This window comes from Stenotrophomonas sp. ATCM1_4 (assembly GCF_004348115.1).
In the GTDB taxonomy this organism is placed as follows: domain Bacteria; phylum Pseudomonadota; class Gammaproteobacteria; order Xanthomonadales; family Xanthomonadaceae; genus Stenotrophomonas; species Stenotrophomonas capsici.
Map to the genome: position 1 here is coordinate 2,536,644 of NZ_QPFB01000001.1, position 56,581 is coordinate 2,593,224.

51 protein-coding genes (2 of these 51 only partly in view) are annotated in these 56,581 nt (G+C 68.4%); 37 read left to right on the forward strand and 14 right to left on the reverse strand.

The window, feature by feature from the left end; genetic code table 11:
* The 3 genes from murD to ATCM_RS11625 all read right to left on the reverse strand — a co-directional run.
* Window positions 1–367, reverse strand: partial view of a UDP-N-acetylmuramoyl-L-alanine--D-glutamate ligase gene (gene murD, locus ATCM_RS11615; RefSeq protein WP_132864680.1) — the beginning only. 1,040 nt of this gene lie to the left of the window's left edge; the window shows 367 of its 1,407 coding nt (coding positions 1–367); the start codon lies at window positions 365–367; the stop codon falls past the left edge of the window.
* The gene (murL, locus tag ATCM_RS11620; RefSeq protein WP_132864681.1) at window positions 348–1,730 is read right to left on the reverse strand and encodes a UDP-N-acetyl-alpha-D-muramoyl-L-alanyl-L-glutamate epimerase; all 1,383 of its coding nucleotides are present in this window, start codon (window positions 1,728–1,730) and stop codon (window positions 348–350) included. The genes murD and murL overlap by 20 nt, the downstream gene beginning before the upstream one ends.
* 67 nt (window positions 1,731–1,797) lie before the next feature.
* Complete coding sequence (locus tag ATCM_RS11625; RefSeq protein WP_132864682.1) at window positions 1,798–4,401, reverse strand: bifunctional aspartate kinase/diaminopimelate decarboxylase; 2,604 nt, start codon at window positions 4,399–4,401, stop codon at window positions 1,798–1,800.
* A 368-nt stretch (window positions 4,402–4,769) separates the two neighbouring features.
* On the opposite strand from ATCM_RS11625, the gene ATCM_RS11630 reads away from it, so the two are divergent.
* The 6 genes from ATCM_RS11630 (at window position 4,770) to ATCM_RS11655 (ending at window position 9,438) form a co-directional block, all read left to right on the forward strand.
* Window positions 4,770–5,639, forward strand: a complete 870-nt coding sequence (locus ATCM_RS11630) for a PhzF family phenazine biosynthesis protein (protein WP_132864683.1) — start codon at window positions 4,770–4,772, stop codon at window positions 5,637–5,639.
* A gap of 34 nt (window positions 5,640–5,673) precedes the next feature.
* A complete protein-coding gene (locus tag ATCM_RS11635) occupies window positions 5,674–6,534 on the forward strand; it encodes a PhzF family phenazine biosynthesis protein (RefSeq protein ID WP_132864684.1) in 861 nt (286 codons plus the stop codon).
* A gap of 79 nt (window positions 6,535–6,613) precedes the next feature.
* Window positions 6,614–7,489, forward strand: coding sequence for a PhzF family phenazine biosynthesis protein (locus ATCM_RS11640; protein WP_132864685.1), 876 nt, complete (start codon window positions 6,614–6,616; stop codon window positions 7,487–7,489).
* A 41-nt stretch (window positions 7,490–7,530) separates the two neighbouring features.
* Window positions 7,531–8,364: an SGNH/GDSL hydrolase family protein gene (locus ATCM_RS11645; RefSeq protein WP_132864686.1), complete on the forward strand. Its 834-nt coding sequence runs from the start codon at window positions 7,531–7,533 to the stop codon at window positions 8,362–8,364.
* Window positions 8,365–8,424: 60 nt separating this feature from the next.
* Window positions 8,425–8,781, forward strand: a complete 357-nt coding sequence (locus tag ATCM_RS11650) for a 5-carboxymethyl-2-hydroxymuconate Delta-isomerase (protein WP_132864687.1) — start codon at window positions 8,425–8,427, stop codon at window positions 8,779–8,781.
* A 36-nt stretch (window positions 8,782–8,817) separates the two neighbouring features.
* The gene (locus ATCM_RS11655; protein WP_132864688.1) at window positions 8,818–9,438 is read left to right on the forward strand and encodes an SMI1/KNR4 family protein; all 621 of its coding nucleotides are present in this window, start codon (window positions 8,818–8,820) and stop codon (window positions 9,436–9,438) included.
* Between the two features lie 15 nt (window positions 9,439–9,453).
* Here ATCM_RS11655 and ATCM_RS11660 read toward each other — a convergent pair whose 3' ends face one another.
* The gene (locus ATCM_RS11660) at window positions 9,454–9,867 is read right to left on the reverse strand and encodes a hypothetical protein (protein ID WP_132864689.1); all 414 of its coding nucleotides are present in this window, start codon (window positions 9,865–9,867) and stop codon (window positions 9,454–9,456) included.
* Window positions 9,868–9,962: 95 nt separating this feature from the next.
* Between ATCM_RS11660 and ATCM_RS11665 the strand changes: the two genes are divergently transcribed.
* Window positions 9,963–10,325: a GFA family protein gene (locus ATCM_RS11665; protein ID WP_192286451.1), complete on the forward strand. Its 363-nt coding sequence runs from the start codon at window positions 9,963–9,965 to the stop codon at window positions 10,323–10,325.
* 250 nt (window positions 10,326–10,575) lie between these two features.
* Here ATCM_RS11665 and ATCM_RS11670 read toward each other — a convergent pair whose 3' ends face one another.
* The 3 genes from ATCM_RS11670 to ATCM_RS11680 form a co-directional block, all read right to left on the reverse strand.
* Complete coding sequence (locus ATCM_RS11670) at window positions 10,576–12,921, reverse strand: TonB-dependent receptor (protein ID WP_132864690.1); 2,346 nt, start codon at window positions 12,919–12,921, stop codon at window positions 10,576–10,578.
* Between the two features lie 220 nt (window positions 12,922–13,141).
* Window positions 13,142–14,143: a PHB depolymerase family esterase gene (locus ATCM_RS11675; RefSeq protein ID WP_132864691.1), complete on the reverse strand. Its 1,002-nt coding sequence runs from the start codon at window positions 14,141–14,143 to the stop codon at window positions 13,142–13,144.
* Window positions 14,144–14,230: 87 nt separating this feature from the next.
* Window positions 14,231–15,634, reverse strand: coding sequence for a GntP family permease (locus tag ATCM_RS11680; protein ID WP_132864692.1), 1,404 nt, complete (start codon window positions 15,632–15,634; stop codon window positions 14,231–14,233).
* A gap of 156 nt (window positions 15,635–15,790) precedes the next feature.
* On the opposite strand from ATCM_RS11680, the gene ATCM_RS11685 reads away from it, so the two are divergent.
* The 4 genes from ATCM_RS11685 (at window position 15,791) to ATCM_RS11700 (ending at window position 22,777) form a co-directional block, all read left to right on the forward strand.
* Entirely contained in the window at window positions 15,791–17,989 is a 2,199-nt protein-coding gene (locus ATCM_RS11685; protein ID WP_243694002.1) for a TonB-dependent receptor, read from the forward strand.
* Window positions 17,990–17,999: 10 nt separating this feature from the next.
* Entirely contained in the window at window positions 18,000–18,878 is an 879-nt protein-coding gene (locus ATCM_RS11690; RefSeq protein ID WP_132864693.1) for an alpha/beta hydrolase, read from the forward strand.
* Window positions 18,875–19,354, forward strand: a complete 480-nt coding sequence (locus ATCM_RS11695) for a MaoC family dehydratase (protein ID WP_132864694.1) — start codon at window positions 18,875–18,877, stop codon at window positions 19,352–19,354. The genes ATCM_RS11690 and ATCM_RS11695 overlap by 4 nt, the downstream gene beginning before the upstream one ends.
* An 81-nt stretch (window positions 19,355–19,435) precedes the next feature.
* Window positions 19,436–22,777 (forward strand): PAS-domain containing protein, encoded by a 3,342-nt coding sequence (locus ATCM_RS11700; RefSeq protein ID WP_132864695.1) that lies wholly within the window; start codon window positions 19,436–19,438, stop codon window positions 22,775–22,777.
* 11 nt (window positions 22,778–22,788) lie between these two features.
* Here ATCM_RS11700 and ATCM_RS11705 read toward each other — a convergent pair whose 3' ends face one another.
* The gene (locus ATCM_RS11705; protein ID WP_132864696.1) at window positions 22,789–23,490 is read right to left on the reverse strand and encodes a response regulator transcription factor; all 702 of its coding nucleotides are present in this window, start codon (window positions 23,488–23,490) and stop codon (window positions 22,789–22,791) included.
* A gap of 125 nt (window positions 23,491–23,615) precedes the next feature.
* Between ATCM_RS11705 and ATCM_RS11710 the strand changes: the two genes are divergently transcribed.
* Complete coding sequence (locus tag ATCM_RS11710; RefSeq protein WP_165931172.1) at window positions 23,616–25,418, forward strand: 3-hydroxybutyrate oligomer hydrolase family protein; 1,803 nt, start codon at window positions 23,616–23,618, stop codon at window positions 25,416–25,418.
* A 31-nt stretch (window positions 25,419–25,449) separates the two neighbouring features.
* Complete coding sequence (locus ATCM_RS11715) at window positions 25,450–27,108, forward strand: fatty acid--CoA ligase (protein WP_132864698.1); 1,659 nt, start codon at window positions 25,450–25,452, stop codon at window positions 27,106–27,108.
* Between the two features lie 97 nt (window positions 27,109–27,205).
* Here the strand turns inward: ATCM_RS11715 and ATCM_RS11720 are convergent, their stop codons facing one another.
* The 3 genes from ATCM_RS11720 to ATCM_RS11730 form a co-directional block, all read right to left on the reverse strand.
* Window positions 27,206–28,891, reverse strand: coding sequence for an amidohydrolase (locus ATCM_RS11720; protein WP_132864699.1), 1,686 nt, complete (start codon window positions 28,889–28,891; stop codon window positions 27,206–27,208).
* 89 nt (window positions 28,892–28,980) lie between these two features.
* Window positions 28,981–29,646: a glycine zipper 2TM domain-containing protein gene (locus ATCM_RS11725; RefSeq protein ID WP_132866151.1), complete on the reverse strand. Its 666-nt coding sequence runs from the start codon at window positions 29,644–29,646 to the stop codon at window positions 28,981–28,983.
* Window positions 29,647–29,788: 142 nt separating this feature from the next.
* Window positions 29,789–30,223, reverse strand: coding sequence for an OsmC family protein (locus ATCM_RS11730; RefSeq protein WP_132864700.1), 435 nt, complete (start codon window positions 30,221–30,223; stop codon window positions 29,789–29,791).
* Window positions 30,224–30,524: 301 nt separating this feature from the next.
* On the opposite strand from ATCM_RS11730, the gene ATCM_RS11735 reads away from it, so the two are divergent.
* The 4 genes from ATCM_RS11735 to ATCM_RS11750 all read left to right on the forward strand — a co-directional run bounded on the left by ATCM_RS11735 (window position 30,525) and on the right by ATCM_RS11750 (window position 32,695).
* Window positions 30,525–30,923, forward strand: a complete 399-nt coding sequence (locus ATCM_RS11735) for an HU family DNA-binding protein (RefSeq protein WP_132864701.1) — start codon at window positions 30,525–30,527, stop codon at window positions 30,921–30,923.
* A gap of 204 nt (window positions 30,924–31,127) precedes the next feature.
* On the forward strand, window positions 31,128–31,433 hold the full coding sequence (locus ATCM_RS11740) for a DUF3861 family protein (RefSeq protein ID WP_132864702.1): 306 nt from the start codon (window positions 31,128–31,130) through the stop codon (window positions 31,431–31,433).
* Between the two features lie 64 nt (window positions 31,434–31,497).
* Window positions 31,498–32,037 carry a hypothetical protein gene (locus ATCM_RS11745; protein ID WP_132864703.1) on the forward strand — a complete coding sequence of 180 codons (540 nt, stop codon included), beginning with the start codon at window positions 31,498–31,500 and terminating at the stop codon, window positions 32,035–32,037.
* A gap of 73 nt (window positions 32,038–32,110) precedes the next feature.
* Window positions 32,111–32,695 (forward strand): DUF1439 domain-containing protein, encoded by a 585-nt coding sequence (locus ATCM_RS11750; RefSeq protein ID WP_132864704.1) that lies wholly within the window; start codon window positions 32,111–32,113, stop codon window positions 32,693–32,695.
* Window positions 32,696–32,838: 143 nt separating this feature from the next.
* Here the strand turns inward: ATCM_RS11750 and ATCM_RS11755 are convergent, their stop codons facing one another.
* Window positions 32,839–33,306, reverse strand: coding sequence for an SET domain-containing protein-lysine N-methyltransferase (locus tag ATCM_RS11755; RefSeq protein ID WP_132864705.1), 468 nt, complete (start codon window positions 33,304–33,306; stop codon window positions 32,839–32,841).
* A 261-nt stretch (window positions 33,307–33,567) separates the two neighbouring features.
* Here ATCM_RS11755 and ATCM_RS11760 point away from each other — a divergent pair, with 261 nt between their 5' ends.
* The 20 genes from ATCM_RS11760 (at window position 33,568) to ATCM_RS11855 (ending at window position 54,025) form a co-directional block, all read left to right on the forward strand.
* Window positions 33,568–34,014, forward strand: a complete 447-nt coding sequence (locus ATCM_RS11760) for an SUF system Fe-S cluster assembly regulator (RefSeq protein ID WP_132864706.1) — start codon at window positions 33,568–33,570, stop codon at window positions 34,012–34,014.
* 18 nt (window positions 34,015–34,032) lie between these two features.
* Window positions 34,033–35,508, forward strand: coding sequence for a Fe-S cluster assembly protein SufB (gene sufB, locus ATCM_RS11765; RefSeq protein WP_132864707.1), 1,476 nt, complete (start codon window positions 34,033–34,035; stop codon window positions 35,506–35,508).
* Window positions 35,505–35,915 (forward strand): lysozyme inhibitor LprI family protein, encoded by a 411-nt coding sequence (locus ATCM_RS11770; RefSeq protein WP_132864708.1) that lies wholly within the window; start codon window positions 35,505–35,507, stop codon window positions 35,913–35,915. Before sufB ends, ATCM_RS11770 begins: the two co-directional genes overlap by 4 nt.
* 39 nt (window positions 35,916–35,954) lie before the next feature.
* On the forward strand, window positions 35,955–36,719 hold the full coding sequence (gene sufC, locus ATCM_RS11775; RefSeq protein WP_132864709.1) for a Fe-S cluster assembly ATPase SufC: 765 nt from the start codon (window positions 35,955–35,957) through the stop codon (window positions 36,717–36,719).
* Entirely contained in the window at window positions 36,719–37,981 is a 1,263-nt protein-coding gene (gene sufD, locus ATCM_RS11780) for a Fe-S cluster assembly protein SufD (RefSeq protein ID WP_132864710.1), read from the forward strand. The genes sufC and sufD overlap by 1 nt, the downstream gene beginning before the upstream one ends.
* Complete coding sequence (locus ATCM_RS11785) at window positions 37,978–39,234, forward strand: cysteine desulfurase (RefSeq protein WP_132864711.1); 1,257 nt, start codon at window positions 37,978–37,980, stop codon at window positions 39,232–39,234. The genes sufD and ATCM_RS11785 overlap by 4 nt, the downstream gene beginning before the upstream one ends.
* Before the next feature lie 177 nt (window positions 39,235–39,411).
* Complete coding sequence (locus tag ATCM_RS11790; RefSeq protein WP_132864712.1) at window positions 39,412–39,948, forward strand: GNAT family N-acetyltransferase; 537 nt, start codon at window positions 39,412–39,414, stop codon at window positions 39,946–39,948.
* Window positions 39,945–40,277 carry a non-heme iron oxygenase ferredoxin subunit gene (locus ATCM_RS11795; RefSeq protein WP_132864713.1) on the forward strand — a complete coding sequence of 111 codons (333 nt, stop codon included), beginning with the start codon at window positions 39,945–39,947 and terminating at the stop codon, window positions 40,275–40,277. The genes ATCM_RS11790 and ATCM_RS11795 overlap by 4 nt, the downstream gene beginning before the upstream one ends.
* A 316-nt stretch (window positions 40,278–40,593) precedes the next feature.
* Entirely contained in the window at window positions 40,594–41,007 is a 414-nt protein-coding gene (locus ATCM_RS11800; protein WP_132864714.1) for a hypothetical protein, read from the forward strand.
* 120 nt (window positions 41,008–41,127) lie between these two features.
* A complete protein-coding gene (locus ATCM_RS11805; protein ID WP_132864715.1) occupies window positions 41,128–43,407 on the forward strand; it encodes a TonB-dependent receptor in 2,280 nt (759 codons plus the stop codon).
* 64 nt (window positions 43,408–43,471) lie between these two features.
* Window positions 43,472–44,164 carry a Fe2+-dependent dioxygenase gene (locus ATCM_RS11810; RefSeq protein ID WP_132864716.1) on the forward strand — a complete coding sequence of 231 codons (693 nt, stop codon included), beginning with the start codon at window positions 43,472–43,474 and terminating at the stop codon, window positions 44,162–44,164.
* 56 nt (window positions 44,165–44,220) lie between these two features.
* Window positions 44,221–44,877 (forward strand): tetratricopeptide repeat protein, encoded by a 657-nt coding sequence (locus tag ATCM_RS11815; RefSeq protein ID WP_165931242.1) that lies wholly within the window; start codon window positions 44,221–44,223, stop codon window positions 44,875–44,877.
* Between the two features lie 115 nt (window positions 44,878–44,992).
* A complete protein-coding gene (locus ATCM_RS11820) occupies window positions 44,993–45,394 on the forward strand; it encodes a hypothetical protein (protein ID WP_132864718.1) in 402 nt (133 codons plus the stop codon).
* A 125-nt stretch (window positions 45,395–45,519) separates the two neighbouring features.
* The gene (locus tag ATCM_RS11825; RefSeq protein ID WP_132864719.1) at window positions 45,520–47,925 is read left to right on the forward strand and encodes a TonB-dependent receptor; all 2,406 of its coding nucleotides are present in this window, start codon (window positions 45,520–45,522) and stop codon (window positions 47,923–47,925) included.
* 166 nt (window positions 47,926–48,091) lie between these two features.
* Window positions 48,092–49,165, forward strand: coding sequence for an acyltransferase (locus tag ATCM_RS11830; protein WP_132864720.1), 1,074 nt, complete (start codon window positions 48,092–48,094; stop codon window positions 49,163–49,165).
* An 80-nt stretch (window positions 49,166–49,245) separates the two neighbouring features.
* Entirely contained in the window at window positions 49,246–49,890 is a 645-nt protein-coding gene (locus tag ATCM_RS11835; protein ID WP_243694003.1) for a PepSY-associated TM helix domain-containing protein, read from the forward strand.
* A gap of 25 nt (window positions 49,891–49,915) precedes the next feature.
* The gene (locus ATCM_RS11840) at window positions 49,916–50,437 is read left to right on the forward strand and encodes a DUF2271 domain-containing protein (RefSeq protein ID WP_132864721.1); all 522 of its coding nucleotides are present in this window, start codon (window positions 49,916–49,918) and stop codon (window positions 50,435–50,437) included.
* A gap of 28 nt (window positions 50,438–50,465) precedes the next feature.
* A complete protein-coding gene (locus ATCM_RS11845) occupies window positions 50,466–51,272 on the forward strand; it encodes a DUF4198 domain-containing protein (protein ID WP_132864722.1) in 807 nt (268 codons plus the stop codon).
* Between the two features lie 171 nt (window positions 51,273–51,443).
* Window positions 51,444–52,418, forward strand: coding sequence for an FAD:protein FMN transferase (locus ATCM_RS11850; RefSeq protein ID WP_132864723.1), 975 nt, complete (start codon window positions 51,444–51,446; stop codon window positions 52,416–52,418).
* Complete coding sequence (locus tag ATCM_RS11855; RefSeq protein ID WP_132864724.1) at window positions 52,415–54,025, forward strand: sulfite reductase flavoprotein subunit alpha; 1,611 nt, start codon at window positions 52,415–52,417, stop codon at window positions 54,023–54,025. The genes ATCM_RS11850 and ATCM_RS11855 overlap by 4 nt, the downstream gene beginning before the upstream one ends.
* A gap of 62 nt (window positions 54,026–54,087) precedes the next feature.
* Here the strand turns inward: ATCM_RS11855 and ATCM_RS11860 are convergent, their stop codons facing one another.
* Together ATCM_RS11860 and ATCM_RS11865 are read right to left on the reverse strand one after the other, a co-directional pair.
* Window positions 54,088–54,684 (reverse strand): HutD family protein, encoded by a 597-nt coding sequence (locus tag ATCM_RS11860; protein WP_132864725.1) that lies wholly within the window; start codon window positions 54,682–54,684, stop codon window positions 54,088–54,090.
* Between the two features lie 181 nt (window positions 54,685–54,865).
* Window positions 54,866–56,581: the 3' portion of a 3-hydroxybutyrate oligomer hydrolase family protein gene (locus ATCM_RS11865; protein ID WP_132864726.1), read on the reverse strand. 117 nt of this gene lie beyond the right edge of the window; the window shows 1,716 of its 1,833 coding nt (coding positions 118–1,833); its start codon lies off the right edge, out of view; its stop codon occupies window positions 54,866–54,868.

A 56,581-nucleotide genomic window follows, 5' to 3' on the forward strand; every position in this document is an offset into this window, starting at 1 on the left:
TGCCGGTCACGCACACCGTGTTGGGCAGGTTGCCGTCGGCATCGGCGTGTTCGCTGAACCACAGCGAGGTACCGCCGATGAACTGCGTGCCCTGCGCGCTGGCCTGCTGCGCCGCGGGTGTGTACGGGCTGATGCCCGGCGACTTGATCACCACCTCGAAGCGCGACAGTGCCGCGCCCGTGATGTCGGTTTCCACCTGCAGCGCGCCCGCGCTTTCGGCACGCGCCTGCTCGGCCTCGGCCGGCGGGCAGAACAGCGTCAGCGACAGCCGTGGCAGGCGCTGGCGCAGTACCGCGAACGCGGCACGGCCCTCACGCCCCCAACCCCACAGCGCGACGCGCTTGCCATCAAGCTGCGAAATTCGCACGCAGACGCTCCCACAACACTGCCGGGATGCGGTGCTCGCCGTCGATGACCAGCAACGGTTCGATCTTCAATTCTTCCGCCGACAGCGTCGGCTGGATCAGGTTGGCGAAGCGCTTCACCAACACGTCTTCCTTCCATTCCGGACGCGCGGCCAGGGTGGCCATCGCCGCGCGCGATTCCTTGCCCTCGCCCACGCATTCGAACGGCTTGTGGTCCTGGAACTCCAGCAGCGCGTCGTAGCCGCCGGCCTGCTCGCTGTCATCGAGCAGGTTGCGGCCGAAGATGCGCACCAGGCGCGTCTTGGGCATGAACGGGGCCAGCGCCAGGAACACGAAGTGGCACTTCGGGCACACGCCGCACCAGCGGTTCACCGGGCGCTCGCCGAGGATGTGGAAGTTGCGGTTGCAGCTGGAGAAATGTGCGTCGTAGAAATCGGTCCTGGCGAACTGGCGGGCCACCGCCAGTTCCGAGAGCGGTCGCAGCAACGAGTAGTACTGCAGGTCGGCGGCTACGTGCTGCTGCACGTACTCACCGAACGCCTTCTCGAAGGCCCAGCCCTTGGACCACTGGTGGTTGACCTCGCCGGTGCCGGCGATCTGGCTGCCGTAGCTGGCCGAACGCTCGTTGGAGAACACCACCTGGTCCACGCCCTGTACCAGCGCGGCCAGCACCATGATCGCCGAGTTCACCGCGGTGACCGGGATATGCCCGTTCCACGCGCCCTGGCGATTGAGCTCGAACAGCTCCGGGGCCAGCGTGCGGCCGATGTTGAGCATCGGCAGGCCGGTGCGTTCGGCACAGGCGCGGATCAGCTGCGAGCCACCGATCCAGGTGACGGTCTCGGCCACGCCGGCAGTGCGCAGGGCTTCGATGCTGACCAGCGAATCCTTGCCGCCGCCAATGGCGACCAGGGCGTGGTGGGTGAGGTTGAGATCAGGGGCTTTGCTGCCCTCTCCCCAACCCCTCTCCCGCAGGGAGAGGGGCTCATTCACTGGCAGCTTGAACCTGCCGCGCAGGTTCAGGCCATTGCGGTAGGCGAACTCCCCCAGGCCGTTGAGGTAGACGGTTTCCACCAGGGCGGCGGTGTCGGCATCGATGGCATAGCTGTTGATGCTGACCTGCGCGGGTACGCCAGCCTTGTAGTAACTCACGCCGGCGATCAGGTGCAGCAGCTGCAAGGCACGCTGCACGGCTGCGGCGCGTTCGCCCTCCAGCTGGAACGGCGCACCCGGCACGGTGACGGTCTCGGTCATCTCCGGGCCGTCGTCGAAGGCGTAGACCAGCCGCGCCACGCCGGTGTCCGCGGCGAAATCGCAGCGGACGAAGCGGAAACGGGAAACCTGGTGTTTATCAAAAGCTGTCATGGCGTATCCGAATCAAACGAACCGTTTTCGCGCGGGCGCGCGGCGGGACGACAAAAAAAGGTGGGCGTCAGGCATTGACCACGCCTTCGCGCGGCAGGGCGCGCTGGTTGTAGGTACTGGCCATGCTGAAACCGTAGGCACCGGCATCGGCGATCAGCATCACGTCCCCCGGCGCGGTGGCGCCGGGCAGCTTCACCCGTTGCGCGAACACGTCGCTGGATTCGCAGATCGGGCCGACCACGCTGAAATCAACATCACGCGCATCGTCCAGCCGCGACAGGTTGGCGATGTCGTGCCAGGCGTCGTACAGCGCCGGGCGCAGCAGGGCGTTCATGCCGGCATCCAGGCCGACGCGGCGCACGCCGTCCTTCTCCACCACCTGCGAGGCATGGGTGAGCAGTACGCCGGACTCGGCCACCATGAAGCGGCCGGGCTCGACCGCCAGCTGGAACGCCGGGTGCACCGCCTTGATCGCGGCCAGGCCGGCGGCCCAGGCGTCCAGGTCGAACGGCTCGTCATCGTCGCTGTACGGCACCGGCAGGCCACCGCCGATGTCCAGGATCTCCACGCTGCCGATGCGGCGCGCGAAACCGGCCATTTCATCGACCATCTGCTGCCAGTGGCCGGCGTTCTCGATGCCGCTGCCCAGGTGCGCGTGCACGCCGGTGATGCGGATATCCAGCGCGCGCGCGGCGGCGATGAACTCGTCCACGCGCAGCGCCGACAGGCCGAACTTGGAGTCCTTGCCGCCGGTGTTGACCTTCTTGTGGTGGCCGTCGCCATGGCCCAGGTCGATGCGCACCCACAGCTTGCGGCCGCGGAACACCTCCGGCCAGTGCTGCAGCAGCTCGACGTTGTCGATGGTGACATTGACGCCGCGCGCCAGCACCGCGGCGTACTCGCCGATCGGCGCGAAGCTCGGGGTGAACAGCACGCGCTCCGGCGCCAGGTCCGGCACCGCCGCGAACACCAGCTCCACTTCCCCCTGCGACACGCATTCCAGGCCGAACCCTTCGGCGGCCAGGGTGCGCAGGATGTCCGGGTGCGAGTTGGCCTTGATCGCGTAGAAACGGCGGTCGATGGCGCTGATGGCGTTCAACTGGCGGGCGCGTTCGCGCACCTTGTCCAGGTCGTAGATGTAGGCCGGCGTGCCCTGTGCGGCCAGCTCCAGCAGCTTCTGGCGCTGCTGCGGCGCCTGCCACCACGGCGTCTGCCGGGGGCGGATGGTGCCGATGATCTCGCGCCAGCGCGGACCGAACACCTGCTCTTCGTAGACCGGCATCGCGCCGCTGCCGATCAGCTCGTCGTGCAGGATCGGCAGCAACCCGTCGGCGTCGGCCTCATCGATGACGAAGGTCAGGTTCAGGTCGTTGGACGACTGCGAGATCATGTGCACGCGCTCCTTGCCGAACGTGGCCCACACGTCGGAGAGCTTGTACAGCAGCGAGCGCATGCCACGGCCGACCAGGGTGATGGCCGCGCACGGCACGATCACCTTGACCTTGCAGATCTCCGACAGGTCGGCCGACAACGCGGCCAGCACGTCGGTGTTGACCAGGTTCTCGGACGGGTCCAGCGACACGGTCACGTTGGTCTCGGCCGAACCGATCAGGTCCACCGACAGGCCGTGCTTCTTGAACAGGTTGAACACGTCGGACAGGAAGCCGACCTGCTGCCACATGCCGATGCCTTCCATCGACACCAGCACGATGCCGTTGCGGCGGCTGATCGCCTTCACCCCCGGCACCGGCTCGGCGTTGCCGTCGATGCTGGTGCCCGGCATGTGCGGGCGCTCGGTGTCGAGGATGGCCATCGGCACGCCGGCGTCACGGCACGGCTTGATCGAGCGCGGGTGCAGCACCTTGGCACCGGTGGTGGCGATTTCCTGCGCCTCGTAATAGTCCAGCCGGGTCAGCAGGCGAGCGTCGGGCACGTCCTTCGGGTTGGCGCTGAACATGCCCGGCACGTCGGTCCAGATTTCCACGCGGCTGGCACCGAGCAGCGCGCCGAAGTACGCGGCCGAGGTATCCGAGCCACCACGGCCCAGGATGGCGGTGCCACCGTCGCCGTGGCGCGAGATGAAGCCCTGGGTGATCAGCATGCGCGTGGGCTGCGCGGAGAAACGCGGCTTGAAGTCGGCATCACCCTGCCACTGGCAGTTCACCGACAGGCGCTGCGACCAGGCGGTCTGGTTTGGTGCCGACGGCTGCGCGTGCAGCCATTCGCGGGCATCCATCCAGCCGAAGTCCAGGCCATTGCTGCGCAGGTAGGCCGCACCGACGGTGGAGGACAGCAGTTCGCCCTGGCCCAGCACCTCGGCCTGCCAGTCCAGCGGACGGGCGGCGGCGCGCGGGTCATCCACCAGTGCCTGCAGCGCGGCCAGCCGTTCGGCCAGCACCTCGCTGCCCAGCTCCAGCTCGGCGAGGAAATCGTTGTGGCGCTGGACCAGCGCGGCCACCCGTTCACGGCTGTCTGCCGCGCCGTCGGCGATGGCGGTCAGTTCATTGGTGACGCCGGACAACGCCGACACCACCACCAGAACACGCCCACCGGTCTCGTCCGCACGTTTTTTCGCCAGTTCCCCGATCGTGTTCCAACGATGCCGACGGGACACCGAGGTGCCACCGAACTTGAGGACGATCCAGCGATCAGCGATTGGGGAAGCGGACATTGGCTTTGGAGGTTCACAGTGGGAGAAAGACCCGGCAATGCGGGCGGAACCCCCGATTCTATGCCAAGGCCCATGGGGCCGGACCGCTGATTTCGGGAGATACCATTCCAGCCCGCCCCCTCCCGGGGCGAAGAAAGTAGCACTTGCAACGATCCGGGTCATCCACCTGAACAGCCACCCCGTAGGAGCGCCCTCGGGCGCGAAGCCGATGGATTCCCCGGTTGCGCGATTCGGGACACCGATGCCTGGCCAGCTTCGCGGCCGAGGCCGCTCCCACCCGTGCTGCGACATTTGGTGGTGCGACATTTGGTGGTGCGACATTTGCGTGCGGCTTGCCTAAGCTGGCCTGCCCTGTTCCCCACACCGCAATGACCGTTCGCCGCTATCTGCAGTTGGATGTGTTCTCCGCCCGGCCCGGCGCCGGCAACCCGTTGGGCGTCGTCCTCGACAGCGATGGGTTGGACAGCCAGGACATGCAGGCCATCGCGGCCTGGCTGAACCTGTCCGAGACGGTCTTCCTGCTGCCCTCGGATGACGAGGCCAGTTACCGCGTCCGCATCTTCACCCCATGCTGCGAGCTGCCGTTCGCCGGCCACCCCAGCGTGGGGGCGGCATGGGCAGCGCTGGCCTGCGGGCGGGTGCGCCCGCACAACGGCCTGCTGGTCCAGCAATGCGCCGCCGGCCGGCTGCCGGTGCGGGTGTCCGGCCCGCCGCAGGCACCGCTGATCGAACTGGCCAGCCCGCCACCGCGGCGGCTTCCGGATCCCCCCGGGGCGGTCCCCGCGCAACTGCGTGCACTGGCCGCCGCCGGCCAGTTACCGGAGCTGTGGGACAACGGCCCGCGCTGGTGGCTGCTGCCGGCGCGCGACGCCGCCAGCCTGCGTGCGCTGGTCGCGGACATGGCCGCGCTGCGCGACTGGAGCATCGCCACCGCTGCCACCGGCGTGGCCCTGTTCGCCCCCGAGCCCTGCCCGACGCATGCGCTGGTGGTGCGCGCGTTCTGCCCTGCCGATGCGCCTGACGTCCCCGAGGATCCGGTCACCGGAAGCGCCAACGCACTGATCGCGGCGTGGTTGCGGGAGCGCGCCCAACTGCCGGGCACCGATGGCTGCTATGTCGCCAGCCAGGGCCGCGAAGTCGGCCGCGACGGCCAGGTGCAGCTCCGCGTGGAGGCGCAGGGCGATATCTGGATCGGCGGCCAGGTCCAGCGGGTGATCCAGGCAAACCTGCACTGGTAAGCTGCCCGGCCCCCTTCCTGGAGTGTCCCCCGCGATGGCCGTACGCCGTTATCTGCAGCTGGATGTGTTTTCCGCCCGTCCCGGCGCCGGCAACGCGTTGGGCGTGATCGTCGACAGCGACGGCCTGGACAGCCAAGGCATGCAGGCCATCGCCGCCTGGCTGAACCTCTCCGAGACCATCTTCTTCCTGCCGCCGGACGAGGGCGCCAGTTACCACATCCGCATCTTCACCCCGAAGGGCGAGTTGCCCTTCGCCGGCCACCCCAGCGTGGGCGCGGCGTGGGCGGCGGTCGAACTGGGCCTGGCCACGCCGGACGAGGACGGCCGGCTGGTGCAGCAATGCGCCGCCGGGATGCTGCCGGTCCACGTGCAGGGCGGGCGCTGGTTCCGCCAGATCAAGGTCCGCAGCCCGCAGGCCGAGCGCCGCGAGCAGCCCGTCCCGGTCCTGCCCGATGGCCTGGCCACCCTGGCCCATCCTGGCCAGAGCCCGGTGCTGTGGAACAACGGGCCGGACTGGTGGCTGCTGCAAGCCTCCAGCGAGGCCGCGTTGCGTCGCTACACGCCCGAGCTCGCGGCCATCGCCGCCCTGCCCGGGCGCGGCAAGCTGGCCGTGTTTGCCCCGGCCGACCGCCCGGACGTGGGCTACCAGTACGTCGTGCGCGCCTTCGCGCCCGGCGTGGGCGTCAATGAGGACCCGGTGACCGGCAGCGCCAACGCGCTGGTCGCCGCGCACCTGCTCGCGCAGGGCCGGATCAAGCCCGGCGACCAGTACCTGGCCAGCCAGGGACGCGAACTGGGCCGTAACGGCGAAGTGCGGGTGCAGGTGGATATCGATTCCCAGATCTGGATCGGCGGTGAGGTGCAGCCGGTGATCTCCGGCCAGATCGAGTGGTGATGTCGTCCCCTCTCCCCCACCCCGCTCCCGCCACGCGGGAGAGGGGCTGTCTACCGCATTGCTACTCCACGGATTGCCCATGACCACCCGTCGCTTCCTGCAACTTGATGTCTTCGCACCCCGTCCCGGCACCGGCAACCCGCTGGCGGTCGTGCTCGACGCCGACGGCCTGGACGATGCCGCCATGCAGGCCATCGCCCGCTGGACCCGCTTGCCCGAGACCACCTTCATCAGCGCGCCGACCGTTCCCGGCGCCAGTTACCGCATCCGCATGTTCGCGCCGCAGAAGGAAGTGCCGTTCGCCGGCCACCCCAGCGTCGGCAGCGCGCATGCGGTGCTGGAAGCCGGGCTGGCCACGCCGGTCGATGGCCAGCTGATCCAGGACGGCATCGCCGGCCCGTTGCCGCTGCGCATCCACACGCAGGACGGCGTGCGCACCATCGCCATCCGCACCCCGCGTGCCTCGGTGGCCGAAGTGGTCACCGCCGATGACGCGCGCCTGCAGCCGGCGATCCATGGCTGGCCGCTGGGCGAACTGCCGCCGGCGCTGATGGAGGGCGGCCGCCGCTGGTGGGTGGTCGAGGTGGCTGACGAAGCCAGCCTGCGCGGCCTTGCACCGGACTGGGAGGCGATCGCCACGCTGGCCGAAGCCACCGGCGCGATGGGCGTATTCGCCTACGCCCGCAGCAGTGGCGAGGGCTACCAGCTGGTCGTGCGCGCCTTCGTCGGCAACGGTCGACGTTTCGAGGATGCCGCCTCCGGCGCGGCCAACGCCGTGCTCGCGGCATGGCTGGACGAGCGCGGCGCCCTGCCCGGCAGCGGCAAGCGCTACACCGTCAGCCAGGGGCGCGAGGTCGGCCACGACGCATTGCTGGAGCTGAGCATCGACGACCACGGCGAGGTCTGGTCCGGTGGCCAGGTGCAGACCGTCATCCAGGGAACCATCGACTGGTAAGCCAGGTCACAGCGGCCTGGTCTCCTGAAGGGAAGCACGCAATGCGCAGATGGATCCTGTTGGCCGCGCTCTGGTTGTCCGCCGTCACCCCGGCCTGCGCCGTGCAGCCCGCGCCGCCCCAGCGCATCCTGTTCGTGGGCAACAGCCTCACCTACTACGGCAACCTGCCGGCGACCTTCGCCGCGCTGGCCCAGGCCAACGGCCATGCGGTCGAGGCCGAGATGATCCTTGAGGGCGGCGCCACGCTCAGCGAGCGGCTGGCCGATGGCAGCGTGCAGACAGCGCTGGCCGGACGACGACCGCAGGTGCTGGTGCTGCAGGAACGCGGCGGCGACCTGCTCTGCCTGGGCGGGCGGCAACGGTGCGAGCAGTCGCAGCATGCGCTGCAGGGACTGGCCGAGGCCGCCCGCGCCGTGCAGGCGCGCGTGCTGGTGCTGGGCACCTACCAGGCCAATGCGCAGGCCTCGGCCGCGCTGGTGGAAAAGGAAGCCGCGGCCGCGCGCCAGGCCGGTGCGGAATACGTCGAGATCTCGCAGACCCTGGCCGACCTCTCGCGGCACCAGCCGGACCTGCCCTGGTATGCGGAAGACGGCATGCACCCCGGCCCGGCATTGACCCTGCTCGATGCAATCAAGCTCCATCACGCCCTGTACGGCATGCCGGAGGCACGCACGCTGGAGATCGACGCCCCCCGCTATGGGGCCAACAGCGGGCTGCAGGCAGTGCTGCGCCGCGCCGATGCCGCCGCGCCCAACGCCGGCACGCCGCCGCATATCCACTACGAACATGCCCAGGTCGAGCGTCTTGTCCGTGCACTGGATCACGCGACGCGCGCCACCGCCCCTGCACCGGCAACGCCGTCATCGGCGCATTGATCCGGCCGCCGCAGGCGATACTGCGGGCCTTCCTTCCACGCCGCCCCGTCCAGGTCCTGAATGCCACATCTCACCCTTGAATACAGCGACAACCTCGGCACCGCGATCAGCCCGGTCGTGCTGCGCGGCTTGAACCACGCCCTGGTCGCCACCGGCCATTTCGACGAGGCCGACATCAAGACCCGTGCGCTGGCGTTCGACTGCGTGGCCATTGGCACCGACGACGCGCCCCGCGCCTTCCTGGCGGCAACGCTGTCCCTGCTCTCGGGGCGCTCGCTGCAGGTTCGTCAGGAGATCGCCCAGGCCTTGCTGACAGCGCTGGAAGCGGCCGTGCCGGCCAATGGCAATGCCCTGCAGACCAGCGTGCAACTGGTCGAGATCGAACGCGACAGCTACGCCAAGTCCCACCGCGCCTGAGCCACCGGCGCCCTATCCACACCGCCAAGGACAGCCATGACCACCCTCCAGGCCCTGCACCACGCCATCGACGCGCACAACGGTACGTTCCTGTGTGAAGCACTGGACGATGCCAACATCACCCGCACCATCGACTTCCGCCATCGGCTGGCCCCGGCGCAAGGCATCGAAGGCGTCCCTGACCTGGCGGGCCTGCGTGACTTCTACCGGCAGTTCGGCGGTGTGTTGTTCTACGGCGACGAGGACAGTGGTGAAGCCGCCGTGCGGCTCGCCGCGCCGTCGGAGTGGGCGCTGCTGCGTTCCGGGTTCGATGGCTGGACCGAGGACATGGCCGAGGACGAACGCGAGGAGTACCTGCCGGAATGGGCCGATGATGCGCTGGTGGTCGGCGAGGAACCCCGCACCGGCAACTACCTGCTGATACCCACCCACGGCGCCGATGCCGGGAAGGTCTTCCTGTTCGACCATGATGGGTTCGAGTTCACCGAACAGGCCCCGGACCTGCTGGGCTACGCCTGGAAGCAGCTCGACCCGGATGACAGCGCCCTGCTGGCGATGGCCACCCACCTGCGTTTCATCAGCGATGCCACGCCGCACCAGTGGTGGATACGCGAGCTGCGCGACAACCGCGGCAACCTCGCGCGCACCCACGAGTGAGCCACGCCTGACGGACTAGGCCGGTCGTCGTCCCAAGCGATAGCCCAGCCATGCGAATGGCAGGTAGGCCAGCACCACGTCCAGCGCCTCGAACCAGCGTGGCGCCGGCAGCATGAAGCAACTGGCGATGCCACCGGCCAGGAACAGCACGCCGATCACGGCCGCCGGCACCCGGCTCACGCGGCCGGCGATCCAGGTGGCCAACAGCGCGCCGGCGAACGTGCCCAGTGCGTGGGCCAGGAAAGGAAAGACGAAATGGGCCGGCCCCAGCAGCGGCATCGCCGCCGCCAGCCCTTTGCTGGTGGTGGTATCCACGCCCGCCGGCGCCGGTACCACCCGTGCGCCCAACAGGATCAGCCCCATGTTCACCGCGCTGCCGACGACCAACCCCACCACCACGGCCAGCAGCCCTTTCAGGAATGCGCGCATCGCCCCTCTCCCATGACGCCCGATGATGCGCCAGTATGGTCCGCCCCGCGCGGCCAGGCACCTAGGCGCGCAGCATGACCCAAACGGAGCCCCGCATGCCCCACCGCCCCCTGCAGACCTACCGCGGCAGCTGCCACTGCGGCGCGGTCAGCTTCCGCATCCAGACCGACTTCCCCGAGCTGACCACCTGCGACTGCTCCATCTGCCGGCGCCGCAACGCGCTGATGGTCAAGGTGCACGAATCCGCGTTCGAACTGCTGTCCGGGCAGGAGCAACTGGTCGAGTACCAGTTCCATACCCGCACCGCGCACCATTACTTCTGCGCCACCTGCGGCATCTACCCGTTCCACCGCAAGCGTGTAACGCCGGATTTCTACGGCATCAACGTGTTCTGCCTGGAGGACTTCGACCCGACCGGCATCCCGGTGCGCGCCACCGTCGGAGCCGGCATGGCGTAAACCAAACGGCGTTCGCAGGGCTTGGTTTGCTTTTGGCTTTGGCGGTTCCCTTCTCCCGTTGGCGGGAGAAGGTGCCTGCAAGGCGGATGAGGGGCTGCGCGCAGCGTGCTTCCCGCACCGTCCAGGTGCGATACCTCCGCACAGGGCCCTCACCCCAACCCCTCTCCCGCACCCGGGAGAGGGGCTTAAGCAGGCAGAATCCGGAACTGGCGCAGAGGAGCGCGAGTCGCCATCAGGCCCCGTTGAACACTTATCGCCAGTTGTAGTTGAACGAGACGCCGATGATGCGCGGTTCGTTGTACACCGCGGCCATGTAGTTCTCGATCACGCCCTTGAGGTTCTTCTCGTTGGTGATGTTGCGCGCGAACGCCGCCACTTCCCAGGCACCGTAGCCGCCGGTGTAGCCCACCCGCAGGCCGCCTTCGAAGTTGCCCTTGGAATGGAACTCGTCGCTGCTGTACAGCACGAACTGGGTCTGCCCCTGCTTGTTCCAGTCGGTGGCGAAGAACAATGCACCGTCATCCCCCATCGGGACGTCGTAGCGGGCGGCCAGATTGAGGTTGTACCTGGGGGCGTTTGGCAGCGGGTTGCCGTCGATCTGCGCGTAGACATTGCTGCCGATCTTGATGGTCGGGTCGTTGACCGTGCACACCACCACGCCGTTGAGCGCGCAGACCTGCGCATACACGCGCTTGTCCTGGATCTTGCTGTGCAGCAGGCTCAGGCCGGCGGTCAGGGACAGGTTCGGGATCGGGCGCCAGTCCAGGTCGGCCTCCAGGCCGTAGGCCCGGGCCTTGTCGGCGTTGAACAACACGCCGTTGCCGTTGGAGTCGTTGCCGTTGAGCTGGATGTCATCCACCGCATACGTGAAGCCACTGACGTTCAGGCGCAGGCGGTTGTCGAACAGGCTGCTCTTGATGCCGGCTTCCCAGGACAGGATGGTTTCCGAATCGGCGGTGGTGAAATCGGCGTTGAACACCGCCGAGCGGCCCTGGATGGTCGGGCCACGGAAGCCACGTGCCACGCGGGCGTACACGCTCAGTTCGGCGCTGACCTCATACATCGCGCTCAGGTCCCAGCTGGGCTGAGTATCGGACATCGCCACATCGCGACGCCCCTTGTAGGTCACCGCCCCGGCGGCGGTGTCGGCGGTCTTGAGCAGGCGCGTGCGCTTCTCGTCCTTGGTGGCGCGGATGCCGGCGGTCAGGGTCAGCGCGTCGGTCGCCTTCCAGCTCACCTGGCCAAAGCCGGCCCAGGAGGTGTTGGTGTTGCGCAGGCGCACCCAGTTGTTCGGGTTGTGCGCGGCCGTCTGCAGGAACCAGGCGCGCTGGTAGAAATCGGTGGTGTCGCGGCCATCGAAGTAGAACCCGCCCACCTGCCATGACCACGGGTCGGTGCGGTTGGAAGCCAGGCGCACTTCCTGGGTGAACTGGTCCAGGTCGCGCACCTGTCCCATCGACTGGCCGTACCCGTTGGGCACGCCACCGACCGGGTAGTCCGCCGCGGCGCCGCCGTCGGTATCACCGCGGCTGTAGCCGGAGGTGGTTTCGTAGGCGCTGATCGACGTCAGCGTGGTGGTACCGAAGTCATAGGTCGCCTTGATCGAGCCGCCGTGGGTCTTGTAGGCCTGCGGGTTGTCGCCGGCTTCGTCGTAGGCCACCTTGTCACGCGCCACGTCCACGCGGTTGCTGCCCTTGGTCAGCGCATTGCGCAGGAACAGGGTCGAGGTGCCTTCATAGTCGCGGGTGTGCGCCGAGGCCAGCAGCGAGAACTGCTCGTTGGGCTGCAACAGCAGCTGCAGGCGCAGGTTGCGGTCGTCGTAGCCGCCCATCGCGTCCTTCTTCGGCGTCACCGTGCCATCCGCGCTCGGGCCGTCGTAGGTGTTGTCGACCCAGTCGTCGCGGTGCTGGTACAGCGTGGAGACACGGTAGGACAGCACGTCGTTGATCGCACCGCCCATGCCGCCGTCGATGGACACGGTGTTGTAGCTGCCGTAGCTGACGTTGACCCGGCCGCTGCCCTCCTGGCTCGGCTTGACCGTGTCGAACTTGACGATGCCGGCGGTGGTGTTGCGCCCGAACAGCGAGCCCTGCGGGCCGCGCAGCACTTCCACCTGGTCCACGTCATAGACGGGGTTGGACTTGAGCACCACGTGCTCCAGCACCACGTCGTCCTGGATGATCGACACCGGCTGCGAGGCCCCAAGGTAGAAGTCGATGTTGCCCAGGCCACGGATGTAGAAGCGCGGGAAGATGCGCCCGGTGGTGGTCTCGGCATAGAAGCTCGGCACCCGACCGGACAGTGCCAGCAGCGTGTCGTCGGCACCTTCGGTAAAGCTGCGCAGTGCTTCGCCCTGGACCACGCCGACCGAGACCGGGACGTCCTGCAGGTTCTGCTCGCGGCGCTCGGCGGTGACGGTGATGGTGTCCAGCGCGGTGGCCGCGCTGCGCTCGGCGCCTGGCGCGGCGTCCTGCGCCAGCGCGGACTGTGTGGCCAGCGGCAGGACCAGCAGAGCGCAAGCCTGCGCCAGCAGCGAGCGGCGCGGCAACGTGCGGATGGAACGATTGAAAACACGCGAAACAGGGTGAAGCTGCATGGAGTTGCCCTTGGTTGGCAGGTGATGAGTCCGTTCGGCCCGGGCCGCACCGATGGCGCGGCATGAAAGCGCGCAGATCATCACTGCACAACATTGCAGTTGCGTAACACGGTTGCCCGCGTACGCGCCGGCCGACGGCCCGCCGTCCCCCATGCACCGCCGCCACCCGGACCTGCATCAGGTCCGGGATGGCAGCAGGCAGATCACCAGGTGCCAGCGCTCAGCGCTGGTAGCCCTTGAGGAACAGCCAGGTGATCAGGGTTGCGTCCGGACCCTTCGGGTCGGTGAACGGCAACCCAGAGGTACTGCCACTCCAGGCATGCCCCATCCCGTGGATGACGTAGTGCTGGGCCAACAGTTGCCCGCCATAGGTGTAGTTGTAGACGGTGTAGGCACGCCCGCCCGGCACTTGTCCGGCAATCGTGCTGGTGGGCACGTACTTGACCGAGTCGTTGTCGATGCCGTCATCGGCCAGGTCATTGGTCTGCAGGAACTGGCGCACCGCCTGCTGGCCGTTCACCGGGTTGACCGTGGCATCGGCGCTGCCATGGAACACCAGCAGCGGGATCGGCCGTGGCGACGGCGAGCCCGAACACTCCCAGGCGCTGCGCCCGTTGCCGTCCGGGGAGTAGATGCTGCCGGCCAGCAGCGCGTAGGCGCTGCCGGAAACGGTGGTCGCGCCCTTGTACATGCCACCGGAGTGCACCGCGCCGGCGGCGAACACGTCCGAGTAGCAGGCCAGCATGATCGAGGTCATCGCACCGCCGGCGGAGATACCGGTGACGTAGACGCGCCGCGCATCCACGTTGTAGTCGCCTCTCACCGCATCCACGATCCCGGCCAGGATCGACGCTTCGCCGCTGCCGCGCGCCTGGTTGACCGGCAGTTGCCAGTTCCAGCAGCGTGCCGGGTTGGCGGTGACGTTCTGGCGCGGGTACACCGTGATGTAGCCCTCCACGTCGGCCACGTCGTTGAAGCCGGAAGCCTCGCCCATCAGGTTCGGCCCGTTGACGCAGCCGTGCAGCACCAGCAGCAACGGCCGGGGTTGCGCCGGGTCGTAGCCGGCCGGCACCCACACCTGGTATTCACGGGCACCGTAAAGATTGCCGTATACGCCGAAATCCCAATGCCCCGCCGCCTGCGCGTGCGCGGGGCCCGCGGCTGCAAACCATGCACACAGGGCCAGCAGGCCCGCCTTGATCATCTCGATGCCGGATTTCATAGCCAGATCCTCATGCGTGAGTCGTGGATGAAGTCGTGCCGAAGTCACCACGGGAGAAGCACGCCCGCGGGTGTTGCCCTGCCGCCGTCACACCCAACCGGTGGCGTAATGGATGCCGATCACCACGAACACCGCGACCGTCTTGATGATCGTCACCGCGAAGATGTCCTTGTAGGCCTGCCGATGGGTCAGCCCGGTCACCATCAGCAGGGTGATCACCGCACCGTTGTGCGGCAGGCTGTCCATGCCGCCGGAGGCCATCGAGGCGACCCGGTGCAGCACTTCCATGGGGATGCCGGCCGCCTGCGCGTTGGCGACGAAGGTCTCCGACATCGCCGCCAGCGCGATGCTCATGCCGCCGGAGGCCGATCCGGTCACGCCGGCCAGCCCGGTGACGGTGACCGCTTCGTGCAGCAGCGGGTCCTTGATCGCCCCCAATACGTTGGCCACCACCATGAAACCCGGCAATGCGGCTATCACCGCGCCGAAGCCGTACTCCGAGGCGGTGTTCATCGCCGCCAGCAACGCACCACCGATGGCGGCCTTGGTGCCTTCGGCGAACTGGGTGACCACCGGCCGCCAGGCCAGCACCAGCACCGTGGCGATGCCGACCAGCAATGCGCCTTCCACCGCCCAGATCGCGGCGATCTTCGGCACCTCCTGCACCACCGGTGCGGCCTTGCCGAGTACCGCGGGCACGAAGCTGTGCTCGGCCCCGTACCAGTGCGGGATTCCCAGCGTCAGCAGCTTGTTGGACACGAACACCAGCACCAGCGGCAGCACCGCCACCCCGGCGTTGGCCAGCGTGGTGCCGGCGAACGGCGCCGGCTCGTTGACCAGCGTCGCCGGGTCGCCATATCCCTCGCCATGACGCGCGGCCACGCGGCGGCGCCATTCCAGGTAGGCCATGCCGACGCCGAGCACGAAGAGGCTGCCGAGGATGCCCAGCACCGGCGCGGCCCAGGTATCGGTGCCGAAGAACGTGGTCGGGATGATGTTCTGGATCTGCGGCGTGCCCGGCAACGCATCCATCGTGAAGCTGAAGCCGCCCACCGCCAACGTGGCCGGGATCAACCGCTTGGGGATGTCGCTCTGCCGGAACATCTCCGCGGCGAACGGGTACACCGCGAACACCACCACGAACAGGGACACGCCACCGTAGGTCAGCAGCCCGGACACCAGCACGATCGAGAGCATCGCCCGTTGCGGCCCGAACAGGCCGATCGCCGCCTGCACGATCGACTTGGAGAACCCGGACAGCTCGATCAGCTTGCCGAACACCGCCCCGAGCAGGAACACCGGGAAGTACAGCTTCAGGAAGCCCACCATCTTGTCCATGAACAAGCCGGTGAACATCGGCGCCACCAGCGACGGGTCGGTCAGCAGCACCGCCCCCAGCGCGGCGATGGGCGCGAACAGGATGACGCTGTAGCCGCGGTAGGCCACCAGCATCAGGAAGCCCAGCGCGGCAAGCACGATCAGCAACGACATACGGCGCTCCCGGAAGAGGAGGCGCCAAGTATCCGGATCTGGCCGCCGCTGCCGACTGGACCTAGGTCCACTCGCTGGGCCGGGGGGTACGCCGCTAGCCTAGGCTCCACGGGTGGCAATGGGCCATCCGCAACGCACCTGCCTGGGGAGGACCGAATGAAGCGGAACTGTTTGAGCCTGATGATCGGCGCGCTGCTGGCCTCCGGGCCGGCACTGGCACAGGAGGCGCCGCAGGCCGCGCCGGCGGCGGACAGGGGCGCTTCGGCCACCAACCTGGACACCATCATGGTGACCGCGCGCAAGCGCGAGGAAACCCTGCAGGAAGTGCCGGTGGCGGTGACTGCGTTCACCTCCGAGGCGCTGGACAAGTTGAACGTGCAGGACATCGGCGACCTCGACGCCCAGGTGCCCAACCTGACCATCTACGCCGCGCGCGGCGCCAGCAGCACGGTCACCGCCTACATCCGCGGCGTCGGCCAGTCCGACCCCACCTGGGGCGCCGACCCGGGCGTGGGCATCTATCTGGATGACGTCTACATCGCCCGCCCGCAGGGCGCGCTGCTGGACGTGTTCGACGTTTCGCGCATCGAGGTGCTGCGTGGCCCGCAGGGCACGCTGTACGGCAAGAACACCATCGGCGGTGCGATCAAGTACGTTTCGCGTGGCCTGCCGACCACCACCGAGGGCTTTGCCCAGGTCACCGTGGGCAACTACAACCAGCGTGATGCCAAGGCCGCCATCGGTGGCCCGCTGGGCGGGCCGGACAGCGGCCTGCGTGGCCGCATCGCGGTGGCCAGCATGAACCGTGACGGCTTCGGCGAGAATACCTACAACGGCCAACCGGTCAGCGACAAGCAGGTCAACGCCGCGCGCCTGAACCTGGGTGCCTACGCCGGCGACGATTTCGACGTGCAGTTCGCGCTGGACTGGATCGACGACCAGTCCGGCATGCGCGGCTCCAAGATGCTCGCGCGCAACCCGTTCACCCCGGCCTACCCGCCGATGGACGACCGCTACGACATCCGTTCGGGCATGCCCAACGTCAACAGCGTGGAAACCAAGGGCGCCTCGGCGACGGTGAACTGGCGGCCCAACGAAGACTGGGCGCTCAAGTACGTGGTCGCCAAGCGCGAGTCCGACTCGCACTCCAACATCGACTTCGACACCACCCCGGTCAAGCTGGCCGATGTCGGCGGCTTCTACGAGGACAACCAGGTCAGCAACGAACTGCAGGCCAACTACGACGGCGGCGGGCGCGTGCGCGGCGTGGTCGGCCTGTACCAGTTCAGCGGCGAGGCCGGTGGCCAGATCCGCAACAACTTCTTCAACCTGCAGTTCGGCGACACCCGCGGCAAGGTACTCACCGACAGCGTCGCGCTGTACGCGGACTGGACGTTCGACCTGACCAGCAGGCTCAAGCTCGACGTCGGCGCGCGCTACACCGACGAGGACAAGCGCGCGATCGTGCTCAACCGCTTCTACGCCGATGCGACCTTCTCCCGGCCGATCGCGGTGGCCGCCGACTTCGACAAGACCACCAACTTCAAGAACGTCTCGCCGAAGGTGTCGCTGGACTACCAGATCACCCCGGACATCATGGTCTACGGCCTGGCCACGCGTGGCTTCAAGTCCGGCGGCTACAACATCCGCGCCAATGCCGTGGCGGTGCCGCGCTCGGCCGAACCGTTCGACGACGAGACCGTGGACAGCTACGAGATCGGCAGCAAGATGGCCTTCCTCGACCAGCGCCTGTTCCTGAACCTGTCGGCCTTCCACAACAAGTACAAGGACATCCAGCTGTCGGTGTTCACCGGCATCGACACCAACGGCGATGGCGTGAACGATGCCTTCTTCGGCGACTTCACCAACGCCGGCAAGGGCACGGTCAACGGCCTGGAGGTCGAGTATCAGTACCTGCCGACCCAGAACTGGCTGATCACCGGCAACCTGGCCTGGCTGGACACCAAGTACGACGAGTACATGGACCGTGGCGTCAACGTCGCCGACCAGATGAAGTTCACCAATGCACCCGAGTTCTCCGGCGCGGTGAACGTGGAGTACCGCACCGACCTGGCCAATGGCGGCAACCTGTCCGCGCGGGTGGGCTACAGCTACCAGAGCGAGGTCTGGCCGACCACCGACCTGAGCCCGGTGATCCGGCAGGATGGCTACGGCCTGGTCAATGCCGGCGTGATCTGGAAGCTCAACGATGCCTGGACGTTCTCCCTGCAAGGCACCAATCTTGCCGACAAGGAGTACCGCACCACCGGTTACAACATCCCGGCGGTGGGCACGCTGATCGGCTTCTACGGTCCGCCGCGCCAGTACAGCCTCAGCGTCCGCTACGACTTCTAGGAACCCCTGCATGACCCGGTCTTACGATGACCTGTACTGGAACAGCAGCGACGGTCTGCGCCTGCATGCACGTGACCACCAACCGGCCGCGGGGACATCCCCCCGCGGCACGGTGGTGTGCATTCCCGGGCTGACCCGCAACGGCGCCGACTTCGACGCGCTGGCCACGACGCTGTCCGCGCGCGGCTGGCGCGTGCTGGCAGTTGATCTGCGCGGCCGCGCGGGCTCGGCGCGCGCACCCGACCCGTCCAGCTACAACCCCCGCACCTACGCCGATGATCTGGTCGCGCTGCTGCGCGCGCAGGGCATCGACAGGAGCGTGTTCATCGGCACTTCGCTGGGCGTGCTGGTCACCATCACCCTGGCCACGCGCGCCCCCGGGCTGATCGCCGCCGCCGTGCTCAACGATGCCGGGCCGAAGGTGCCACGCCAGGCGCTGGCACGGATCGGCAAGTACGCCGGCAAGCACCTGCCGCCGATGGACCTGGCGCAGGCCGCCGCCTACGCCGAGTCGATCGGCAAGGCATCGTTCCCGCGCTTCGGCGCCGACGACTGGCGGGACATGGCCACGCGCATGTTCCGCCAGCGCGACGACGGGCTGCTGGAACTCGACTACGACCCGGCCGTCATCCGCACCACCCGGCCCTGGGTGTTGTGGTTGCTGCGGCCGCTGCTGTGGCGCGCGGTCCGCACGCTCACCGGCCAGGCACCGACCCTGATCGTGCGTGGCGCGCTTTCGGACATCCTTCCGCCCGACGTGGCACGGCAGATGGCCGCCACCTCGGCGAACGCCCGCTTGGTCGAAGTGCCCGAGGTCGGTCACGCCCCGACCCTGTCCGAGCCGGAAGCGCGCCAGGCCATCCTGGCCTTGCTGGAGCGCGTGGCATGAGCACCATCGACGACCACCTGCCGCCGGCAGTGGCGGCACTGCAGCGTTGGGCCGAAGCCGAGCGGTTGGGGACGGGCGTGCAGGTGGGGCAATCCCGCATCGACGCGTTCGCCGATGCCACCGGCGACCACAACTGGATCCATGTCGATCCGGCACGGGCGCAGGCCGAGCTGCCCGGCGGGCAGACCATCGCCCATGGTTTCCTGCTGCTCTCGCTCACCGTCCAGGACGACGTGGCCGCGCTGGCCGCGCTCCCCGGCATCACCCGGGTGCTCAACTACGGCTTGAACAAAGTACGCTTCCTGGCCCCGGTGCCCAGCGGCGCGGACGTGCGCGTGCGTTCGCGGCTGCTGTCGCTGCAATGCCGCCAGCCCGGGCAATGGCTGCTCACCCAGCACAAGACGGTGGAACTGCAACCGACCGGCGACGTGGCGCTGGTGGCCGAACAGCTCGCCCTGGTCCTCATCGACCCCTAGCCCGCCACGCCCTCGCCGCGGCCGCGCCACCGTGCCGACCGGCACCTGCCGGGTGGCCGGCCGGGTCCCTACACTGGAGCGATGTTGACGCCCTCCATCGTCCTGTTGGCCTGCCTTGCCTGGACCGTGCTGCTGTTCGGCGTCGCGCTGTGGGGCGAACGCCAGGGCCATCGCCTAGCACGTGCCTGGCCGGTGATCTATGCGCTGTCGCTGGCCGTGCACTGCACCGCCTGGACCTATTACGGCGCCGCCTCGCAGGGTGCGCAATGGGGCTTCGCGATCCCGCCGACGCTGATCGGCATGGCGTTGATCTTCGCCTTCGGCATGCCGTTCCTGGCGCGGCTGGGCCGGCTGGCCAAGCAGCACAACAGCGCCACCATCGCCGACCTGGTGGTGGCGCGGCTGCGCACCGACCAGGGACTGGGCATGACCATCACCCTGGTCGCGCTGATCGGCATCATTCCCTACATCGCCTTGCAGCTGAAGGCGATCAGCCAGGGCCTGGGCGCACTGCTCGGCGACCAGTTGGCCAGCGGCGGCGCGCCGCCGGACGTGTCGTTCTGGTTCGCGCTGACGATGGCGGCGTTCACCCTGCTGTTCGGCGCGCGCAAGGCGTCGGCCACCGAGCACAACCGCGGCATCGTGGTGGCGCTGGGGCTGGAGTCGCTGCTCAAGCTGGCCGCACTGCTGGCCATCGGCTTGTATGCGGCCCTGTCAGTACAGGCCGACAGCCCCTTGCTCGCACGCATGACGCAGCTGCCGCCGCCCGCAGTGGTCCCGGACTTCCTCACCATGGTCGCGCTCGGCGCGATGGCGGCCTTCACCCTGCCCCATCAGTTCCACGTCGGCGTGGTCGAGCTGCGCCAGACCTCCGACCTTAAGACCGCGCGTTGGCTGTTCCCGCTCTACCTGCTGCTGATCGGACTGCCGTCGGTGCCGATGGCGCTGTCCGGCGCGGCCCAGCTCGGGCAATCGGTATCGCCGGACGTCTACGTGCTGATGCTGCCGCAGGCCGCAGGCCACCATCTCCTGGCCCTGCTCGCCTACCTGGGCAGCCTGAGCGCGGCCACCGGCATGATGATCCTGTCCGGCCTGACCCTGTCGATCATGCTCGGCAACCACGGCTTCGGCTCGCGCCTGCTCGGCGGCGTGCATGGCGACACCGGCGCCGACCTGCGCCCGCGCGTGATCGCGTTCCGGCGCGCCGGCATCCTGGCCGTGTTCCTGATGTCCTGGCTGTACAGCCGGGCGATGAGCGACACCGAAGCGCTCAGTGATTTCGGCCTGATGTCCTTCACCGCGCTGGCGCAGCTGGCACCGGCGGTGCTGCTGGCGGTGTACCGCCCGCGCACGCCCTCGCCGGCCATCATCGCCGGCATCGTGACCGGCTCGCTGGTATGGCTATGGCTGGTGCTGCTGCCGATGATCGTCTCGCCGCCGGCCGCCTCGGCAGGGCTGCACTGGGTCGTGTTCTTCCCGCTGCGCGTGCAGCCGGGCCACATCGCGATCAGCATGGGCGTCAGCCTGCTGGTCAACCTGATCACCGTCGCGGTGATGGCGCGCGCGGTGCGCCCGTCGTTGCCGCAGCAACGCGAAGGCGTGGCCGCCGCCTCCATGCGCAAGACCGCCGGGCGCTTCCTCGGCCAGGAACGCACGCGGCAGCTGATGGCCGGGCATGCCGGGCAGATGCTGGACGACCAGCGCGTCACCGCCATCGAGCGCGAGCTCACCGCCGTGGTCGGCGCCGGGATGGCGCGGCTGCTGGTCGAGGCCGCGCGCGATGGCGGCGCCGCGCCACTGGAGGCGGTCACCCGCGCGGTCGGCGAAGCCACCCAGGTACTGCGCTTCAACCAGCGCCTGCTCGAAGCCGCGCTGGAGAACATGAGCCAGGGCATCAGCGTGGTCGACGCGCAGCTGCAGCTGGTGGCCTGGAACAGCCGCTATGCCGCGTTGTTCAAGTTCCCGCCCGAGCTGCTGCAGGTGGGCCAGCCGGTCGCCCATCTCACCGAGTGGGCAATGGGACAGCTGAAGATCGGCCAGGGCGGCGCCGATACCCCGGCCAAGGCGCTGAACCGGCGCGTGGCGCATATGCGGCGCGGCACACCGCACCTGTCCGAGCGCATTTTCCCCGATGACACCATCGTCGAGATCCGCGGCAACCCGATGCCCGGCGGCGGCTACGTCGCCACCTTCACCGACGTCACCGCGTTCCGCCGCGCCGAGGATGCGCTCAAGCGCAGCAACGAGACCCTGGAGCGCCGCGTGCAGGACCGCACCGCGCGCCTGGAGCAGGCCGTACACGAGGCCGAGCGCGCCAACGTGGCCAAGACGCGCTTCCTGACCGCGGTCGGCCACGACCTGATCCAGCCGCTGCATGCCGCCCAACTGCTGACCGACGCCATGTCGCAGCACCTGGAGTCCGAATTCCTGGACAGCTTCCTGCGCCAGATCCGCGGCGCGCTGGACTCCACCGACGACCTGCTCTCCGGGCTGCTCGACATCTCGCGGCTGGAAGCCGGTGGGCTGGTCGCCGACCCGCGCCCGTTCGCGCTGTCCAACGTGCTCGACCCGCTCGCACAGGAATTCTCGGTGCTGGCCGCCGCACGCGGCCTGCAGTTCCGCTACGTGCCCAGCCGCGCCTGGGTGCACAGCGACCCGCTGCTGCTGCGCCGCGTGCTGCAGAACTTCCTGGCCAACGCCATCCGTTACACGCGCAGCGGCGGCGTGCTGCTCGGTGTCCGCCGGCGCGGCGAGGCGCTGGTGGTCGGCGTGCACGACAGCGGCCCGGGCATCGCCGCCGACCAGCAGGGCGTGGTGTTCGAGGAGTTCCAGCGCGGCGACCGCAGCAACGGGCAGGGATTGGGCCTGGGCCTGACCATCGCGCAACGCATCGCCGCCCTGCTGCATGCGCCGTTGTCGCTGCACAGCGCGCTCGGCCGCGGCTCGGCCTTCGCCATCACGGTGCCGCGTGCCTACCCGGCGCGTGCGCCGCGCAACGACGCGCCCGCGGCCACCAGCACCATCAAGGGCACCCGCGTGCTGGTGGTGGACAACGACCCCGATGCGCTGGCGGCGATGCGGCAGATGCTGCTGGCCTGGGGCTGCGAGGTCACCGCGCTGGCCGATAGCACCAACGCGGGCACCGCGGCGCGCGAAGCCGGGCTGTGGCTGTTCGACTACCACCTCGATGACGGCGACACCGGCATTGCCCTGTACGCGCGTCTGGCCGCTGTGCACGGCCCGCGCCCGACCGTGATCCTCAGCGCGGACACCGGCAGTGACACCCGCGAGGCCGTGCGTGAGGCTGGCTTGTCACTGTTGAACAAGCCTTTCAAGCCGCTGGCGCTGCGCTGGGCGATCAACCACCTGCTGGCCGCGCGTGCCACCGGCGAGGACGACGGCGCCACGGGGGGCCACGGCTGACCGGTGCCGGCTCAGGCCTCTTCGGCGGCCTCGCGCTGCACCCGCGCGTCCGCGCCCTCGATCTGCCGCGAGGGATCGGCCAGGCCGAGCTCATGCAGGACGCGGATCGCCTGCGCACGGTTGCGCACGCCCAGCCGGCCCATGATGCGCGTCATGTGTGCCTTCACCGTGCGCAGCTGCACCCCCAGGCGGTCGGCGATCTGCTTGTTGAGCAGGCCTTCGGCGACCAGGCTCAACACCCGGTACTGGTGCGCCGACAGGCTGGACAGCCGCGCGGCCAGGTCGGCATCCCGGCTGAACGGCGCCACCCGCGCGACGGTATCGCGCAGCATCGCCGGTATCCAGCGCTCGCCTTCGAGCACGGTCAGCAGCGCCTGCTGCAGGTCCGCCAGCCCCGAACTCTTGGGCAGGTAACCGGCCGCCCCCAGGTCGATGGCACGCCGGATCACATGCGGTTCCTCGTTGGCCGAGACGATGATGATCGCCAGCCCCGGCTGCAGCGCGCGGATCGTCGCCAGCCCGGCCAGGCCGTGGTTGCCCGGCATGTGCAGGTCGAGCAGCATCAGGTCGATAGACTGGCCCTCGATGGCCTCCAGTACCCCGTCCAGTGAATCGGCTTCACTGATCTGCAGGTCGACCACCGCTTCATCGGCCGCGCGATGCAGCGCGGCTCTGAACAGGGGGTGGTCATCGGCGATGAGCAGGGTTGGCATCTCGGGCCGAGGTTAGCAAATCCCATTGCAGGTGAGCACGGGGACCTAGGTACGCTGGTATCCCCGGACCGGATTGATAGTGTGGAGCGATGAACATTCCCAGCCGTGCTTCCCTGCTTTGCGCCGTGCTGCCGATCCTGCATGGCTGCATCCCCGTCGCGAACGCCGCCACCGCCCCCACTGCCGCCCCGGTGTTCGAGCAATGGCGCGAGACATCCCATCGCGGCAGCGATGACCTGATGACAGCCGGGCTCGGCCTTGAAGGCCTGCGCGCCAGCGCGCCGCCGGCATTCGCCAAGCCCACCGCGCCCACCGCAGAGCAAGCGCGGCGCCGTGCGATCTGGAGCAGCTGGCGGGGCATCGCCGACCTGACCCCGGGTGGCGGCTTCGGTGAAATCTACGGCACGTTCCAGCCCGCACCGGGGCGCGAGTTCTCCGCCTACGGCCGCATCCCTGGTGCCCGCCAGCCGCACCGCGTGCTGGTGCAGATACCGGACAGCTTCGACCCCGCACGCCGCTGCCTGGTCGCGACGGCGTCTTCCGGTTCGCGCGGGATCTACGGCGCGATTTCCGTGGCCGGCAGTTGGGGACTGGCCCACGGTTGCGCGGTGGCCTATACGGACAAGGGCGCCGGCAGCGATTACTACGATCTGGACGCAGGTATTGGCTTCCAGGCCGATGGCACCCCGGCTGCCGATGGCGCGTTGGCATTCGTCCCCGCGAAGGGAAGCGCTGCGCATGGCGTCGCGTTCAAGCACGCACATTCGGGCGACAACCCGGAAGCCGACTGGGGCCTGCACCTCGTGCAGGCCGTGCAGTTCGGATTGCAGGCGCTGGACCGTGCCTATCCGCAGTCGGCACCCTTCACCCCGGCCAACACACGCACGTTGGGTGTCGGGGTATCCAACGGCGGCGGCGCGGTATTGCGCGCCGCCGAAATTGAAGGCGATTGGTTTGATGCGATGGTGGCCGGTGAGCCCAACGTATCGGTCGCAGGCGCCCCTCCGCTCTACGATTTCGTGACCCAGGCCGCGCTGCTGATGCCTTGCGCATTGCTGGCCATCGATGACCTGCCGCAGCCACCCGCGCAGGCCCAGACACGACCGGCCGGAATCCAGCGCTGCGCGGTGCTGGCATCCATTGGACAGGTGCAAGGCGCGGACACAGAGGCCCAGGCGCGATCGGCATGGCAGCAGTTGGCGAACGCAGGCCTGAGTGAACCCGCCCTGCGCGCAGCCGCGTTCTCGACCGGATTTGATCTGTGGCAAGCGATCGCCGCCACCTATGCGTCAGCCTATGGTGGCTATGCCGCAGGCAATCACCCCTGCGGGTACACCTTCGCCGCCGCCGGCCCGGATGGCAGGCCCGGCATCGCGACACCCGAGGTCCGTGCAGCCTGGTGGAGCGATGCCAGCGGCATCCCGCCAGGCAATGGTGTGACGCTGCTCTACGACGATCACGCGCTGCCCGCAGCGGATCCCCTGCCTGGCCTGTCCTGCCTGCGCTCGCTCTGGACCCACGATGGTGCAGGTGCCGAGCGCGTGCGCGCCGGCATTGCCCGTGCAGCCGCCAATCCGCCCCGCCCGGGCCTGCCGATCGTCGTCATCCATGGCATCGACGACGGACTGGTGCCGATCAGCCTGACCAGCGACCGCTACGTGCCGCAGGCGCGTGCGGCGGGCGCACGGATCGCCTATTGGCGGGTAGCCAACGCGCAGCATTTCGACTCGCTGCTGGCGTTCCCGGATTACCGCAAGCGCTATGTGCCGCTGCTGCCCTACCTGTTCGCGGCCATGGACCAGGTCTGGAACCACCTCGAAGACCCGGCGCAGCCCCTGCCCCAGGATGCACTGATCACCCCCACCCCGCGCGCGGAAGCACCGCTGCAGCCCGCACAGTTGTCGCTCCCGGCGGCCTCCCGTCGCTGACACCCCGTTGCCTTGCCCCCAGGAATCGCCGATGCCCGCCACCACGCCGCCCGAATCCGGTCCCTACGCCTACCCGCTGTTGATCAAGCAACTGCTGCATACGCCGCTGGCAACCCGGCCCGGGCAGGAGATCGTCTACGGCGACGTGCGCCATGACTACCGCACGCTGCAGGCACGCATCGGCCAGCTCGCCGGCCTGCTGCAATCGCTGGGCGTGAAGCCCGGCGATACCGTCGCGGTGATGGACTGGGACAGCCACCGCTACCTGGAAAGCTACTTCGCGGTGCCGATGATGGGCGCGGTGCTGATGATGGTGAACATCCGCCTGGCCCCGGAACAGATCGCCTACACGCTCAAGCACAGCGGGGCCAGCGTGATCCTGGCCAACCGCGAGTTCCTGCCGGTGCTGGACGGCATCGCCGGGCAGTTGCCGGCGCTGCGCACGCGCATCCTGCTCGACGATGAAGGCGGCGCGTTGCCCGATGGCTTCGCCGCGGAGTACGAGGCCGGCCTGCGACAGGCCAGGCCGGTCACGCGCTTCCCGGATTTCGACGAGAACACCCGCGCCACCACGTTCTATACGACCGGCACCACCGGCCTGCCCAAGGGCGTCTACTTCAGCCATCGCCAGCTCGTGCTGCATTCGCTGGCGGCGATGGCCACGCTCGGCAGCGCGCACCAGCAGGGTCGCCTGCACCGCGACGACGTGTACATGCCGATCACGCCGATGTTCCATGTCCACGCCTGGGGCCTGCCCTACGTGGCCACGCTGATGGGCATCAAGCAGGTCTATCCGGGCCGCTACCTGCCCGGGCGGCTGCTGGCGCTGATCGGCCGCGAGAAAGTGACCTTCTCGCACTGCGTGCCGACCATCCTGCACATGCTGCTGAACGACCCGGCCTCGGCGCAGACCGACCTGCGCGGCTGGAAGGTCATCATCGGCGGCGCCGCACTGCCACGCGTGCTGGCCCAGCAGGCGCTGGCGCGCGGCATCGACATCTTCGGTGGCTACGGCATGTCCGAGACCTGCCCGGTGCTCACCGTCGCCCAGCTCGACGGCGACGCACTGGCCGACGGCGAGGCCGATGTCGCGCTGCGCACCAAGGCCGGCATCCCCATCCCGCTGGTGGACCTGCGCATCGTCGACGAGGACATGCACGAGGTCGCCCACGACGGCCAGGCCACCGGCGAAGTCGTGGTGCGCGCGCCATGGCTGACCCAGGGTTACCTGCACGATCCCGCCGCGTCGGCCACCTTGTGGGCTGGCGGCTACCTGCACACCGGCGACATCGGCAACATCGACGCGGGCGGCTACCTGCGCGTGACCGATCGCATCAAGGACGTCATCAAGACGGGCGGTGAATGGATTTCCTCGCTCGCGCTGGAGGACATCATCGCCATGCACCCCGGGGTCTCCGAGGTCGCGGTGATCGGCGTCGCCGATCCCAAGTGGGGCGAGCGACCGCTGCCATTGGTGGTCACGCATGCCGGCCGCGACGTGACCGAGCAGGAGATCATCGCGCTGGTCACCGCGCGCAGCCAAGCCGGCGACATCTCCCGTTATGCCATCCCCGAGCGGGTGCGCTTCGTCGACACCATCGCGCGGACCAGCGTGGGCAAGATCAACAAGCGCCGACTGCGCGACCAGCATGACGCGCCGGCCGAACCCGGCGGCGCCGCATCCCCCTGAGGGAAACCGCGCCCTTCACCGCGGGACCGGACCTGTCCTCCCGCGGCAGTGCCAGCGGCGCGCGTGGGCCGCTGGCACCTTGCCGGCAGACGCCGGCTCAACCCGCCGGCGCGGCCTCGGCGGTGTAGACCGGCTCGCCATCCACCCAGGTCGACAACACCTTCAGGTCATCCAGCTGCGCGGCATCCACCGTCAGCGGATCACGGTCGAACACCACGAAGTCGGCGCGCAGGCCCGCCTGCAGGCGGCCCACCTGCGCTTCGTCATGTCCGGCCCAGGCCGCATCGCTGGTGAAGCCGCGCACCGCTTCCTCCGCGCTCAGGCGCTGGTCGGGCTGCCAACCGCCCGGCGGCTGGCCGTCGCGGTCCTGTCGGGTCACCGCGGCGTACAGACCCAGGCGCGGATCGACGTTCTCCACCGGGAAATCCGAGCCCAATGCCAACCGCGCCCCGCTGTGCAGGTAGCGCTGCCAGGCATACGCACCCAGGATGCGCTCCGGCCCCACCCGCTGCGCGGCCCACCCCATGTCCGAGGTGGCATGCGTGGGCTGCATCGAGGCGATCACGCCCAATCGGGCGAAGCGCGGAATGTCCTCCAGCGACACCACCTGCGCGTGTTCCACGCGCCAGCGGTGGTCACTGCCCTTGCGCGCGCCCAGCACCTTTTCGTAGGTGTCCAGCACGATGCGATTGCCGCGATCACCGATGGCATGCGTGGCGACCTGCACCTTGCAGCCCTCGGCCTTGCGCACCGCCACCTCGAAATCGGCCGGCGAAGTCACCAGCAGGCCGCGGTTGTGCGGGTCATCGCTGTAGTCGGCGAGCAGGGCCGCGCCGCGGCTGCCCAGCGCACCGTCCATGAACAGCTTCACGCCACGCATTTCCAGGCGACCGCCCGGATGCTGGTACAGGCCATCACGGCACAGGTCATCCAGCGCGGCCTGGTTGCCGTCGGCATAGGCATCGATGCGCAACGGCAGCTTGCCGGCGTCGGCCAGGCGCTTCATCAACGCCAGGTCCTCGCGCGAAACACCCATGTCGTGCACGCCGGTCAGGCCGTTGCTCACCGCCGCCTGCAACGCGGCCAGCAGGCGCTTCTCGCGGGCGGCGTCATCCAGTGCGGGGATCTGCGCGGTGACCAGGCTGGAGGCCGCATCGACCAGCACGCCGGTCGGCCTGCCGGCGGCGTCGCGCACGATCCGTCCACCGTCCGGCTGCCAGTCCCCGGCCAACGGCTTGCCCGCCTTCTCGGCGATGCGCAGCGCGGCGCTGTTGACCCAGCCGGCGTGGCCGTCGACGCGGTCCAGGTAGACCGGCCGTTCCGGGAAGGCGGCATCCAGGTCGGCGACGGTGGGAAAGTCGGTGTTGTCCCACCGGTTCTGGTCCCAGCCACGGCCCTGCAGCCACTCTCCCGGCGCCAGGGTCTTCTCGAATGCCTTGAGCCGCTCCACCACCTCGCCGCGGGTGCGCGCGCCGGACAGGTCGGCCTGCGCCAGCGTGTTGCCCAAGTAGACCAGGTGCGCATGTGCGTCGATCAGCCCCGGCACCACCGTGCCCTTGCCGGCGTCGATGCGGGGTGCCTGCGGATGCTGCTTCAGCACCGCCTCGCGCGTGCCCACGCTGAGCACGCGGCCAGTCTGCGCATCCCAGGCCATCGCACCCACCACCGGCTGCGCCGGGTCTCCGGTACGGATGGTGTCGGCCACCAGCACCTTGACCTCGGCCTGGGCCGGGCTCAGGGACAGGCAGGGAAGCAACAGGGCAAGACAGGCGACACGGCGCATACGATCACTCCTGAACGGGACCCGGCGACTATGCCGCCATCCCGCAGGCATGACAAACCGCGGCCTGCGGCGTGCGCCGCAGGCTTGCCTCAGTCGGCGTTGACGTCCACCCGTACCCGGATGCGCTCGCCCGGGTGGTAGTCACGGCGGGTGTGGTATTCGCGGCCGGCGTACTCGTAGGTCACGTCATAGCCGTCCACGCGTTCGCTCTCGCTGCCATAGCCACCGGGCTCGCAGACGCGCACGTCGCCGCGGCGGTAGTCCGGGCCACGGTTGCTGGCTTCGTAGATGGCGCGCCCGGCCGCGCCGCCGGCGATCGTTCCCACCGCGGTGCCGAGGTAGCGTCCGTCGCCACCACCGATGCGACTACCGATCATCGCGCCGGCCAGGCCACCGATCACCGTGGCGATCTGGCGCCCGGTCTCGCTGCCCTGGCGGTACTGGCCATTGTCATTGCCGCGGTCGTCGTAACCGTCGTTGCGATAGCCATTGCCGTTGTAGCGGCCGGTGTCGCGGTAGCCATCCTCGTTCACGTAGCTGCCATCGCTGCGCTGGTAGCAGCGCTCGTTGCGGCCGCCGTTGCCACTGACGATGATCGGGTCCACGCGCACCACCCGCGCGTAGTCGTAGGCCGGCCCGTTGTCGCCGGCATAGCCGCCGTCGCGGTAGCGGCCATCGTCATCGCGGTAGCCGGGACGGTACTGGCCGTCGTCGTAGTTCTGTGCGGACGCGGCAAAACTGGACAGGCCGGCCATGATCAGGACACCGGCGATAGGCAGCGAACGAAACATGGCAACAGGTCCCCGTGGTTGGATGGCGCGATGCTCGGGCGCGCCGGGTGAAACGTCCCTGAACCGGACCGGCGGGCCCTTCCCCGCCCGCCAGCCCCTGCCTGGATCAGGCGGAAAACTCGCTTTCCAGGCTGATCGGCACCGCACTCAACGCCTTGGACACCGGGCAGTTCTGCTTGGCGTCGTCGGCGATCGCGCGGAAGCGTACCTCGTCCAGCCCCGGCACCACCGCCTTGACCTTCAGGCGGATCTGCGAGAACTGCGGCCCGCCTTCCATCGACAGGTCGACGTCGGCACGGGTATCGAGCGAAGTGGGCGGGAAGCCGGCCTCGCTGAGCTTGGCCGACAGCGCCATGGTGAAGCAGCCGGCGTGCGCGGCGGCGATCAGCTCCTCCGGATTGGTGCCCTTCTCCTCGCCAAAGCGCGTGCTGAAGGCGTAGCGCGTGTTTTCCAGCAGCCCGCTCTGCGGCGTGGCCAGGCGGCCCTGGCCGGTCTTGAGGTCACCTTCCCAGTGCGCGGTGGCATGACGCGAAATACCCATGGTGGAACTCCTCGTGGTGGTTGGCAGCCCAGCCTAAGACAGCGTTCGTTAGCGCATTGTGCGGTGCGTCGCCGATCACCTGGCCTGCCGTGGACGTGCCGGGTGACGCCGCACTGTATCCCTGTCGATGCTGTTTTCCCCTGTGTTTTGGCATGTGGAAGCATGCACAAACCGGCCAGAAGCAATTTTTATGGGCTTTTTTGTCGATTGCCTATTGGCGGCATGCAATTCATGCCCTACATTTCGCTTGCCGACGGGGTCGGCACGACCAAACAACCAACCGTTCACGGAACAGGAAATCATGGCAAAGACCGCTAAAAAGGCTGCCCCGAAGAAGGCAGTGAAGAAAGTCGCCACCAAGGCTGCCGCCAAGCCGGCCGCAGTGAAGCCGATCAAGGAAGCTCTGACCAAGTCGGGTCTGGTTGCCCACATCGCCGAAGCCACCTCCGTCGCTGCCAAGGACGTGCGCGCTGTGTTCGCCGCCCTGGAAGGCGCCGTTGCCGCCTCGGTCAACAAGAAGGGCGCTGGCTCCTTCACCCTGCCGGGCCTGCTGAAGATCAGCACCGTGAACGTTCCGGCCAAGCCGAAGCGCAAGGGCATCAACCCGTTCACCAAGGAAGAGCAGTGGTTCGCCGCCAAGCCGGCCACCACCAAGCTGAAGGTTCGTCCGCTCAAGAAGCTCAAGGACGCCGCGCTCTGATCAGCGCGCCCCTTGTGGCGAACCGGACGGGACGGCGAAAGCCGTCCCGTTTCTTTTTGGGGGCGCTCATGGCGCGTAGGCGCACCACTGCGTTCCATCCACGCCGTACCCGGGCACACTGGAACACAGCGTCATGGTCCGGCGCCTCGCAACACCCCGATGGCGGGCCTATGGTGGGGTCATCCCCCTATCCCCCACGCCATCATGTCCAGCACCGCGTACCGCTATCGCATCACCGTCACTCCCATCGAAACCGATGGCCAGCAGTGCACCGGGCGCTGCACGCTGGAGTTCGACCAGCGCACCACCTACAGCTGGATGAAGCAGTTCGAGCAGGCCCAGCGCCAACGCCGCCTGCCCTCCAACGACGACGCATCGCTGGTGGTCGCAACCGGCCTGCTGCACAGCTTGTCGGCCGCTTCGGGCCGGCACGGCAACGCCCTGGAGAACCTGCAGCCGGAACTGGACCAACTGCTGTTGAAGCTGGAAAAGCTGCAGCAGCCCGGTTGAATGGCTGGCAGCTCCTGAACGGCAGCACGTAGACTGGCCTCCACTTTTTGCAGAGGGTGCGCCGATGCGTGGTTTTCCGCTGTTGATCCTGGTCCTGCTGACGGCCGGCTGCTCCTGCCAGCGCACGCCCACCGATGATCCTGACAGCAGCATCCCGACCACCTCCGCGACCGACACCGGCACCACCGCGCACGCAACCACCGCCATCGACGCCGCACCTGCCCCGGCGCGGCAGGCCGACCCGGACACCTCGCGCGGTGAGCAGACCACCCCGGAGATGACCGTGCACCGCTACCTGGAGTTGCTGATGACCGACCGTGCCAATGCCGACCGCATGTGGGCCGGTGGCCAGCCGGCACCGCAGCCCGATGATGCCGCCCTGCGCAGCATGCTGGTTGATGCCGGGTCATTGCGCATCCTCACCCGCGCCGCCGTGCCACTGGATCGCGAAGCGCCACATCGCGCCCTGGAAATCCCCGTCGACCTGCGCATGACCAAGGACGGGGCACCGCTGCGCTACAAGGGCTGGTACCGGGTCCGCCGCACCATCGACGGCGCGGGCTGGGAACTGAGCTCGGCGTCCGTACAAGTGGAATTGCAGTAAAAGCCGCTAACCAGGTATTCACCTGCAGCGGGTATCGTGCTCACCCATCACCGTCCCCTCACGAGTTGACCCCATGAACCTGCGCCACCTGCTCCTGTCCGCCGTCGCCTGCATGGCCCTGGCCACCACCGCCCACGCCGCGCCGCAGGTCAACGGACGGCAGTTGACCGTGGGCGCCAGCGACGTGCAGGACTATCTGGACGGCAGCTTCCCGCGCACGCAGAAGGCGCTAGGCGGCCTGTTGGCGCTGACGGTCAGCGAGCCGCACCTGACCCTGCCGCAGGGCAACCGCCTGGACCTGGGCTTCGCCTTGGCCATGGCCGCCGGTGGCACCTCGATGCCAGTCGGCAAGGTGCAGATCAGCAGCGGCCTGCGCTACGACGCGCAGACGCAGGGCTTCCACCTGGACCAGCCGACCGTCGACCGCTTCAACCCGGCCATGGCCGGTGGCGAACTGGATTCCAGCACCCGCAGCCTGCTCAACAGTTGGCTGGCCGATTACGCCCGCCGCGAACCGATCTACAAGATCGACCCGACCATCGCGCGGGTGATGGGCGCCTTGCAGGTACAGTCGGTCGGCATCGAGAACGGCCGCATCGCGGTGACCTTCAACCAGGGCCTGGGCAATCTGGTGCCGCAGGGCCTGCTGGGCAAGTAAGCGCCTCCGGCATGCAGGCAGGAAGGCCGCGAAAGCGGCCTTCCGCGTTTGTACGCCCCGCCGCCGGCATTCCCTCCCGGCCCACGCCACAACGGGAAAGGGCCGCGCAGGCGGCCCCTTCATTCACCCCATCGATGCGCGGATCAGCGCTTGGGCTGCAGCATCGTGCCGGTGCACTTGGGCGAGCCGCAGCGGCATTCCCAGATCTTCTTCAGGCGCGCGGTGTGGCGCTCGGCCAAGGTGATGCCGTAGTTGTAGGTCAGCTCCTCGCCCGGCTTGATGTCGCGGACGGCTTCGATGAACACCTTGTCGGCGGTGCGGTCGTCGCCCTCGGCTTCCTCGATCATCGCCTCGCAGTTCGGGTCGCAGCTGTGGTTGATCCAGCGCGCATCGTTGCCCTTGTGGTTTGCGTCGATGACGTAGTCCTCGTTCAGCGTGAACAGGAAGGTATGCCCGCTCTCGACGTCGCCGGTGTCATCGGCATCCACCTCGGCATGGGTCCGGCGCTTGCCCTTGTACTCGATGACGCGCTCGCCCTGCTTGATGTCGGCCACGGCGAACACGCCGTTGCCATGGATGCTGGATTTGCGCGCCTGGATCTTCTTGGGCATGTAAATGACCGGAAACGAATGAGAGGCGCAGATTCTCTCCCATCTGCGCCAATGACCCAAGTACGCGCCGGACCGGGGCCGGGCCATCGCGCCCCTCCGCGGACACCGCCCCCGCCCGGCGATCACGTCCCGGTGCCGGTACCCGCCGCCGGCCACGGCAGCCACCGCCGTCACCTGCCCCGCCCCTGCCTGAACAGGGCGCTTGGACTCGACCGGCGACAAAGCGTACAATTTTGGTCCGCTTTGAACCCGCCTGCCGAGATGCTCCGCGTCACCAAGCTCACCGATTACGCCACCGTCGTCATGACCGTGCTCGCCGCACGGCCGGACGAAGTGCTGAGCGCGACCGAGCTGGCCGAGGCCGCCGGTCTGGAACCGCCCACCGTCAGCAAGCTGCTCAAGCCCCTGGCCCAGGCCGGGCTGGTGGAAGGCCTGCGCGGCGTGCGCGGCGGCTACCGGCTGACCCGTCCGGCCAGCGAAATCACCCTGATCGAGGTCGTCGAGGCGATGGAAGGCCCGCTGGCGATCACCGAATGCAGCCAGGGCCAGAGCCATTGCGGCATCGCCAGCCAGTGCGGCGTGCGCTCGAACTGGCGGCTGATCAACGATGTCGTCAGCGACGCCCTGCGCGCCGTCACCCTGGCCCAGATGCTGCATCCCTTACCGCTTGCCGACCGTCGACGGATCACCGCCGACGTCGTCTCCTGAACCACCGTAGGCAGCCCCATGGCCACCGAGACCATTGAAAACGTCGGCATCGCCGACACTCCGAACCGTGAAATCCACGAACAGCTGGGTCGCAAGTACGACGCCGGTTTCGTCACGGACATCGAATCCGATTCGTTCCTGCCGGGCCTGAACGAGGACGTCATCCGCGCCCTCTCGGCCAAGAAGGAAGAGCCGGAATGGATGACCCAGTGGCGCCTGGATGCCTACCGTCACTTCCTCACCCTGCGCCAGCCCGACTGGGCCAAGCTGCAGATCGGCCCGATCGACCTGCAGGCGCTGAGCTATTACTCCGCGCCCAAGGGCCCGAAGTACAAGTCGCTGGACGAGGTGCCCAAGGAACTGCTGGACACCTACGACAAGCTGGGCGTGCCGCTGCACGAACGCGCCAAGCTGGCCGGCGTGGCCGTCGATGCGGTGTTCGACTCGGTCTCCGTCGGCACCACCTTCCGCAAGGAACTGGCCGAGAAGGGCGTGATCTTCTGCTCGATCTCCGAGGCCATCCGCGAGCACCCCGAGCTGGTGCAGAAGTACCTGGGCTCGGTGGTGCCGGTGGGCGACAACTATTTCGCCGCGCTCAACTCGGCGGTGTTCTCCGATGGCAGCTTCGTGTTCGTGCCCAAGGGCGTGCGGTCGCCGATGGAGCTGAGCACCTACTTCCGCATCAACGCCAACAACACCGGTCAGTTCGAGCGCACGCTGATCATCTGCGAGGACAAGGCCTACGTGTCCTACCTGGAAGGCTGCACCGCGCCGATGCGCGATGAGAACCAGTTGCACGCCGCGGTGGTCGAGCTGGTGGCGCTGGAAGACGCCGAGATCAAGTACTCCACGGTGCAGAACTGGTACCCGGGCGACGAGAACGGCGTGGGCGGCATCTACAACTTCGTCACCAAGCGTGCCGAATGCCGCGGCGCGCGCTCCAAGGTGACCTGGACCCAGGTGGAGACCGGTTCGGCCATCACCTGGAAGTACCCGTCCTGCGTGCTGCTGGGCGACGACTCGGTGGGCGAGTTCCACTCGGTGGCGCTCACCCACCACCGCCAGCAGGCCGACACCGGCACCAAGATGATCCACGTCGGCAAGCGCACCAAGAGCAAGATCGTCTCCAAGGGCATCAGCGCCGGGCGCGGCCAGAACACCTACCGCGGCCTGGTCAAGGTGGACCGTAACGCCGAGGGCGCGCGCAACTACACCCAGTGCGACTCGCTGCTGATCGGCAAGAAGTGCGGCGCGCACACCTTCCCCTACATCGAGGTTAAGAACCCCAGCGCCACCGTCGAGCACGAGGCCACCACCTCCAAGATCTCCGATGACCAGCTGTTCTATTGCCGCGCGCGCGGCATCGACCAGGAGAACGCGGTGTCGATGATCGTCGACGGCTTCTGCAAGCAGGTGTTCAAGGAACTGCCGATGGAATTCGCGGTGGAAGCCAAGAAGCTGCTGGAAGTGTCGCTGGAAGGCTCGGTCGGATGAGCCGCCTGCCCCTGCTCCTGCTGGCATTGCTGCCGGTGGCGGCCTCGGCCGCCTCGCCGGGCAAGGCCTGCGACGATGCCCGCACCCAGCTGGACATCAACGAATGCGCCGCGCGTGAAGCCGACACCAGCGATGCCGAGCTCAACGCCGTGTACCGGCAGGTGATGCAGAAGCTGCAGGGCCAGCCGGTGGCCATCGACAAGCTGCGCAGCGCCCAACGCCTGTGGATCCAGCTGCGTGATGCCGACATCGACGCACGCTACCCGGTGGGCAAGGACGAGAACCCGCGCGTTCTGTATGGCTCGATGTACCCGATGCTGTACTCGGCCAACAAGGCCGAACTCACCCGGCAGCGCACCCAGTGGCTGCGCGCCACCTTCCTTGACCGCGCCGAAGGCGAGCTCTGATCGCCCCGCCCCACATTCAAATTTGAAGACCGCACCCTCATGTTGAAGATCGAAAACCTCCACGCAAGCATCGGCGACAAGGAAATCCTCAAGGGCCTGTCGCTGGACGTGAAGCCCGGTGAAGTCCACGCCATCATGGGCCCGAACGGCGCCGGCAAGTCCACGCTGGGCAACGTGCTGTCCGGCCGCGATGGCTACGAGGTCACCGAAGGCAGCGTGCAGTTCGAAGGCAGCGACCTGCTGGAGCTGGAACCGGAAGCGCGCGCCGCCGCCGGCCTGTTCCTGGCCTTCCAGTACCCGGTGGAAATCCCCGGCGTGAACAACACCTACTTCCTGCGTGCCGCGCTCAATGCACAGCGCAAGGCGCGCGGCGAGGAAGAGCTCGACTCGATGCAGTTCCTGAAGCTGGTCCGGCAGAAGCTGGCCGTGCTGCACCTGAAGGACGAGTTGCTGCACCGGGGCGTCAACGAAGGCTTCTCCGGTGGCGAGAAGAAGCGCAACGAGATCTTCCAGCTGGCCGTGCTGGAGCCGAAGCTGGCGATCCTGGACGAGACCGACTCGGGCCTGGACATCGACGCGCTCAAGAGCGTGGCCGACGGCGTCAACGCGCTGCGTTCGCCGGAGCGCTCGTTCCTGGTCATCACCCACTACCAGCGCCTGCTCGACTACATCAAGCCGGACGTGGTGCACGTGCTGGCCAATGGCCGCATCGTCAAGAGCGGTGGCCCGGAACTGGCGCTGGAGCTGGAAGCACACGGCTACGACTTCCTGAAGGACCGCGTGGTGCGCGAGGCGGCCAAGTAATGAGCGCCCTGCTGGATTCCCTGGCCGCCGGCTTCTGCGGCAGCACCGAACGCGCCGAACTGCTCGAGGCCGCGCTGAAGACCGGCCTGCCGGCCGCGCGCAGCGAGGCCTGGAAGTACACCTCGCTGCGCCAGTTCGAACGCCGCAGCTTCAGCGCTGCTCCGCTGCAGGCACCGGCTATCGATGCCGCGCAGGTGGCCGACATCCCCACCCCGCGCCTGGTGTTCGTCAACGGCCGCCCCAGCAGCGACCTGAGCGACCTGGAAGGCGTGAATGCGGGCGTGCAGGTACGCACCCTGTCGGCGGTGAAGCAGCAGGAGCCGGAAGCCGTCCGCTTCCTTGGCCGCCGCTTCGACCGCGCCGAGGAAATCTTCGCCCAGCTCAACGCCGCGCTCGCCGATGAAGGCGTGCTGGTGCAGGTGGCCGACGGCGTCCACAGCGATACCCCGCTGCACCTGGTGTTCATCAGCACCGGCGACGGCAGCGACCGCGTGTGGCACCACCGGCACCTGGTGGAGCTGCGCCGCGGGGCCTCGCTCCGGCTGGTCGAGCATCACCTGCACGACGGCGACAGCGCCAACTTCGACAACACCCTGGTCCATGTCCACCTGGCCCAGGATGCCCAGCTGGCGCACGCCCGCGTGCAGGCCGGCAGCAGCCGCGATACCCACCTGCTGCGCACCGACGCCGTGCTTGCGCGCGACGCGCAGTACCGTCGCATCGACCTGGAACTGGGCGCGGCGCTGACCCGCCATGAGCTCAACGTGCGCCTGGAAGGTGACAACGCCAGGCTGGTCGCCAACGGCGTGCTGCTGGGCAATGGCCGTCGCCACATCGACACCCGCCTGGGCATCGACCACATTGCCCGCGACACCAGCGCCGAGCTGGTCTGGCGCGGCGTGGCCGCCAACCGCAGCCGCGTGGTGTTCCATGGCGGCATCAACATCCGCGAAGGCGCCGATGGCACCGATGCCAACCTGTCCAACAAGAACCTGCTGCTGTCCGCCGACGCCGAGATCGACACCCAGCCGACGCTGGTGATCGATGCCGACGAGGTCAAGGCCGCGCATGGCGCCACCGTGGGCCAGCTCGACGCCAATGCGCTGTTCTACCTGCGCACCCGTGGCGTGCCGGCCGAGCAGGCCCGCGCCATGCTCAGCGCGGCGTTCTGCCACGAGCCGCTCGCCGCGGTCGATGGCATCCTCACCGAGAAGCTGGCCCGGCACCTGGACCAGGCACTGCAACAGGCTGGCATGGCATGAACCTTTCCTCCCCGCGCCCGATCCACCCTTCGGCCACCGCTCCGGACTGGGACCGCGTGCGCGCCGATTTCCCGCTGCTGATGCGTGAAGTCAACGGCAAGCCGCTGGTGTATTTCGACAACGCCAACACCGCGCAGAAGCCGCTGCAGGTGATCGGCGCGGTGGACGAGTTCTACCGCCGCTACAACGCCAACGTCAGTCGCGCCGTGCACGCGCTGGGCACCGAAGCCACCGAAGCGTACGAAGGCGCGCGCGCCAAGCTGGCGCGTTTCCTCAACGTGCGCAGCGACGAGCTGGTGCTGTGCAGCGGCACCACCTTCGCGATCAACCTGGTGGCCTACTCGTGGGCCTTGCCGCGCCTGAAGACCGGTGACGTGATCCTGGTCTCGCGCATGGAACACCACGCCAACATCGTGCCGTGGCAGTTGGTGGCGCAGCGTACCGGCGCGACCCTCCGCGTGGCCGAAATCCTGCCCGACGGTTCGCTGGACCTGGATGCCCTGCACGCGGCGATGACCCCCGAGGTGAAGCTGCTGGCGGTGACCCACGTCTCCAACGTGCTGGGCACCATCAACCCGGTGCGCGAGATCTGCCGCGAGGCACGCCGGCGCGGCATCGTCACCGTGGTGGATGGCTCGCAGGCCGCCCCGCACCTGCGCGTGGACGTGCAGGCCATCGGCTGCGATTTCTACGCCATCACCGGGCACAAGATGTGCGGCCCGACCGGCACCGGCGCACTGTGGGCACGCCGCGAGCTGCTGCAGGAAATGCCGCCGTTCCTGGGCGGTGGCGAGATGATCAAGGAAGTCAGCTTCGACGGCACCGTGTTCAACGATGCCCCGCACAAGTTCGAGGCCGGCACGCCGAACATCGCCGGCTTCATCGGCCTGGGCGTGGCGGTGGACTACCTCGACGCGCTTGGCCGCGACCACATCGCCGACCGCGAGCAGGCGCTGCTGGCGCATTTCACCGAGGAGTTGCAACGCATCGACGGCGTGCGCATCTTCGGCACCACGCCGCACAAGGCGGCGGTGGTGTCGTTCCTGGTCGAAGGCGCGCATTCGCACGACCTGGCCACCCTGCTCGACCTGCAGGGCGTGGCCGTGCGTTCGGGCCAGCATTGCGCGCACCCGCTGCTGCAGTACTACGGCGTCGCCGCCACCTGCCGCGCCTCGCTGGCCTTCTACAACACGCATGACGAGATCGAGTCGTTCATGGTGGCCCTGAAGAAGGTCCGCACCCTGCTGGGCTGAGGCCAGGAGCGGCCGCGAAAGCCCTCCCCCTTCGCCGCGCGAAAGGGAGGGCGCAATGCGGTAGTGCCGAGCCACGCGCGGCGCTGTCTCCGGACACCCCGGCCACGCGCCGCCTCGTTCCCGGCCGCGCCGTGCACCGCCGCTTCCCCTTCGCCTCGCGCGCACTAGAATGTGGGGATGAACGAGCTGACTTTCCGTACCGCGACCGCCGCCGACATCCCGGCCCTGATTGAACTGGTGACTTCCGCCTACCGTGGCGATGCCTCCCGCGTCGGCTGGACCACCGAGGCCGACCTGCTCGATGGCCAGCGCGTGGACGCCGACGGCATCCTGGCCGACATCAACCGCGCGCGCAGCGTGGTCCTGCTGGCCGAACAGGACGGCCAGCTGATGGCCTGCTGCCATGTCGCCGATGAGAACGGCCACGGCTATTTCGGCATGTTCGCGGTCAACCCCAAGGCGCAGGGCGGCGGCGTCGGCAAGCAGGTGATGCAGTACGCCGAGCGCTTTGCCGCCGAACAGTGGCAGCTGCCGACCATGCAGATGACGGTGATCGACTGCCGCGACGAACTGATCGCCTTCTACGAACGCCGCGGTTACGTCCGCACCGGCATCAAGAAGCCCTTCCCCTACGGCGATGCCCGCTACGGCCTGCCCAAGCGCGATGACCTGCAGTTCGAAGTGCTGGAGAAGCCGCTGGGAGCGGCGGCATGAGCGAGACCTGGACCTTCATCTGCGCCAGCGAGGAACTGCTGCCCGGGGAAATGAAGACCGCCTTCGACGAGGTCACCGGTACCCCGCTGGTCGTCTTCAACCTCGATGGCGAGCTGTACGCCCTGGAAGACCAGTGCAGCCATGAGGAGTTCGAACTGTCCTCCGGCGTGATCGACGCGGCCGAGGGCAGCATCGAGTGCATCCTGCACGGAGCCCGCTTCGACATCCGCGATGGCCGCGTCCTGTGCGCGCCGGCCTATTCCCCGGTGCCCAAGTTCCCGGTCAAGCGCGAACACGGCGGCATCTGGTCGCGCGACGACCGCGACTGAGCCCGCAGGCCTCACCCGCCGACACGGCGGAGGCCGCTCGCCCGACAGGGCACCGGGCAACGGCCGTCTGGCCGCCGGCCCCTGACGCGGGGGCCGGCACGCGGCTGGCGGCCGTCGGCAGCTTGCCACGCCCCCTTCCTCACTCCCCCTTTGGCCTGCCGGCCGGGCAGCGCCTGCCCGGGTGATTCGCCTGGCGTCATGGCCCGGCCGGCCCACTCAATATTGATAACGCAAACAATTCTCAATAAGATGCGCATCCATTGCGTCCTGCAATGATTTCTTAACACGCCTGTCTTCGATGCCCGCTTCCAGCGCCATGGCCATTCAGCGATTCGCCGCCCAGCTGCGGCAGCGCCAGCCGTGGCTGATGCTGGCACTGGGCCTGCTGATCGCCTGGGCGATGCTCGGCCATGCCGTGGCCGCGCCCGGCGCGTTGGCACCCAGCGCGTCCGTCGACCTGGTCAGTGCCCTCCCCGGCGGTGGCCAGCCCGGCGACCTGCCGGACATGGCCGCCATTTCCGAGTCCGGGGCCGAAAGCCTGCGCAGCGCGCGGCCACGCCCCGCGTCCACCGGCAGCCTGCCGCTCCGGCCCCTGCCGGCACCGCCCAGCCGCACGTTCCTGAACGCAGCGACCGATACCCGCCTGCGCCAGGCACTGGAAAGCGCACATCGCTATCCGCGTGCGCCCTACCTGCTGATCAATCGCGGCCACGCCCCTCCGCGGGCCTGAGCCCGTATCCACGCCGGTTCCGGCTGTCGCCGGCCACGCGTCTGCCTGATCCCCCGTTTCCGCTTTCCGCGCCGGCTCCCTGCCGTCGCCATCCTTTCGCCTACCCACAGAGTCTTTGCAATGAACCCTGCTCGCACTCCGCTGACGTCCGCCCTCCTGATCGCCATCGCCCCGTTGGCTGCCCACGCCGCCGACAGCGCCGACAATAGCGCCGACCCGCGCAAGGCCACCGACCTGGACAAGGTGCAGGTCCGCGGCAGCTGGTTCGCCCCTTCTTCGCCGAAGTTCACCGCTGACCTGCTCGACACCCCGAAGTCCGTGTCCATCGTCTCGGAGAAGCTGATCCAGCAAACCGGCGCGACCAGCCTGCAGGATGCCCTGCGCATGGTTCCGGGCATCACCTTCGGTGCCGGCGAAGGCGGCAATCCGACCGGCGACCGCCCCTTCATCCGTGGCTTCGACTCGCAGAGCAACATCTTCGTCGACGGCCTGCGCGACGTCGGCTCGCAGACCCGCGAGATCTTCGACCTTGAGCAGGTGGAAGTGGTCAAGGGCCCGAGCTCGGCCTACGGCGGCCGTGATTCCGGTGGTGGCAGCCTCAACCTGGTCAGCAAGACCCCGAAGCTGAAGAACGAGACCAGCGTCAGCATGGGCGCGGGCACCGACAGCTACGCGCGCGGCACCGTGGACAGCAACTACGTGCTCGGTGACGGCATCGCTGCCCGCCTGAACCTGATGAAGCACCAGTCCGACATTGCTGGCCGTGACGCCGCCAACGTCGATCGCTGGGGCATTGCGCCGTCGATCGCGTTCGGCCTGAACAGCCCGGCGCAGCTGATCGTGGGCCACTACCACATGGAAACCGACGACCTGCCCGATGCCGGCGGCTTCCCGTACAGCAACCCCTTCAGCAGCGGCCCGAACGTCGCCAAGAACGGCGACGGCAGCCCGCTGGTGCCGGACCGCAACAACTACTACGGCCTGAAGGACCGCGATTTCCAGCGCACCCGCGCCGATATCAGCACCATCGACGCCAGCTACGACTTCGGCGACCACAAGCTGCGCAACATCGCGCGCCTGGGCAACACCAGCAACGACTACCTGTGGACCCAGCCGGACGACAGCAAGGGCAACCCGAACCTGTACGGCACCCTGTGGCGCCGTACCAACGCCCGCGCCGTCGACCTGAAGAACTTCACCGACCAGTTGAGCCTGACCGGCAGCTTCACCACCGGCTCGCTCAAGCACAGCTACAGCATCGGCGTGGAGTACAGCGACGAGAAGATGACCCGCGGCACCTACCAGATGACGCCGGGCACCAACAATCCGCTCACCGGCAGCACCGCCTGCCCGACCACCGGTCCGGCCACCGGCTACAACTGCACCGACTTCAACAACCCCAACCCGAACGACCCGTGGTCGGCCAACCAGATCGTCTACCGCAGCAACAAGGCGCTGGACGTCCGCCAGACCACCAAGACCAAGTCGGTCTACGCGTTCGACACCATCGAGTTCAACGCGCAGTGGTCGGTCAACCTGGGCCTGCGTTACGACGACTACTCCACCGAACAGGTCACCCCGGTGCTCGGCAAGGCCCCCACGGTGTTCAACAACGACAACGACTTCGTGAACTACCAGGCCGGCGTCGTGTTCAAGCCGGTCTCCAACGGCAGCATCTACCTGTCCTACGGCACCTCCTCGACCCCGCCGGGCATGGACGGTGGTGACGGCTCGGACGGCATCAATGCCGCCAACGCCGACCTGAAGCCGCAGGAGACCAAGAACCTCGAACTGGGCACCAAGTGGGACCTGTTCGACAACCGCCTGAACCTGACCGCCGCCCTCTTCCACACCGAGCTGAACAACGCGCGCGTGGTGATCGACAACGGCACCACCCAGAACGCGGGCAAGAAGGTCATCGACGGCTTCGAGCTGGGCTTCACCGGCCAGCTGACCGACGCGTGGAGTGTCTACGGCGGCTACACCTACCTGGATTCGGAGCTGAAGGACAATGGCTTCACCTGCTCGGTCTCCAGCCGCACCGGCTGCCCGGCACCGGGCGTGTGGATCCCGTCGCCGAACAACGGCAACCAGTTCCCGAACACCGCCAAGCACAGCGCCAACCTGTGGACGACCTACAGCTTCCCGTTCGGCCTGACCCTCGGCGCCGGTGCCACCTATTCGGACAAGCAGTACGGTGACGCTGCCAACCTCAAGTGGATCCCCAGCTACACCCGCTGGGACGCGATGGCCAGCTACGCCATCCAGGAGAACATCAGCCTGCAGTTGAACGTGCAGAACCTGAGCGACAAGGTGTACTTCACCAAGGCGTATGCTTCGCACTACGCCAGCATCGCCCCGGGCCGCTCGGCCACGCTGGCACTGAACGTCACGTTCTGATCGCGCTGGACCGCTCCATCCGCCCCCGGCCTCGTGCCGGGGGCTTCGCATCAAGGGAATACTCATGCTGCTGCACATCCCCGACGTACTCACGCGCGAACAGGTCGCACTCGCCCGCCAGCGCCTGCAGGATGCCGGCTGGGCCGACGGCAAGGCCACCGCCGGCTACCAGTCGGCGCAGGCCAAGCGGAACCTGCAGCTTCCCGAATCCGATCCGGTCTCGCGTGCGCTGGGGTCGATGGTCCTGGATGCCATCGGCCGCAACGACACCTTTTTCGCCGCCGCCTTGCCGCGACGCGTGTACCCACCGCTGTTCAACTGCTACCGCGAAGGCGAAACCTTCGGCTTCCACGTCGACAACGCCATCCGCTACGACCACATCAGCCGGCCCGATGACCCGCAACCGGTCCGCACCGACCTGTCGGCGACGCTGTTCCTGTCCGATCCGGATGAGTACGACGGGGGCGAACTGGTCATCGAGGACACCTACGGCAACCAGCGGGTCAAACTTCCCGCCGGGCACATGGTGCTGTACCCCGGCACCAGCCTGCACAAGGTGACCCCGGTGACGCGCGGTGCGCGCCTGGCATCGTTCTTCTGGATCCAGTCGATGGTGCGCGACGATGGCCATCGCCGCCTGCTGTGGGAGCTGGACCTGTCCATCCGTGGCCTCACCGGCGACCATCCCCAGCACCCATCATTGGTCAGCCTGACCGGCGTTTACCACAACCTGCTGCGGCAATGGGCCGAAGCGTGAGCACCGCGCTGCAGGACCTCCAGTCGTTGCTGCGGCAACTCCCGGACAACCCGGCCATGGTCATGGCCGAGCTCGAGCAGCGCGCGCAGCGCGGTGAGGTACTGGCCCAGTTCCTGCTCGGCCAAGCCTGCATGGAAGGCCGTGGCCGCGACATCGATGCCGGGGCGGGCATGGCCTGGTTCGAGCGCGCCGCCAATGGTGGACTGGCGCAGGCGATGAACATGCTCGGCCGCTGCCACGAGCTCGGCCACGGTACGCCGGTCAACCATGAACTGGCCGCGGTCTGGTATCGCCAGGCCGCTGATGGTGGCCTGGACTGGGGGATGTACAACCTTGCCAATCTGCTTGCCACCGGACGCGGGCTGGCCAGGGACGAGGTCGCCGCCTATGCGCTCTACCTGCGTGCCGCCCAGGCCGGCCACGCCAAGTCGATGAACCTGGTCGGCCGCTGCCTGGAGGAAGGCCGCGGCGTCGCCGCCGATCCCGCCGCCGCACCTGCCTGGTACCTGCGCTCGGCCGAAGCCGGCGACTTCCGTGGCCAGGCCAGCCACGCTTCCCTGCTGCTGGCGGCCGGCGAGGTGGATGCCGCCGTGCACTGGCTGAGGAAGGCATTGGCCAATGGCAGCCCCTCATTCATGGCGGCAATCCGTCCACAACTGGCGGCCTCGCCCCATGCGGCGATCCGTGCCCTGGTTGCAGGTCAGGCGATGTGATGGCCAACAACCATCATTGATAGTGGTTATCATTTGCAAAGGCTAACGCGTCCCATCTAAAATTCCCGCCCGAAACGCATGGCCTTCCTGTCGTGCGCATCACCGGGGATTTCACGTGTACCAGCTGCAGCGCCAACAGGACGTGGCCATCGTCGCGCATCGCGCCAGCGCGATCCGCCCGGTGGCGTTGTGCGCGTTGCTGCTGCTGTCGCTGCTCGCCTCGCTGTGGCAGCACGGCACCCACCTGCCACGCCTGGGCGGCGCCCAGAGCACCTGCGCCACGGCGGGCGAGGAACGTGGCGAAACCCCGCTCGAAGAACAGGGCCCGGCCAAGCTGCGCCGGGCCGCCCCCCTGCATGCGGCGCGTGCCGCCCTGCCCCATCCCGGGTTCCTGCCGCGTCGTGCCGCCGTTGCACGCGCCGTCGCACCCGTGCCGATCCCCGCCGCATCGCATCAAGCCCCGCCCGCCCTGCACAGTCCGCGCCAACAGCGCGGGCAGGCACCGCCACTGGCCTGACCGCGTCACCACGGGCCGGGTCCGGCCCTGGCTCCCTGCTCCTTCCTGCCGCAGCAGCGGCCGCACGCCAACGCGTGTGGCACCGGCCTGCGCACCGCTCATCCATCTTTCCCGAGGTTGCTTCCATGGCTGCCAGCCATCGTCGTCGTGCGTCCGTTTCCCGCCACCTGCTCACCGCCGCCGTGCTCGGCGCGCTGTCCGTCTCCGCCCACGCCAGTGGCACCGGGGCCCCCACCACGCTGGACAAGGTGGTGGTCACCGCCGCCGGCTTTGAACAGAAGATCGTCGATGCGCCGGCCAGCATCAGCGTGGTCAGCCGCGAGGAACTCGCGCTGCGCCCCTACACCAGCCTGATCGACGCACTGCGTGACGTCGAAGGCATCGACGTGGGCATGGAAACCACCGACAAGAACGGCCGCGCCACCATCTCCATGCGTGGCATGCCCTCGGAATACACCCTGGTCCTGATCGACGGCCGCCGCCAGAGCAACGTCGGCAACCTGTACCCCAACAACTTCGGCGGCGGCCAGTTCGCCTACCTGCCGCCGCTCGATGCCATCGAACGCATCGAAGTGGTGCGCGGCCCGATGTCCACGCTGTACGGCGCCGACGCGATGGGCGGCGTGATCAACGTCATCACCCGCCGCAACAAGGGGCAGTGGAGCGGTTCGTTCACCCAGGGCTTCACCGTGCAGCAGGACAGCCAGTTCGGCGACGCCCGCACCAGCGACCTGTATCTCAGCGGCCCGCTGGTCAAGGACACGCTGGGCCTGACCGTGCGCGGCAGCTGGTATGACAGTGACGAATCCTCGCCGGAGTGGTCGGCCCTGCCGCTGCCCGATGGCAGCAGCTGGGAGCGCGCGCTCGGTTTCGGCGGCGGCGGCAAGGCCGTGGCCAACACCAACTGGAACACGGGCATGCGCCTGGACTGGAGCGTGTCGGAGAACCACAGCCTGTGGCTGGACTATGACCTCTCCCGCCAGAAGTACGACAACAGCAAGGGCCAGACCGGCACCCTGGACGGACTGGAGAGCCTGTGGCGCAGCGGCGTGGCCACCATTCCCAACGGCAGTGGCGGCACCACCAGCCGCCGCGTGGTGCAGCCGCGCGTGGGCTATACCGCCTACCAGCGCTACGAACTGGACCAGCTCGCCCTGACCCACCAAGGTCGCTATGACTTCGGCACCTGGCAGACCAGCCTGGCCCGCACCCAGAGCAACAACCTCGGTCGCTCGCTGCCGTTGACGCTGGAAGAGCGCGCCGGCCTGCAGACCCTGTGGAACGACGTCTGCAGCCGCCGCGGCCAGGCCGCCAACTGCAACATGACCAACGGTAACGTCTCGATCCTCAACGATGCCGAACGCGCCCGCCTGCAGGCCTTCCTGCCGCGCCCGCTGCGCACCATGGAACTGGACGCGCTGGTGCTGGACACCCTGCTGGACCTGCAGTTCGGCGCACACCAGCTCACCCTGGGAGGCCAGTACAACAACACCGACATGACCGACGGCGTGTTCGGCATGGACGGCGGCGGCTACAAGGACAACGTCAAGCAGAAGCACCGCACCTGGTCGGTGTTCGCCGAGGACAACTGGTCGCTGGCCGAGCGCCTCACCGCCACGCTCGGCCTGCGCTATGACCACCACAACATCTTCGGCAGCCATGTCAGCCCGCGCGCCTACCTGGTGTGGAACGCCAGCGATGCCTGGACCGTGAAGGGCGGTATCAGCACCGGCTACAAGACCCCGCGCCCGGACCAGCTGTTCCCCGGCGTCACCGGCTTCGGCGGCCAGGGCGTGATCCCGATGGTGGGCTCGCCCAACCTCAAGCCGGAAACCAGCACCAACTACGAGATCGCCAGCTACTACGAGGGTGAGCGCTGGGGCTTCAACGCCACCGCCTTCTTCAACCGCTTCGAGGACAAGATCGCCAGCGGCGGCAGCTACCCGAACTGCGAGGTCGCCCCGGCCGGCGGTGGCTATTGCGTCGATGTCGGCCCGGGCTGGGCAGCGCTGGGCTACAGCGTCTTCGGCCAGAGCGTGAACCTGGACAAGGCCGAGACCCGCGGCGTCGAGCTGGCCAGCCATGTCGACCTGCTCGCCAACCTGCAGCTGCGCGGCAACTACACCTGGACCAAGAGCGAGCAGACCAGCGGCACCGGCAAGGGCCTGCCGATCGCCGGCAACCCCGCCAAGCACATGGCCAATGCCAGCCTCAACTGGCAGATCAGCGATGCGCTGAGCCTGTCGCTGATCGGCGAAGGCCGCTACGACCGCTACCGCGACACCCTGCCGGACGCCAACGGCAACCCGCAGACCCGCTATTACGAGGACTACACCCTCTTCCATCTCGGCGGCAGCTGGAAGGCCACCCCCTGGCTGACCTTCAACGCACGCGTGAACAACCTGTTCGACAAGGACTTCGTTTCGCAGTCGTGCCTGCTGACCTCGCCCAGCGAGTACAGCTGCGTGGACGACTACGCGGTCAAGGAGCAGCGTCGCAGCTACTGGATCTCGCTCAACGCGCGCTTCTGAGCCGTTGCCCGCCGCCGCCCCACCACAGGCGGCGGCAGGGCCCGTGCCGCACCCGTGCAGGCCTTGTTCCGGCCGCTGAACCGTGGCGGCCGGCGGCGCCGTCCACCCGCAACACGCGGCGCGGGCACGATGCTAGAGTCCGCACACTCTGAGCTTCCCCGTCGTGATGGCCACCCGCCCTTTTCATTCCATCCAGGCGTTGCGCGCCATTGCCGCCCTGCTGGTGGTGCTGTTCCACCTGCAGATCGTGGAGGCCAAGTACACCGCCGGCATACCGCTGCTGCCGGGCTTCATCCGCCATGCCGACAGTGGCGTGGACCTGTTCTTCGTGCTGTCCGGTTTCGTGATGACCACCATCGCCGCCGGCAGCTATGGCTCGCCGCGTCAGGCCGGGCGTTTTCTGGTGCGACGCAGCTGGCGCGTGCTGCCGCCCTACTGGTTCTACACCACCGTCGTGGTGGTGCTGATGCTGGTCGCCCCGGGCATCGCCAACAGTGCCTACCAGGAGCAGAGCGTGCTGGCCTCGTACCTGCTCTGGCCACAGCCGCAGTTGCCCCTGCTGACCGTCGGCTGGACCCTGATCCACGAGATGTTCTTCTACCTGGTGATGGCCGGGATGATCGCCTTCGCGCGCGAGACCTGGTTGCCCGCACTGCTGCTTGGCTGGGGTGCCCTGACCCTGGCAGCGCACTTCCTGCTCGATGCCGGTGCGCCATGGCAGCAGGTCGCCAGCAACCCGCTGACACTGGAATTCATTGCCGGCGCACTGGTCGGGCTGTACTGGAGGCACCTGCCTGCACCCATGGCCTTGCCGGTGGCCGTTGCCGGTGCGCTGGGCCTGGCCGGCGCGATGCTGCTGTTGTCCGAAGCCGGCGGCCCGCCCCCTTCCATGGCAATGCGCCTGTGTGCCTTCGGCCTGCCGGCGGCCCTGCTCACGCTGGGGCTGGTGCGCTGGGAACGTGCCGGATCGCCCCGGGTCCCGCTTCCATTGCTGCGGATCGGCGACAGTTCCTACTCGCTGTACCTGAGCCATGTGTTCGTGATCTCCGCCGCCGGGCGGCTCTGGCAGGCGAGCGGCTGGAACCACGGCCCCTGCCAGTCCGGGGCCTTCATCGCGCTCACCGTCCTGGCCTGCATCGGCGCCGGCTGGGCCTCCTGGCGCTGGCTCGAGCAACCCTTGCAACGCCTGCGTCCGGGCCGACGCGCGCCGCGGCCCGATACCGCGGCGGCCAGCGGGTGAGGCCGCGATACAATTCGATACAAATTGCGAATCATTCTCATTAATGATCTAATTCCCGGTCTCCCATCCGCCTCGTTCCCGTGTCCGCAGACCGCGCTTCCACCAACACCGTGCAGCAACAGGCCAGCCGCGGCTTCTGGCTGCGCACGCTGCACCAGTGGCACTGGATCAGTTCGGCGGTCTGCCTGATCGGCATGTTGCTGTTCTCCATCACCGGCATCACCCTCAACCACGCCTCGAAGATAGAAGCCAAGCCGCAGGTACAGAACCTGCAGCTGGAGCTGCCGGCGCCGGTGCTCAAGGCGCTGGGTACGCGCGAGGATGGCAACGCGCCGCTGCCGGCGCGGGTCTCGGACTGGCTGTCGGCGCGGCTGGACGTCTCCATCGGCCAACGCCCGGCCGAGTGGTCGCCCGAGGAGGTCTACCTGTCCATGCCCGGGCCCGGTGCCGATGCGTGGCTGAGCATCGACCGCCAGACCGGCGCGGTGGAGTTCGAGAAGACCCGCCGTGGCTGGGTGTCCTACTTCAACGACCTGCACAAGGGCCGCAACGCCGGACCGGGTTGGGGCTGGTTCCTGGACCTGTTCGCCGTGGCCTGCCTGGTGTTCTGCATCACCGGCCTGTTCCTGCTGCATCTGCACGCGCGGCAGCGGCGCATGACCTGGCCGCTGGTCGGCCTGGGCCTGCTGATCCCGCTGCTGATCGCCCTGCTCCTCATCCACTGATCGTCATTCCTCCCGGAGTCGCACCATGCGCGTCACCCTGACCATCGCCCTGAGCGGCCTGATCGCCACCGCCCCGGCCGCCTACGCCGCCAGCCTCGACGTCAACGTCGAAGTGCCCAAGCTCAACGTCGCCGAATACCACCGCCCGTATGTCGCGGTGTGGATCGAGGGTGCCGACCAGAAGGTCGCCGCCAACCTGTCGGTCTGGTACCAGCTGCGCGACACCGCCGAGGGCCATGGCACCAAGTGGCTGCCGGACCTGCGCCAGTGGTGGCGCAAGAGCGGCCGCACCCTGCAGGTGCCGGTCGATGGCGTCACCGGCCCGACCCGCCCGGTCGGCAAGCACCAGCTCAGCTTCAACGACCGCCAGCCGCAGCTGCGCGGCCTGCCCGCCGGCCAGTACACCCTGGTGGTGGAAGCCGCCCGCGAGGTCGGTGGCCGCGAGCTGCTCAAGATCCCCTTCACCTGGCCGGCGCGCAGCGTCCAGAACGGCAGTGCCCAGGGCACGTCCGAACTCGGCGCCGTCACCCTGTCCGTCAAGCCCTGATCCGCACCACCGCACTGGAGCCCACCGAATGAAGCGTTCCCTCCTGATTGCCGCCGCCATCGCCGCGCTGGTTCCGTTCACTGCCTCGGCCCACAAGGCCTGGCTGCAGCCGTCGCAGACCGTCATCTCCGGCACCAACCCGTGGATCACCGTGGACGCGGCCGTCTCCAACGACCTGTTCTACTTCAACCACGTGCCGCTGCGCATCGACAACCTGGTGATCACCGCACCGGACGGCAGCACCGTGCAGCCGCAGAACGTGGCCACCGGCAAGTACCGCAGCGTGTTCGACGTCGAACTCACCCAGCAGGGCACCTACCGCCTGGCCAACGTCAACGCCGGCCTCTCGGCCACCTGGCAGGAAGACGGCAAGCCCAAGCGCTGGCGCGGCAACGCCGAGAAGTTCGCCACCGAAGTGCCGAAGAACGCACCGGAGCTGAAGGTCTCCGAGACCGCCGGGCGGGTCGAGACCTTCGTCACCAACGGCGCACCGAACGACACCGCGCTCAAGCCGACCGGCAAGGGCCTGGAGATGGTGGCCGTGGGCCACCCGAACGACCTGTTCGCCGGCGAGGCCGCCAGGTTCCGCCTGCTGGTGGACGGCAAGCCGCAGGCCGGCCTGGAAGTGGAGATCACCCGCGGCGGCACCCGTTACCGCAACGCGCAGGAAGAGATCAAGGTCACCACCGACGCCAACGGCGAGTTCTCGGTGACCTGGCCGGAGGCTGGCATGTATTGGCTGGAAACCGGCACCGAGGACAACAAGACCACGGTCGCGCAGGCCAACGTGCGTCGCCTGACCTACGTCGCCACGCTGGAAGTGCTGCCGCAGTAAGCAATTGCTCAAAGTCCCCCTCCCGCCTGCGGGAGAGGGGTTGGGGTGAGGGCACGAGGAGCGGCCCCGTCGCCGATCAATGTCAGCAAGAACGCTCCCCCATCCGCCCCTTCGGGGCACCTTCCCCCGTACACGGGAGAAGGACAAAAGGCTCCCCGATTCCCGACACTGATGTCCCCCAACGCTGACATCGCCGCCCTTGGCGGCCACACCATGGGCACCACCTGGAGCGTCAAGCTGGTCGCGCCACGCAGCCGTGACCTGCATGCGCTGCACGCGGGCATCCAGGGGGAACTCGATCGCGTGGTCGCGCAGATGAGCACCTGGGAACCAGACTCGGACATCAGTCGCTACAACCGTGCCGCTGCCGGCCACTGGCAGCCGCTCCCCGAGGACTTCTGGACCGTGCTCAGCGCCGCGCACGACATCGCCCGGCGCAGCGACGGTGCATTCGATCCCAGCATCGGCCCCTTGGTCGCGTTGTGGGGCTTCGGTGCACAGGCGCGCGCGCAGCGCATACCCGATGCTGCAGAAAGAACAGCAGTCGCCCGCCACTGCGGCTGGCAGAAACTTCAGTTGGATCAACCGGCACGCGCTGCGCTGCAACCCGGCGGCCTGCAGTTGGATCTGTCCGCCATTGCCAAGGGCTATGGGGTGGACCTGGTCAGCCATTGGCTGCGTCGCAACGGCGTCGAGGCGGCGCTGGTCGAAGTCGGCGGCGAACTGCACGGCTACGGCCGCAAGCCCGACGGCCAGCCCTGGCGCGTGCTGGTCGAGTCCGCGCCCGAGGAGGATGCCGGTGCCGAGTACCCACCGCGGGTGCTGGCACTGGACGATCTGGCCATCGCCACCTCCGGCGATCGCTGGCACCACTATGACCACGATGGCGTGTCCTACAGCCACACGCTGGATCCGCGCACGCAGGCCCCGGTCACCCGCGCCGCGGCCGCGGTGACGGTGATCGATCGCCAGGCCATGCACGCCGATGCCTGGGCCACTGCATTGACCGTGCTGGGCGCCGAACAGGGCTTGGCCTTTGCGCGGGCGCAGGGGCTGGCCGCACGCTTCGTCTCGCGCGATGGCAGTGGCCTGCAGGAAGCCATGACCCCCGCCTTCCAGCAGTACCTGGACGCAGACGCCACATGAGTACCCCCCGCTTCAATCGTGCGCTGTTCGGCAACCTGGCCGTGATCGCGGTGCTGGTGGCCGTCGCCGTGCTGCTGCTGCGCCTGCACCTGGGCGAAGGCTGGTGGCAGGCCTCGCCACTGCCCTGGCAATGGTGGAGCGCGGCGGGCGTGGGCGCGGTCTATGCGTTTGCCTGTTTCGTCCTGTGGTGGCGCGTGCGTCCGCGCAAGGAGCTGGCCAGCGACACCGGGCAACCGCCGCTGCTGATCGTCTGGGCCAGCCAGACCGGCTTTGCCCGACAACTGGCCGAACGCAGCGCCCAGAGCCTGCGTGCCGCCGGCCATGCCACCCGCCTGCGCGCGCTGGACCAGGTCGACGCCGCCCTGCTGGGCAGCAGCCACCAGGCGTTGTTCATCGCCAGCACCACCGGCGAAGGCGACCCGCCGGACCATGCACTGGCCTTCCTGCGCCGGGTGATGCCGCAGGCAACCGCGTTGCCGGGGCTGCAGTACGCGGTGCTTGCTCTGGGCGACCGCAGCTACGAACACTATTGCGCCTTCGGCCACCAACTCGATGCATGGCTGCGCGCACATGGCGCGCAACCGTTGTTCGACCTCGTCGAGGTCGACAACGCCGATCCCGATGCCTTGCGCCATTGGCAACAGCTGCTCGGCCAACTGGGCGGCACCACCAGCAACGTGCCGGACTGGAGCGCGCCCGAGTACCAGCCCTGGCGGCTGCAATCGCGCCGGCTGCTCAACCCCGGCAGTGTCGGTGGCCCGGTGTTCCACCTGGCACTGCAACCGGCCGAAGGTGCGCTGCCATCCTGGCAGGCAGGCGACATCGCCGAGATCGGGCCACGCCAATCCACCGCGGCGGTGCAGGCCTGGATGCAGGCACATGGATTCGACCCCGGCACCCGCTTGCCGGACGGTCGCCTGCTGGGCGAACTGCTCGCTGCCTCGCAGTTGCCGGAGCATGCCGCCGACATCGACATCGCCGCCCTCGCCGCCCAGCTCAGGCCGCTGCCGCATCGCGAGTACTCCATCGCCTCGATGCCCGGCGAAGGCAACCTGCAACTGATGCTGCGCCGACAGCTGCGCCCGGATGGCCAACCCGGCCTGGCCAGTGGATGGCTATGTGACTACACCCAACCCGGTGACCGCATCGACCTGCGCCTGCGCAGCAACGCCAACTTCCATCCGCCGGCCGCGGACGTCCCGCTGATCCTGATCGGCAACGGCACCGGCATCGCCGGCCTGCGCGCGCACCTGCGTGCGCGCATCGACATCGGCGCCCGCCGCAACTGGCTGCTGTTCGGCGAGCGCCATGCCGCCCATGACTTCCACTTCGGCGACGAGCTGCAGCAGTGGCAGCGCGAAGGCTGGATCGAACACCTCGACGCGGTCTTCAGCCGTGATGGCAGCGCCTTCCACTACGTGCAGGATGCACTGGCCGCTCACGCGCCGCGGTTGCGCGAGTGGATCGACCACGGCGCCACCGTGCTGGTCTGCGGCAGCCTGCAGGGCATGGCCCCGGCGGTGGACGCGGTGATCCTCGATGCCCTTGGCAGCGAGGCCCACGAAGCCCTGCGCATCGCCGGCCGCTACCGGCGCGACGTGTACTGAGTACTCCCAACGGGTAGCGCCGGGGCTTTCCCGCCAGCGCCTCAGCGGAGCAGGGCCCCGCTCTACCGCGTCACAGCCGGAGTCACCCGGATCGCCAGCAGCTCGCCGCCACCGTGCAGCGTGAAGCGCTCGCGTGCCCCGGCACCCAACCAGGCGGTATCGCCTGCGGACAATGCCGGCAGCACATCGCCTTCGAAGCGGGCCTGCCCGGCCAGCAGGTGGATCGCCCAGGCCGCCTGTGGCTCGGTGAAGAACAGCATGTTGCCGACCAACGGACGATGCAGCAGCTCGGCATTCACCTCATCCCGCCGCCACATCAGGTTGAAGTCCTGGGTGAAGCCATCGACCAGCTCGCCCGTGATCACGTCCTCACCCGCGAAACGCAGCCGCTGGTAGGGCGGCAACAGGGTTTCGCAGCGGCCATCGGCAAAGCGCAGGCGCAGGCCTTCGCCCTGCAGCAGCACCAGCTCGCGCTCGATGCCCGGGAATGCGGAAAACGCGGCGTCCTGCTCGATCTCGGCGATGGACAAGCGCAGCTGCCAATCGCCCTGCTCGGGCAGGCGCAGGATCTCGCGGGTCCAGCCCAGCCCGTTGCGCCAGCGCTCGCGCTGGTACTGGGCGGCGGGAATGACACGGGAAGAAAAATTCAGAAGGTCCATGCGCGCATGATGCCATCGCCCGCGCGCGGCAGGGCGCCAGGACGGCAGGAGCGACTTCAGTCGCGAAACCAACAATGCACGCATGAACGCAGAAGCCTGCCATCCGAAGAATCAGATGACAGGCTTCATGCGCCCCGCAACCTCAACCGGCCTCGTGGCCAAAGCCGCTCCTGCCGTGGGGTCAGCGCGGCACGGCCAGGTGCTCGGCGGTCAGCGGCTGGCCGGCACGCGGCGTGGTCGCGATCACCGCATCGGCCGGCAACGCGGTGCCGTTGTCCAGGCGCGCTTCCACGCGGTCCAGTGCGGCGTACACATACGGCAACAGCGGCAGGTAGCGCGCGCCGTAATCCGGCAGGCCCAGGAACCCGTCGAAATGCTGCACGTGCTGTACCTGCCAGTAGCTCACCTCACGCCCCGCCGCCTTGGCGGCAGTGGCGTAGGGCTTGCTGCTGAAGGCCGGCGGGATCAGCCCATCGTCGGTGCCATGCACCACCATCACCGGCAATCCCTTGCGCGGCAGCCCGGCGCGGGTGGCCTGGATGCCGGCCTGCACGCGCTTGGCATCCTCACCCTGCCCGTCCCACAAGCCACGCAGGCACTTCAGGCCGGCGTAGGTCAGGTCCGGCAACTGCACCTTGCTGTCGAGCAGGCCGACGCCGGCGCCCGGCGGAATACCGCTACCGTCGGAGATCCAGGCCGCACGCTCGGCGGCGCTGGCCACGCGCGGGGAGAAGTCCGGGTTCTGCGCGGCAAAGCTGAAACCGCACGGATGCTCGCCCACGCCATAGCGGCCATAAGCCGAGGCGTAGGTCGCGGCGATCGCACGCCACAGATCGAAACCGGTCGACAGCGCGCCTGCGCGCAACGCGGCATCGGTCCAGCCCTTGCTCAGCATCAACGCGTAGGCCGACTGCGCCTGCGCGGCCGGCGTCGCCCCGCTGATCACGCCCTCGCGGGCCAGCGTGGCGCAGCGCACCGCAGCGCCCGCCTGCAATGCGGCGGTCAGCGGCGGTTGCGGCAGGTTGCTCATATGCAGCTGCGCGCACGGCATCAGCAGCGCCGCTTCGGTGGTGTAGTCGTACAGCGCACGCGCGCCAGGGCCATCGGAATAGATGCTCGGCTCGCCGGCCACCACCGCATCCAGCCAGTCACCGTCCATCTCGGCCGCGCGCAGCACTGCGCCGCCGCCGTTGGAGATGCCCACCGCGATGATGCGGGTGTTGTCGAAGGTGAACGGCGCCGCCTGCGGATAGGCCTGGCCCAATGCCAGCAACGCGAACTCGGCCGCCTGCTTCACGTGCCGGCCCCAGTCGGCCTCCGGGTTGTCCTTGGAATGGGCGTGCTTGAAGGCCACGCCCGATGCATTGACCGGCGCATCCGGCGCGAACGCCAGGTCGGCGGCCTCGCCCAGTGCACCGACGCTGCCATTGGCGCGCACGCCCTGCTGTGCGTCCAGGTCGTAGTAGTCGCTGCCGGCGCCCTTGTCGGTGTAGACCACCGCACAACCCTTGGGCAGGCCCCAGGCCGCTGCCACCGACACCGCGCCGTAGATGCCACGCGAGCCCGAGGCCGGGGCCACCAACACGCAGCGCTTGGCCAGGTCGAAGTTGTCCGGCACCTGCGCCAGCACCCGGTGCGGCTGCCTGGCACCCGGCAGGCGGGCATAGGCCGAGTACTCACGGCCCGGCGCCGGCGCCAGGCTGCCGAACAGCTCGCCATAACCCCCGCCCGGGGCGAGGTCGGCGATGCCACGCCAGCTGCCCCACAGGGCGCGGCGACGCAGCTCCTCGACGGTCGGCGCGGTAGCGTCGGCGAAGGCCGGCGGGGCCACGCTGCGCAAGCCGGCCAGGCCGAGGCCGGCGGTGAGCAGGTCGTCGCTGCCGCGGTGTTCGCTGCG

Bases quoted from the DNA above. Each gene is read 5' to 3' on its own strand.
- murL (WP_132864681.1), bottom strand. From the start codon at position 1,730: ATGACAGCTTTTGATAAACACCAGGTTTCCCGTTTCCGCTTCGTCCGC.
- ATCM_RS11625 (WP_132864682.1), bottom strand. From the start codon at position 4,401: ATGTCCGCTTCCCCAATCGCTGATCGCTGGATCGTCCTCAAGTTCGGT.
- ATCM_RS11630 (WP_132864683.1), top strand. From the start codon at position 4,770: ATGACCGTTCGCCGCTATCTGCAGTTGGATGTGTTCTCCGCCCGGCCC.
- ATCM_RS11635 (WP_132864684.1), top strand. From the start codon at position 5,674: ATGGCCGTACGCCGTTATCTGCAGCTGGATGTGTTTTCCGCCCGTCCC.
- ATCM_RS11640 (WP_132864685.1), top strand. From the start codon at position 6,614: ATGACCACCCGTCGCTTCCTGCAACTTGATGTCTTCGCACCCCGTCCC.
- ATCM_RS11645 (WP_132864686.1), top strand. From the start codon at position 7,531: ATGCGCAGATGGATCCTGTTGGCCGCGCTCTGGTTGTCCGCCGTCACC.
- ATCM_RS11650 (WP_132864687.1), top strand. From the start codon at position 8,425: ATGCCACATCTCACCCTTGAATACAGCGACAACCTCGGCACCGCGATC.
- ATCM_RS11655 (WP_132864688.1), top strand. From the start codon at position 8,818: ATGACCACCCTCCAGGCCCTGCACCACGCCATCGACGCGCACAACGGT.
- ATCM_RS11660 (WP_132864689.1), bottom strand. From the start codon at position 9,867: ATGCGCGCATTCCTGAAAGGGCTGCTGGCCGTGGTGGTGGGGTTGGTC.
- ATCM_RS11665 (WP_192286451.1), top strand. From the start codon at position 9,963: ATGCCCCACCGCCCCCTGCAGACCTACCGCGGCAGCTGCCACTGCGGC.
- ATCM_RS11670 (WP_132864690.1), bottom strand. From the start codon at position 12,921: ATGCAGCTTCACCCTGTTTCGCGTGTTTTCAATCGTTCCATCCGCACG.
- ATCM_RS11675 (WP_132864691.1), bottom strand. From the start codon at position 14,143: ATGAAATCCGGCATCGAGATGATCAAGGCGGGCCTGCTGGCCCTGTGT.
- ATCM_RS11680 (WP_132864692.1), bottom strand. From the start codon at position 15,634: ATGTCGTTGCTGATCGTGCTTGCCGCGCTGGGCTTCCTGATGCTGGTG.
- ATCM_RS11685 (WP_243694002.1), top strand. From the start codon at position 15,791: ATGAAGCGGAACTGTTTGAGCCTGATGATCGGCGCGCTGCTGGCCTCC.
- ATCM_RS11690 (WP_132864693.1), top strand. From the start codon at position 18,000: ATGACCCGGTCTTACGATGACCTGTACTGGAACAGCAGCGACGGTCTG.
- ATCM_RS11695 (WP_132864694.1), top strand. From the start codon at position 18,875: ATGAGCACCATCGACGACCACCTGCCGCCGGCAGTGGCGGCACTGCAG.
- ATCM_RS11700 (WP_132864695.1), top strand. From the start codon at position 19,436: ATGTTGACGCCCTCCATCGTCCTGTTGGCCTGCCTTGCCTGGACCGTG.
- ATCM_RS11705 (WP_132864696.1), bottom strand. From the start codon at position 23,490: ATGCCAACCCTGCTCATCGCCGATGACCACCCCCTGTTCAGAGCCGCG.
- ATCM_RS11715 (WP_132864698.1), top strand. From the start codon at position 25,450: ATGCCCGCCACCACGCCGCCCGAATCCGGTCCCTACGCCTACCCGCTG.
- ATCM_RS11720 (WP_132864699.1), bottom strand. From the start codon at position 28,891: ATGCGCCGTGTCGCCTGTCTTGCCCTGTTGCTTCCCTGCCTGTCCCTG.
- ATCM_RS11725 (WP_132866151.1), bottom strand. From the start codon at position 29,646: ATGGCCGGCCTGTCCAGTTTTGCCGCGTCCGCACAGAACTACGACGAC.
- ATCM_RS11730 (WP_132864700.1), bottom strand. From the start codon at position 30,223: ATGGGTATTTCGCGTCATGCCACCGCGCACTGGGAAGGTGACCTCAAG.
- ATCM_RS11735 (WP_132864701.1), top strand. From the start codon at position 30,525: ATGGCAAAGACCGCTAAAAAGGCTGCCCCGAAGAAGGCAGTGAAGAAA.
- ATCM_RS11740 (WP_132864702.1), top strand. From the start codon at position 31,128: ATGTCCAGCACCGCGTACCGCTATCGCATCACCGTCACTCCCATCGAA.
- ATCM_RS11745 (WP_132864703.1), top strand. From the start codon at position 31,498: ATGCGTGGTTTTCCGCTGTTGATCCTGGTCCTGCTGACGGCCGGCTGC.
- ATCM_RS11750 (WP_132864704.1), top strand. From the start codon at position 32,111: ATGAACCTGCGCCACCTGCTCCTGTCCGCCGTCGCCTGCATGGCCCTG.
- ATCM_RS11755 (WP_132864705.1), bottom strand. From the start codon at position 33,306: ATGCCCAAGAAGATCCAGGCGCGCAAATCCAGCATCCATGGCAACGGC.
- ATCM_RS11760 (WP_132864706.1), top strand. From the start codon at position 33,568: ATGCTCCGCGTCACCAAGCTCACCGATTACGCCACCGTCGTCATGACC.
- sufB (WP_132864707.1), top strand. From the start codon at position 34,033: ATGGCCACCGAGACCATTGAAAACGTCGGCATCGCCGACACTCCGAAC.
- ATCM_RS11770 (WP_132864708.1), top strand. From the start codon at position 35,505: ATGAGCCGCCTGCCCCTGCTCCTGCTGGCATTGCTGCCGGTGGCGGCC.
- sufC (WP_132864709.1), top strand. From the start codon at position 35,955: ATGTTGAAGATCGAAAACCTCCACGCAAGCATCGGCGACAAGGAAATC.
- sufD (WP_132864710.1), top strand. From the start codon at position 36,719: ATGAGCGCCCTGCTGGATTCCCTGGCCGCCGGCTTCTGCGGCAGCACC.
- ATCM_RS11785 (WP_132864711.1), top strand. From the start codon at position 37,978: ATGAACCTTTCCTCCCCGCGCCCGATCCACCCTTCGGCCACCGCTCCG.
- ATCM_RS11790 (WP_132864712.1), top strand. From the start codon at position 39,412: ATGAACGAGCTGACTTTCCGTACCGCGACCGCCGCCGACATCCCGGCC.
- ATCM_RS11795 (WP_132864713.1), top strand. From the start codon at position 39,945: ATGAGCGAGACCTGGACCTTCATCTGCGCCAGCGAGGAACTGCTGCCC.
- ATCM_RS11800 (WP_132864714.1), top strand. From the start codon at position 40,594: ATGGCCATTCAGCGATTCGCCGCCCAGCTGCGGCAGCGCCAGCCGTGG.
- ATCM_RS11805 (WP_132864715.1), top strand. From the start codon at position 41,128: ATGAACCCTGCTCGCACTCCGCTGACGTCCGCCCTCCTGATCGCCATC.
- ATCM_RS11810 (WP_132864716.1), top strand. From the start codon at position 43,472: ATGCTGCTGCACATCCCCGACGTACTCACGCGCGAACAGGTCGCACTC.
- ATCM_RS11815 (WP_165931242.1), top strand. From the start codon at position 44,221: ATGGTCATGGCCGAGCTCGAGCAGCGCGCGCAGCGCGGTGAGGTACTG.
- ATCM_RS11825 (WP_132864719.1), top strand. From the start codon at position 45,520: ATGGCTGCCAGCCATCGTCGTCGTGCGTCCGTTTCCCGCCACCTGCTC.
- ATCM_RS11830 (WP_132864720.1), top strand. From the start codon at position 48,092: ATGGCCACCCGCCCTTTTCATTCCATCCAGGCGTTGCGCGCCATTGCC.
- ATCM_RS11840 (WP_132864721.1), top strand. From the start codon at position 49,916: ATGCGCGTCACCCTGACCATCGCCCTGAGCGGCCTGATCGCCACCGCC.
- ATCM_RS11845 (WP_132864722.1), top strand. From the start codon at position 50,466: ATGAAGCGTTCCCTCCTGATTGCCGCCGCCATCGCCGCGCTGGTTCCG.
- ATCM_RS11850 (WP_132864723.1), top strand. From the start codon at position 51,444: ATGTCCCCCAACGCTGACATCGCCGCCCTTGGCGGCCACACCATGGGC.
- ATCM_RS11855 (WP_132864724.1), top strand. From the start codon at position 52,415: ATGAGTACCCCCCGCTTCAATCGTGCGCTGTTCGGCAACCTGGCCGTG.
- ATCM_RS11860 (WP_132864725.1), bottom strand. From the start codon at position 54,684: ATGGACCTTCTGAATTTTTCTTCCCGTGTCATTCCCGCCGCCCAGTAC.